A 54,757-nucleotide genomic window follows, 5' to 3' on the forward strand; every position below is an offset into this window, starting at 1 on the left:
GAGTACTTCCGCGTCAGCACCGACCAACTGCGCGGGCGCGCGGCGGTGGGGGCTTTGCGCGATGACGGGCGCGACCCGATGCATTCGGAACTCAAGGATATAAGCCTGTGGGACGACGACACCCCCGTTAATGATGACGAGGTGTCGATCCCCTTTCTGCGCGAGGTTGAATTGGCTGCTGGATCAGGAAGATTCGTCATCGAGGAAAGCGAAAAGGCCAGCCTGCGTTTTGGAAAGCGCAGCCTGCGGCATAACGGTGTGCAGTTCGACCAGGCCAAGTGTGTGACGGTACGCGGCAACAGTATGTTGCCGGTATTGCGCGACGGCGCGACGGTCGGCGTGAATGCTGGCAAAAGTGGCATCGGCGACATCGTCGATGGCGACTTGTATGCCATCAATCACAATGGCCAACTGCGGGTGAAACAGCTCTATCGCCTGCCTTCCGGTATTCGCCTGCGCAGTTTCAATCGCGATGAACACCCGGATGAGGATTACAGCTTCCAGGATATTCAGGATGAGCAGATCAGCATCCTTGGCCATGTGTTCTGGTGGGGTATGTACGCCCGTTAACCTTCTTGCGTAAGAGAAAGCCCGCCATCGAGCGGGCTTTTTTTCGTCTGTAGAAAATCGTAAAACCCTTTGCCCGCAAAGCCTGAAATGCATTAGCGCATGTACATGGTAAAAATAAATGCATTTGTGCATTGACTGTATATGCATACATGCATATCCTTCATCTCAAGCCAGCCAACAAGGCCTGGTGGAGGCGGCAAGGACGCTGCCAAGGAAGACAAGGAAGGCACGCAATATCGGCAAGGACGCCATCAGGGTGATGGCAGGGATGCCAGGCAACACCGGCAAGGATGCCGACGCTCTTTAGTGACACCACTTCAGCAACAGGCAGCGATGAACCGGCCTTAACGGTTCAGAGGGTTGGCAACTGACCCGGGTGTGCAGCGTAAAGCACCAGAAGCAGTTATCCGGCAGACAGGGATCGTGGTCGGAAAAACATTGAGGAAAGATCCGTACCGCGCCAGTAGCGCCGAAAGATCGAATCTGGACCGCATTACTGAAAAGCCCGGGCGACCGGGCTTTTTGGAATGCCTACCTATAAAGGGATTTACCCAACACCGGCATTCAGCCGGCATTGCTCAGCCAGGAGGCGTGACATGACAAACGAGCAGCAAGCGTTAGCGGAAATGCCTATCTGGCTGGTGATCGTACTGGCCCTGATCGGCGGCGTATCCGGCGAAATGTGGCGCGCCGACAAGGAGGGCGCCCGCGGTTGGTCGCTGGTCCGGCGCCTGGCCCTGCGGTCTGGGGCATGCATGGTCTGCGGGGTCTCGGCATTGATGCTGTGCTACGCCGCCGGCATGTCGATCTGGACCGCCGGCGCCATTGGTTGCCTGACGGCCATGGCCGGCGCGGATGTCGCCATCGGCCTGTATGAACGCTGGGCGGCCAAGCGTATCGGGGTCAACGAAGCTCCGACGTCCCGCCCGGATCAGCAGTAACTGCCGCAAGGACGCAACTGATGACACTTATCGAAAAACCATCCCAACTGCCTGTAGCGATTGAGGACGCGCTGAAGCGTGCCTTCCCACAATTACAGGTAGGCAATCACCAGGACTTTGCCGGCACCGGGGATCATACCGGTGTGCTGATCAGGGTGGAACGCAACGGCCCCGGGGTTCGTTCCCCAGAAGGGCGCAAGGCACATGTCTTGTCGGTTTCACTCAGGGCAACGGTCGCCAGCGGGGCGGCACCTTTTGACGCGTGCGACCTGGCCAGCCAATTGATGGACCTGGCCCTGGATAACCGCTGGGGCCTGCCGCCGGATCAGTGCGATTTGCCCACGGCCGTCGTTGCGGCGCCTTCCGGACTTTCCAGCGCCGAAACGGACTACGACACCTGGACCGTTTCCTTCACCCAAACCCTCTATCTCGGCCCGTCGTTGCTCCAAGATCCCACAGGTACACCGCTGTTTGCCCGCACCTGGGAAGTCTCGGACATCGACGATCCGGATCAATATCGGCCCCTGCAGGAGTAGTCCATGTTCGACGCATTGTTACGCATGCAACTGGGGCCGATTGTCGAGCGCCTGGCAGAAATGGAAGCCCAGCTCGAAGACCTGTATCGACGCGCAGAAAGTTTCTGCCGCATTGGTGTGTGCCAGGAGGTCGACGCTGCCAGCAATACCTGCAAGGTCAGCCATGGTGAGCTGCTCACCCCGGCGATTCGGTTCTTCAACCCCAGCGCCGGTGCGCAGACCGAAACCCGTATTCCATCGGTGGGCGAACAATGCCTGCTGCTCAACTACGGCGGTGGGGAAGGGGGCACGCAGTCTGTGGCGCTGTTCGGGCTGAACAGTAGTCTGTTTCCACCGGTGTCCAGCGTGGCCTCGCTGACCCGGCGGCGCCATCAGGATGGCACCCAAAGTGACTACGACGACGCCAGCCACACCTTCAACTGGATCAACGGCCCAACCACGTTCAGCGGTTCTCGCGAACAGGTCGACATCAAGGTCGGCGCTGCCAGCCTGACCATGAGCGCCCAGAGCATCACCCTGCAACTCGGCGCCACCGGCCTCTCGCTGGATGCCGCCGGCGTTCATTTGAGCGGCCCGGTGGTGGATCACCAGGGGCGCGTGATCAGCAGCGCATAAGGATTTGCCATGATCGGAATCGATAGGAACACCGGGGCAGCCGTCGATGACTGGCTGCAATTCGTACAGCGTGCCACCCGAGCGCTGACTACCCCCTTAGGCACTCGTCAGAAGCGCCCGTTGTACGGCTCGATGATCCCGCAACTGCTCGGCCAGAACCTCGGCGACGACGTGTTGATCCTCGCCCAAAGCCACGCCGCGCAAGCGTTCTACAACACCCAGAACGGCATCGCCGACTTCCAACCCCAGGTCATCGTCGCCACCCGCCAGGGCGCAGGTTTATTGCTGCGTTTTGCCGGCACTTGGAAAAACCGCCAACAATCCTTCGAGGTCGTGACATGAGCATGCTGATCCCAGGCCAGAACCAACTGGCGGAGCCGGAGATTATCGCGGTCGATGAATTCGAACCACTGCTGGCGGAGTTCAAGGCGTTTGTCGTCGACTACGTCGCCACCCGCGCGCCGCGGAGCGCGGCCAGACTCAATCGACAACGAAAGCGGACTGCTGACCCAAGCGGCCGCGCAGCAACTGCTGCAAACCTACGCCGACTCCTGCCCTTGCTTGGACGGCCGCGTGAACCCAAGTTGGATCGACTATGCGTTCCACAGCGCCGGTGCGCGCAACTGCAGATACTCGAGCCCTTGAGGCCGATCATGATGATTCACAAAAAACGGCCATTGTGTCGGATTTTTTGTGCCCGGAAGAAAGCAAAAAGCCCCGACAAGTTCAGGGCTTTTTGTTGAGATCGAAAAAAGAGAGGGCGACTCCAGAGGGTGCACTAACACCCTAAGGAGACGCCAGATCGCAGATCTAGCCTGCAAGCCAGCCAGGGCCCTCACTGCTCGCGCGAGCGGGACGGAGCCTAGCAGATAAATAAACGGACTTGCAGATGTTGAAAGAATTCAGATGCGGTAACTGCAAAAGACTTCTCGCCCGTACGGGTGGGTTTACAGAGCTCCAGATCAAATGTTCCCGATGCGGGACGTTGAATCATGGGAAGGCCACGAGCCTCGAGCAATCGCCCATGAGCGCCATACGCCCAATACAGAGGCCTGAACTTAAATCAGCTAAGTAACGGAGTTTAAAATGGAAAACGTAAATTCGGCGTCTCAAACCTTGCAAGATCTTTGGACCCAAGTGCAACCGGTGGATAACACCGGCATGCTTAGGCGCGTGGTTTTTGGGGACGGCAAGTTTTATGCGGCTGGTGGCAACGGCCTTCCCACAACCACTCAGCTTGTCAGCGGAGGCGCGACTGGTACAACGTGGACCAAGCTTAAGGGCGTCGTCACCTCTGATAGCGGAAAGGTCCTCAACGACCTGTACTGGAATGGTCTTGGGACACAGCTTCAAGCCCTTTCTCAATCCGGCAATGTGGCCTATGGCAGCACAGCACGCCCGGAAAGGGCTTGGACAGACATTACGGCAACTGTTCGCGCGTCCGGAGACTTGCAAGGCATTGTGTATTATCAGCCAATTTCCGGCAGCGACGCGACCTGGATACTGGTTGGGTCTAACGGTAAAGTCTTTTCCCGTTATGGCGATTGGTCAGGCCAGGTGGAGCGCACTACGACCTTCACTTCTGACGAGACTGTGTACTGCGTCAACGTCATTGGCGTTTTTGTGTTGATTGCGGGATCGAATGGGAAGCTGCTTAGCGCTGTGAAGATTGCGACGGGTAATCTGCAATCATTCGCGACCAGAACCAGCACCTTCGGCACTAGCACCATCCTTTCCATGAAGCTTTGCAACGGGAAAATGTTTATCGTTGGTGCGGATGGCAAGATGGCATATTCATCCGATGGGCTTACCTGGACTGCTGTTGGAGATACCAGTTTCGGTGGAACCATCATCCGCGACATTGCTTACGGTAATGGCAAGTATGTAGCTGTCGGCGACGGCGGCAAGACAGCCGTTTCCGAGGATGGGATCGGCTGGGTTCAGCAAGCCAACACTTTCGCAGGAACCGATATCCGGAGCGTCGCCTACGGCAACGGCAATTTTGTAGCTGTTGGTGCAAGCGGCAAGATTGCTTACTGGACTCCATGATCTTCTATCTCCTTGCGTAATAGAGCCCAGCCGTCGCGCTGGGCTTTTTCATTTCTGAGTCAGGCTCGCCACAGCCAGGGTGGCCTTTCGGGGGATGCCTGGACGCGGATAAGCCGGTAGTGCAGCGCTACGGAAAAACACCGGCAGCCCGCGCATCCTGACCTCACCCCCCTTCCAGGGGGGGGGCGAGACATTACAGGCGAGATCGATGCATTGGGGCGTCGACACTGGGGTTGTCTTTGGCTGATGTCGGGAAAGACCGCTAACCTACTCCTGCCGCAGTGAATTTAGATAATCCGTGCAAAACTTAGTATCGAGGATTTCTTTGCTCGGGCTTCTTGCTCCTTTCCCGATGAGCCAGGAGGACCCAATATTTCGTTTTTTACGCCCTCAAACATCGCGACTAACTCTTCTCGATTTTTCTTCATGCCGCTTTCTTTCATGTAAAGAGCGGTAGTGTTCAGCGACTTTACTATCACAACATGTTCAATATTTGGATCACCGCTCCCCGCCAAGGCGCACCGAATCATTTTTACTGCGTGCGCCTCATGGGTTTCGCACCCCTGCATATTGAGAAGAGCAACAACAGTTAGCGCTGTGAAAACTTTCCCTCTCTTCACGTTGTTCTTCCTGTGCTTGGATAAATATTTAGATTTTCCAGCTGAAGGTACGCTCTACCCGATCCAAATCTACCTTTTCAGGTCTCTGCATTGGTAGGGGCCTTTTCGTTTTCGGCTCCACCACACCCATTGCTCCAAGCTGGGAGTGGTGCTGGGGCTAACTTATTTGTACAGGTCGTACTTCGGCCACCTTTCTCTATGGAGTGGCGATGGATCCTAACGACCTGGGGCCAGGCACGTTCGCGTGGCTTGGCGGTACCGGCACTGTTCTGCTCGGTGGTCTGTTATGGCTGAGAAATTTCTCTTCAAGTCAATGTGGTTCAAGGCGTACGCAGCGGTGGCGTAAACGCCGTCGGCTCAGGCCTCAGCACCGCTGTCGGTGGCGCAATCGGTGGTTTGCTCGGCAGCGAGGCAGGCAGTTGGCTCGGTGACAAACTGTTCGGCTCAACGGATCGCCTGCCTGCACCCAATGCGGTGAGAAAGGAACTCAACGCGGCGCGCACGGATAACGTGCAAGTCACCCTCGCCCCGAGTATCCAGATCACCGGTGTAAACCCCGCCGACGCCCAGCAGGTCGTCAACCAGGTAATCCAAGCCTTGCAGTTCCAATGCATGCCGATGGTCACCGACTCCCTCGGCATCCGACGCAATGCGGCACTGGCCGATTCTCCAGGAGGTGACTGATGCGACAACAAATGGTGCTCGGCGACTTTATCTTTGGCTTGTCCCGAGGATTTGCCTATTCCTCGTTGATCCGTGCCAGCGACGGCGGCTGGAGTGACCTGGCGATTATTGCCAGCAAGTCGCAGTCGCGACAGAGCGGTCAGAAGCTGGAAAAACTTACATTCAGCGGCACGGCCATGTACGGCGTAGGCATGCAGCGCCTGGACGAATTGCGCGCGCTGCAAAATGCGCGGGCGCCGTTGCCCCTGGTTGACGGCATCGGCCGTAACTGGGGCTTGTGGCGGATCAATTCGATTGTGGAAACCCAGAGCAATGTCATCGATGACGGCACCGCCATGGTCATGGCCTGGACGCTGGAGTTGGAGGAATTCGCCAATGCGTAGAGTACGAAGTATTGCCGGTGATTCGGTCAACCTTTTGCTTTATCGGGAGTTGGGCCGTTGCGACGACGCTGCGGAAGAAACCCTCTGGCGCCTGAACCCAGAGCTTGCCGAATATGGCCCGGTGCTACCGGCCGGCGTGTGGGTAATTGTGCCTGAAATGCACGCTCGGCCGGGGGCTGTGCGACCCCTTCTGGCCTGGGATTAAGGAGGCTGCATGGCACAGGGATTTACGCCAATCGTAGAGTTTTATGGCGCCAACGCGGCGCTGCTCAATCAACGCCTGATGCGCTGGAGCCACACCGACGCGGCGGGCATTGAGACTGACCGGCTGGAGCTGACCCTCAATATCGAGGGGCTGGACGGCCTGCCCACTCTGAACGGCAAGATTGGCTTGCGTGTCGGTTACCTGGAGTCGGGTTTGGTGGAAAAAGGCGAGTTTGTCGTCACCCAACGCACCCCGGTGCTGTTTCCCATGCGCTTGATGATCGTGGCCACCGCAGCGCCCTTCAGCGTGGTCGATGCAACGGGTTACCGCCAGCGTCGATCCGCCAGTTACGGTCCGACAACCCTGGGCGCGCTGTTTCGCCAACTGGTCAGTCGTCACGGCTATTCACCGCGAGTGGCGCCGGCGCTGGAGGGGATTGCGATCACGCATATCGACCAGTCCAACGAAAGTGACATGGCGTTCATTTCGCGCCTTGCCCGACTCTATAGTGCGGTCACCAAACCGTTTAACGAACTCTATGTGTTGGCCGAAGCCGGGCGAGCCAAGTCGCTCTCCGGCCAGTTACTGCCGGAAGTGAAGCTGTCCGTGACGGATGACAACCGCCCCGGTGAACAGAGCTTCATCACCGCCAAACTCGACGAAAAATCCCGCTCGAAATACGAAGGCTGCCGCGCCAGTTGGTGGGATGCCTCCGCTGGCAAGCAGCGCGTAGTCCAGGTGGGGAATGCGCCGTTCAAAACCTTGCGCCAACGCTATCAGAACGAAGCCGAAGCCCGCGCCGTTGCCGAAGGCGAACTGCGCCGTGCGGGGCGTGAAAATTTGAAGTTGCTGATCGATTGCCCGGGCAATCCATTGTTGGCCGCGGAAGGGCTGTTAGTGCTGGATGAGAGCTGGCCGTCCTATATGCAGGGACGATGGTCGATAAAGCAGGTGGTTCATGTCGGCGACCCGGCGACGGGATACCGCAGTTCGATCACGGCGGGTGGGTTGTCGATATAGATACTTTTCGAGAGTAAAACCAATGGTGATAACACTTCCTCAACTGCTTGACGTTATGCCGGATGCCCGCCTTAGAGCGGGCCTTTTTTTAACGCCCTTGAATGCGGCTTTCGTTCGCTTCGAGATTAACCGTGCGAAGCGCATCGCCGCCTTCCTCGCCCAGATCGGCCACGAATCCGGCGAACTGCGTTACGTGCGGGAGCTGGGCAGCGATCACTACCTGAGCAAATACGACACCGGCAGCCCGGCCGCGCGCCTGGGCAATAGCCCCGAAGCGGATGGCGATGGTCCTTTGTACCGGGGGCGGGGGCTGATCCAGATCACCGGTCGGCGCAATTACCTGGCCTGCAGTCAGGCGTTGTTTGGTGATGATCGTCTGTTGCGTGAGCCGATGTTGCTCGAGCAACCCCAATGGGCGGCTGAGTCGGCCGCCTGGTTCTGGCAGAGCAATGGCCTGAATGAACTGGCCGACGAGGACCAGTTCACCACCATTACACGGCGTATCAATGGCGGGCTGAATGGGCTGGAGGACCGCTTGCAGCTGTGGGCGCGGGCGAAGGCGGTGCTATGCGTTTCCTAGCGGCCTATCGACTGATCGGCGTTTGCCTGTTGGTGGCGGTGACTTGGCAGGTACAGGCCTGGCGGTTGGCGGCACAGCTTGAGCGCCAGGCTTCTGCCCATGCACAGGCGCTCAGCCAGCAAAGCCAAGCGGCCTTGCATCAACAACAGGCTGAACAAGACAAACGGCTGGCCCTGGAGCAACAGCTCAGTGTCAGCGACCAACACCATGCTCGGGAGTTGAGCGATGCCCAACATAACCAGGCTACTCTGCGCGACCGCCTGGCCACTGCTGATGTGCGGTTGTCAGTCCTTCTCGACGCCACCGAACCCGCCAGTGGCTGTGCAATGCCAACCGCCACCACCGCCGTCAGCGTGGTTCATGCAGCCGCGCGAGCCCGACTTGACCCGGCGCATGCTCAACGAATTATCGGCATCACCGATGCCGGCGATCAAGGACTGATCGCACTGCGCGCTTGCCAGGCGTATGTACGCGCTGTCGCCCGCTAATCTCTTGTTCCAGTCTGTCGCTTGCATGAGCGATTTGCTCCTGTAGGGTAGGCAAACCCCGCCCACTTCTGGAGACCACCGTGAAGGAAATCACTCAACTTGCCGCTGACCTGGGTCGCCGCCTGCAGGTGCTCAATGCCCACGTCACCACGGCCGAATCCTGTACCGGTGGCGGTATCGCCGAGGCCATTACGCGGATCCCGGGGAGTTCGGCCTGGTTCGAGGCGGGGTATGTCACCTATTCCAATCGGCAGAAGACCCGGCAGTTGAATGTGCCTGAAACGCTGTTTGCAAAAGTTGGGGCCGTCAGCCAGGAAGTGGTGGAGGCCATGGTGCGCGGCGCACAGGAGAAAAGCCTGGCGCGCTTTGCCGTGGCGGTCAGCGGTGTGGCGGGGCCGGATGGTGGTTCGGCGGATAAACCGGTGGGTACTGTGTGGCTGGCCTTTGGTGTTGGCGATGAGGTCACGGCCGAGCTTGCGCACTTCCCTGGTAACCGCGATGAGGTCCGCCGACAAACGGTGAAGGCCGCCTTAGAGGGCTTGTTGCGACGAGCTGCAGCAGAAATAGAAAATCAGGGGTAGGCGATCTCTGATCTTTGTGGAACAATACTGTCTACTTATACAGGTGTTGGCCGTCAGGCCTTATTGATTACGTGAGGACTTTAATGGACGACAACAAGAAGAAAGCCTTGGCTGCGGCCCTGGGTCAGATCGAACGTCAATTCGGCAAGGGTGCCGTAATGCGTATGGGCGATCACGACCGTCAGGCGATCCCGGCTATTTCCACTGGCTCTCTGGGGCTGGACATCGCGCTCGGCATTGGCGGCCTGCCAAAAGGCCGTATCGTTGAAATCTATGGCCCTGAATCTTCCGGTAAGACCACCCTGACCCTGTCGGTGATTGCCCAGGCGCAAAAAATGGGCGCCACGTGCGCGTTCGTCGACGCCGAGCACGCTCTGGATCCTGAATACGCCGGTAAGCTGGGCGTCAACGTTGACGACCTGCTGGTGTCCCAGCCGGACACCGGTGAGCAAGCCCTGGAAATCACCGACATGCTGGTGCGCTCCAACGCCATCGACGTGATCGTGGTCGACTCCGTGGCAGCCCTGGTACCCAAGGCTGAGATCGAAGGCGAAATGGGCGACATGCACGTGGGCCTGCAAGCCCGCCTGATGTCCCAGGCGCTGCGTAAGATCACCGGTAACATCAAGAACGCCAACTGCCTGGTGATCTTCATCAACCAGATCCGTATGAAAATCGGCGTGATGTTCGGCAGCCCGGAAACCACTACCGGTGGTAACGCGCTGAAGTTCTACGCTTCGGTCCGTCTGGATATCCGCCGTACCGGCGCGGTGAAAGAAGGTGACGAGGTTGTTGGTAGCGAAACCCGCGTCAAGGTCGTGAAGAACAAAGTGGCTCCGCCTTTCCGTCAGGCTGAATTCCAGATTCTCTACGGCAAGGGTATCTACCTGAACGGCGAGATGATCGACCTGGGTGTGCTGCACGGCTTCGTCGAGAAGTCCGGTGCCTGGTATGCGTACAACGGCAGCAAGATCGGTCAGGGCAAGGCCAACTCGGCCAAGTTCCTGGCGGACAACCCGGATATCGCTGCCACGCTTGAGAAGCAGATTCGCGACAAGCTGCTGACCCCGGCGCCAGACGTGAAAGCTGCCGCCAACCGTGAGCCTGTTGAAGAAGTAGAAGAAGCCGACACTGACATCTGAAGCAAACGATGACTGTTGTACTGGATACACTCGTCGCCGTTCGGCGCACCGCAATGGACCTGCTCGCTCGCCGCGAGCATGGTCGAGTCGAGCTGACGCGTAAACTGCGTCAGCGCGGCGCGGAACCCGAGATGATCGAAACTGCCCTTGACCGTTTGACGGAAGAAGGGCTGCTTTCGGAATCCCGTTACCTCGAAAGTTTTGTCTCCTACCGAGCCCGTTCCGGCTACGGCCCTGCGCGTATTCGTGAAGAGCTGAGCCAGCGCGGTTTGCAGCGTGCCGATATAGACCTCGCCCTACGTGAGTGCGGTATCAGTTGGCAGTCGCAACTGGAGGACACCTGGCGCCGCAAGTTTGCCGGTCACCTTCCCATTGATGCCAGGGAACGTGCGAAGCAGGGGCGTTTCTTGAGTTATCGCGGTTTTTCGATGGAGATGATCAGCCGCTTACTCAGTGGCCGAGACATGGATGACTGAGCACCTTGTTGTGCCGTGAACGGCCTTGTGAGTGGTGAATGGGCTTGTTGTGTTGTGAATTGGCTTGTTGTGGCGAGCGGGCTTGCCCCGCGCTGGGCTGCGAAGCAGCCCCAATTGCCTCACCCTGGCCCCCCCTGAAACACCAAAACTGAAGCACCCAAAAAAGGCCCGCTATGAAAATAGCGGGCCTTTTTGCGTTTCTGGATTCTGTGTTTCTGGCTTTCACGCCGGCTGCGGCGCTACCCGCTGTTGCGTCTTCCCCTGAGCCTGCGCCCAGTTCTCCGGCAAGTTGATGTAATCCACCAGCTCCCGCAACCGGCCCTGATCGCGGCCATTGAAGTTGAACACCAGCCGCGTCAAATGGCTGAACGTCGGTTCATCATGCTCCTCACCCGTATAGGCGAGCTGCTGGAACTCCCCACTCAGCCGCAGGCTGGCAAATTCACTCTGCAAATGAGCCAGCGCTCGATCGCTGAGCGGGTGATTCATGCGCACCACAAACTCACGTTTCAACCAGCGCGTGGAATGAAAGTTGGCATAGAACTGATTGATCTCTTCCACTGCCTCTTCAGCGCTGTACACCAGGCGCACCAGCTTGAGGTCAGTGGGCAGGATGTAACGATGGGCTTCCAGCTGGCTGCGGATAAAGTCCAAGGCGCCCTGCCAGAAACCGCCACCCGGTGCATCCAGCAACACCACCGGCACCAGCGGACTTTTGCCGGTCTGGATCAGGGTCAATACTTCCAGGGCTTCATCCAGGGTGCCGAAACCACCTGGGCACAGCACCAGCGCATCGGCTTCCTTGACGAAGAACAGCTTGCGGGTAAAGAAGAAGTGGAAGGACAGCAGGTTCTCGGTGCCATCGATAGTCGGGTTGGCATGCTGTTCAAACGGCAGGGTAATGTTGAACCCCAGGCTGTGTTCCAGGCCTGCCCCTTCGTGAGCCGCCGCCATGATGCCGCCGCCGCCACCGGTGATTACCATTAGGTCCGAACGTGCCAGTGCTGCACCTACCTCGCGGGCCAGGGCGTACAGTGGGCTTTCCACTGGCGTGCGTGCCGAGCCGAACACGGTGACCTTGCGGCGCCCCTTGAACTGTTCGAGTACGCGGAAAGCGTGGTCCAGTTCGCGGATGGCTTGCAGGGTGATCTTGGCGTTCCAGCGGTTGCGGTCGTCCTGGGCCATGCGTAGCACGGTCAGGATCATGTCGCGATACAGGGGAATATTCGGGCTGTTGGGGGCTATCTGCTGGAGCTGAGCTTCAACCTGCTGGGTAAGGTCGGCGCCGTTTTCTTCAAAATGCCGGAGCAGGCGGTCATTCGGTTCGTAAGGCATTCAACTTCTCCTTCTTCACAGAGGCTGGGCCAACGGCGAGAGATTCGTCCGGGGGCCGCGACACTGCATGTGTCGCTGCATGCCCAAGGCATTGCACGTGTTCGCCAGGCGGCAAACGGGCTCTGTATGTTCCTTGTGATTTAAAAACCTTTGCATTGCAAGTCGCAGGAGGGCAACCCTCTTTTGCCCTGAAAATGTTACAGGACGGCGAGGAAGCCGTGGTGAACGGGCGGTTGGAATGACTTGATCATGGGCCGAAAAACCCTTGGCTGGCAACCGCTTATTGGTCACTCAGCAGGGAGTTTGGCTGCCTGCGGGAAAATGAAGCAGGGGGAGTGCGCGCTACTGGACAGCAGCGCGCGAAGGGCAAGCGAAGATTACTTTTTCTTCTTGGCGGCAGCCGGTGCCGGGCAATCCGCTTCCACGAACTTCACCGATGCCACAGGACGGTTGGTCTTGTTCTCAGTGATTTCGTAGCGCATCACTGCGCCCTTGGCCATCAGCTCGCGATAACCTTTGTTCAGGCATACGCTTTGCCCCAGCTGGAAATACACCGCCTTGGGGTTGGCGCGCATCTGTTCGGCACGGTCGGGCATGACGCTCAGGTGATCGATCAACTGCATGCCTTCAACGGTGTAGGCCACTTCCAGGGTTTTTTCGTCGATTTCCCGGGGCAGGTCCTTGTTGCTTTCAGTCGCGACGCTTTGCAGCTTCCGGTTCATTTGGGCCTCCAGCAGCGAGGCCGCCTGGGCGCCCACGGGCAGTACCAGCGCAAGTGCGATGGATGGGGCGGCAAGACGCAGCATGGAACGCAGCATGAAACTCTCCTGATTCGGTTACTGGTGCATAGACCAGCCACTGCGCTGTGCGTTCAGTGGCGCGCAATTATAGGTGACCCCTTGCCACTACAGCCAGGCGTATCGCTGGTAAACTGCGGCCACTTCAGCCTTCCACGAGTTTTCTCCGTGTCGATCTACCCTCCTGTACGGCGCATCCGATGAGCCACGCCGTCTCCCGCCTGCGTACCCAGCGCCTGGCACGCGCGATCAAGCCCTTCGTCAATCGAGGCTCCCGTGCCGAACGCTGCCCCGGCTGCCGGGTCATTCCCGAGTATTGCCTGTGCGCCTGGCGCCCCCAGGTCGCAGCCAGGTCCGCCATGTGCCTGCTGATGCACGATGTCGAACCGATGAAACCCAGCAACACTGGCTGGCTGATCGCCGACGTGATCGAAGACACCACGGCATTCGCCTGGTCGCGCACAGAAGTCGACCCGGATTTGCTCACCCTGCTCGCTGACCCGCAGTGGCAGCCCTACATCGTGTTCCCCGGCGAATTCGTGGCGCCCGAGCGTGTCGTCAGTGCCGTAACGGTGGCAGAAGGCAAGCGCCCGCTGTTCATCCTGCTGGATGGCACCTGGAGCGAAGCGCGCAAGATGTTTCGCAAGAGTCCCTATCTGGAGCATCTGCCGGTCTTGAGCCTGGCGCCTGAGCAGCTCTCGCGCTACAAACTGCGCCGCTCCAAGCGCGATGACCATTTCTGCACCGCCGAAGTCGCCGCGCTGTGCCTGGAGCTGGCCGATGACGTCGCTGCAAGCGAAGTGCTGGACGCCTACCTCGACGTATTCAGCACCCATTACCTGGCCGCCAAGTTCCAGTTGCCGCTGGACCCGACCGACAGCGTCCATATTCGTCTCGCACCCTATATACCTGGGCTATAACCAGACGACGTTTGCATGATGGCACCGTAAACCTGCACCCCGCTAAAATGCCCAGGGGCGTAGTGCTTGACCCCCCAGGCTGCGCTGGGCATGCTGAGCGCCGATTGGGGTGCAACCGTGAGTTTTCGACGTCGTTCCAAGTGCTTTTGACGTTGAACGTACCCTGTGGCGATGGCTGCCTGGCCGTCGCCTTGTGTATTGGTGAACCCCGAACCCATCGGGGCTGCCATAAAAAACAGGATCATTTAATCAATGGCCACATACGAAATCCTGATAGCCGATGACCACCCGCTGTTTCGCAGTGCGCTGCATCAGGCCGTGACCCTGGGCCTTGGCCCGGATGTGCGCCTGGTTGAAGTGGCCAGCATTGCCGAGCTGGAAGCCCGCCTTACCGAAAAATCCGATTGGGACCTGGTGCTGCTCGACCTGAACATGCCTGGCGCCTACGGCTTCTCGGGGCTGGTGCTCCTGCGTGGGCAATACCCGCAGATTCCCGTGGTGATGGTCTCTGCCCAGGAAGACGCTGACGTGGTGGTGCGTTCCAAGGAGTTTGGCGCCAGTGGCTTCATTCCAAAGTCCAGCGCGATGGAAGATATTCAGAAGGCCGTGCGCGCAGTGTTGGACGGTGATGTGTCCTGGCCGCCGCAAGCGTTTGAACACATCAACGTGTCCGACGAAGCCAAGGCCGCCCGTGATGGCTTGGCCAGCCTGACGCCCCAGCAGTTTCGCGTGCTGACCATGGTCTGCGAAGGTTTGCTGAACAAGCAGATTGCCTACGAGTTGAGTGTGTCGGAGGCGACCATCAAGGCTCATGTCACCGCGATCTTTCGCAAGCTGGGGGTGCGCACGCGGACCCAGGCGGCGCTGCTCTTGCAACAACTTGAGTCAATTTCGCAGCATTAAGTTGTTACCGATTCACGCTTTTTTGACTTTGCGTGATCTAGTTTCCCCACTTCTTTGGTTCAGTTGCCTACGTCTATGTCGCCTTTCAAGGGTCAAACCGGTCTCAAACGTATCTTTAATGCAGGGGGCTACTCGCTGGATGGCCTGCGCGCGGCTTTCACCGGTGAGGCGGCGTTCCGTCAACTGGTGCTGTTGAACGTCATTCTGATCCCGCTGAGCTTTTTCCTGCACGTCAGTCGTGTTGAGCGGGCGCTGCTGATTGCGGTGTGCCTGTTGGCCTTGATCGTCGAATTGCTCAATTCGGCGGTAGAAGCGGCGATCGACCGTATTTCCCTCGATCGCCATCCCTTGTCAAAAAACGCCAAGGACATGGGCAGCGCCGCGCAATTCGTGGCACTGACCATGATCACACTGGTGTGGGCAGTGATTCTGATCTAACGATCAGGCAATGCTCGGCAGCACGATCTCGTCGCTGCGCTGAACTCCGGCGGTGAAGGCGCGGCACAGCTCCAGGAACTCGCGCATCGCTGAGGTCTGGTATTTCTGTTTATGCCAAATGAAGTAGAACTGCCGGGCCAGGTCCAGGTCCGGGGTTTCTACCGGCACCAGGCTGCCACGGCGAAATGCATCGCGCAGCGCCAGCCGGGAAATACACCCAATCCCCAAACCCGATTCCACCGCTCGTTTGATCGCCTCGGTGTGCTCCAGCTCCAGGCGGATATTCAGCGCGCTGCGGTGATGGCGCATGGCTTGATCAAAGGTCAGGCGCGTGCCTGAGCCTTGTTCCCGCAGGATCCATGCCTCATGGGTCAACTCTTCCATGCTGGCCACGCCGCGCTTGGCCAGGTGGTGCTGAGGCGCGCAAAACACCACCAGCTCATCTTCCACCCAGGTTTGCACCTCTATATCGGGGTGGCTGCAGTCGCCTTCGATTAGACCCAGGTCAATTTCGTAGTGCGCAACTTGGTGCACGATATTGGCAGTGTTCTGCACATGCAGCTTCACCTGGCTTTCGGGGTGCTGCTGCATGAAGCTGCCGATCAGCAGGGTGGCCAGGTAATTGCCGATGGTCAGGGTAGCGCCGACCGCGAGGGAGCCGAAGCCGGACTTACCGTTGAGCAGGTCTTCGATCTCCTTGGCCTGGTCCAACAGTGCCACCGCTTGAGGCAACAGCTGATGGCCCAAGGCGTTGAGACTCAAGCGTTTGCCGGCGCGGTCGAATAATTGGCAGCTGGATTGGCGCTCCAGCTCGGTAATCGAAGTGCTGGCGGCGGATTGAGATAAGGCCAGAAGGCCAGCAGCGCGGGAGACGCTTTCCTGCTGGGCGACGGCGACGAAGACTTGCAGTTGACGGAGAGTAAATCGCATATCGATATAACCGATAACCCTTATCTTAATAATCCAGTTAACAGATATTGTCGCCGCCATTAGAATGCTGTGCAATTGCGCACTTCATCTTTGGCGCAGACCCATTTCCAGGAGTCCCCCGTACATGAGCAACATGAACCACGAGCGTGTCCTCAGTGTTCATCACTGGAACGACACTCTGTTCAGCTTCAAGTGCACCCGCGATCCGGGCCTGCGCTTCGAGAACGGTCAGTTCGTGATGATCGGCCTGCAACAGCCCAACGGCCGCCCGCTCATGCGCGCTTACTCCATTGCCAGCCCGAACTGGGAAGAGCATCTGGAGTTCTTCAGCATCAAGGTCCCGGATGGCCCGCTGACTTCCCAATTGCAGCACTTGAAGGAAGGCGACGAGATCATCATCAGCAAAAAACCGACAGGCACCCTGGTGCTTGACGATTTGAAGCCGGGCAAACACCTGTACCTGCTCAGCACCGGTACCGGCCTTGCTCCGTTCATGAGCGTGATCCAGGACCCGGAAACCTACGAGCGTTTCGAAAAAGTGATCCTGTGCCACGGCGTGCGTTACGTCAACGAAGTCGCCTACCGCGAATTCATTACCGAGCACCTGCCGCAGAACGAGTTCTTCGGCGAAGCCCTGCGTGAAAAGTTGATCTACTACCCGACAGTGACCCGCGAGCCGTTCGAAAACGAAGGCCGCCTGACCGACCTGATGCGCAGCGGCAAGCTGTTCCGCGACATCGGCCTGCCGCCGATCAACCCCGAGGACGACCGCGCCATGTTGTGCGGCAGCCCAAGCATGTTGGATGAGACCAGTGAAGTGCTGAACAGCTTCGGCCTGAAGGTTTCGCCACGCATGCGTGAACCGGGTGATTACTTGATCGAGCGCGCGTTCGTCGAGAAGTAAAGCAGTCAGGCCATGTGCTGACTGGGCAATAGAGAAGATCTAAATGTGGGAGGGGGCTTGCCCCCGATGGCGGTGTTTCAGTCAACTTGCATGTCGACTGACCCACTGCCATCGGGGGCAAGCCCCCTCCCACATTTGGTTTCCGGTTTATGCAGCTGGAACCACTTCCAGCACACAAATCATTCCAGCCTCAGGATAGTGCCAGCGCACATCCACATCCCAGAACTGTGCCCCGTATTCGCGCTCGGGCCCTGGCGTCTGGTATGCCGGCCGTGGATCCTGGGCCAGACACTGATCGATCAACTCCACCAACGGCTCCCCAAGGCGCTGTGCGTGGCCTTGTGCCTGCTGCAACGCCGTCTTCAGCCACTGCACGGGAATCAGCTGCGGCGCACCACTGGCGATGCTGTTGGTGGCGGTGTCGATGATGTCGGCGTAGGGCACATACGGCTTGATGTCCAACACCGGTGTGCCATCGAGCAAATCGATCCCGGAAATCCACAGCCGGCCTGGCTCCACCTTGTCCAGCTTGACCACGGACTGGCCAATCCCGTTGGGCCGATGCGTCGCGCGGGTCGCAAACACGCCCATGGACGTGTTGCCGCCCAGGCGTGGTGGGCGCACTTTCAGGCGGGGCTTGTCTTCCAGGGCCTGGTGGAACAGAAACAACAGCCACACGTGGCTGACCTGCTCCAGGCCCTGTACCGCCTCGCCCTGATCGAACGGTGCCACCAACTCCAGCACGCCCCGCGCGGCGGGCGCCAGTTGCGGTTGGCGCGGGATGGCGAACTTTTCCTTGAAGCAGGAGCGTACGAAGCCGACGGGCGAGACCTGGTAGGCCATTACTGGAGCCTCAAGTTGCAAGCCGCAAGCCACAAGCTTTTAACTTGCAGCTTGAAGCTTATGGCTGTTCTTAAGCTCTGACGCGCAGCGTCAGGCCTTTGAGGAAGTTGCGCAGCAACTGGTCGCCACAGGTGCGGTAGTTGGTGTGGCCGAACTTGCGGAACAGCGCGCTCAGCTCAGGCTTGGACACCGGGAATTCGGCCGCCTTGAGGATGGCGTGCATGTCGTCTTCCTTCAGTTCGAAGGCCACGCGCAGCTTCTTGAGGATGATGTTGTTGGTCACCGGGGTTTCGATCGGTTGCGGCGGACGGCTTTCGTCCTTGCCGCGCTTGAAAATCACCAGGCCGTCGAGGAAGTGGGCCATGACGTCATCCGGGCAGAACACAAAACCTTCTTCCTCATCTTTCTTGAGATAAGTCAGCAGGTCTTCCTTGGTCACGTCCATGCCGCCGAGCTTGATAAGCTCGACCATCTTGTTGTCGCTGATGTCGAGCATGTAGCGCACGCTGCGCAGTACGTCGTTGTGAATCATGGTGGGCAATCCTGGTTTTCAACGGTGGGCGCCGCCGGGTGGGGCGGAGCCTGGAAAGGGGAGGCGGCTTAGAACTTCTCTTTGCCGGACAGGTAACGCCATTGGCCGACCGGCACTTTGCCGATGGACACGCCGCCGATGCGAATGCGGCGGATGGCAACGACTTTCAGGCCAACGGCTTCGCAGAACAGGGCGATCACGCCCGGTTGCGGATTTTTCATCGCAAAGCGCAGGCGATTTTCGTTCTGCCAGCTGGCTTTTACGGCTGGCAGCTCTTTGCCTTTGTAGGTCAGGCCGTGGTTCAGGCGGTTGAGGCCGTGGGCAACCATGTCGCCTTCAACCTCTACCACGTATTCCTGCTCGATCTTGGCGGCATCGGCGGTCAACTTGCGCAGAATCTTCCAGTCCTGTGTAAACACCAACAGGCCGCTGGCCTTGGCTTGCAGGTCGGCGCTGGCGGTCAGGCGCAGGAAATGGCCCTTGAGCGGACGCTTGCTGAAGCGGTGTTCTTCGGAGAGGGTTTCGGCGCTGATCGAGGCCATTGCCGTCTCTGCATCTACACCAACCGGGGCGTGGAACAGGATGGTCACCGGCTCTGGCGCGGTGGCCTTGGCCTCTGGGTCCAGTTCGACCTTCTGGGTGGTGATCTTGAATTGCGGCTCGTCGATCACTTCACCGTCCACCGAGACCCAGCCGCCTTCGATAAACAGCTCAGCCTCCCGACGGGAGCAACCGACCAGTTCGATAAGGCGTTTGGAGAGGCGTATGGGGTCAGTCATGACAAGGGCCGTAACAAAAGGGGGCGGCTATTGTACCTGTGTGGGCGCGGTTAATCCCGGCCCCATTTCATTTAGCCTTGGCGGGCGTTTTGTTGTTGCTGGCGCAAGCGCAGGTGCAGCAACGGATAAGGCTGCCCGAGGCCGTCATGTTCGGTGCGTCCGACCACTTCGAAACCCTGCCTGAAATAGAACCCCAGGGCCTGGGGATTCTGCTCGTTAACGTCCAGTTCGTCAGCGTTCATGCTTTCGATTGCATAGCGCAGTAACTGCCGGCCGAGTCCCTGGCCGCGGTGCTGCGGGTCGATAAACAGCATCTCCACTTTACCGCACGCCACCCCGGCAAACCCGGTAATGCGTTGGCGCGAGTCACGGGTGCAGATCAGCATCACCGAATCCAGGTAGCGGGTCAGCACCAGGTTTTTCAGCAATACGATGTAACTGTCCGGCAAAAAGTCATGGGTGGCCCGCACCGAGTCCTCCCAGATGCGCGCCAACTCGGCGTAGTCGCTGGTTTTAGGTGTGTGGATAACCGAATGCTGGCGCATGCCCGCTGCCCCTTGCCATGATGGGTGCTGATGGGCAAAACAATAGACCTAAAAAAGCCCCGCATCTTGTCCAGAGGCAGGGCTTTTCAAGTTTTTTTGATCAGTCGCGCTTTTCCGCCCACAGATCGTATTCATCAGCGTCGGTCACGGTGCACCAGACCTTGTCACCCGGCTTCAAGCCGCTGGCATCGTCGATAAACACGTTACCGTCGATTTCCGGTGCATCGAAGAAGCAACGGCCGACTGCGCCTTGCTCGTCGACTTCGTCGATCAGCACTTCGATTTCCTTGCCGATACGCAGTTGCAGGCGCGCCGAGCTGATTGCCTGTTGGTGCGCCATGAAGCGCTCCCAACGGTCCTGCTTGACGTCATCCGGGACCACGGCCAAGTCCAGCAGGTTGGCCGGGGCACCTTCCACTGGCGAGTACTGGAAGCAGCCCACACGGTCCAGTTGCGCTTCGGTCAGCCAGTCCAGCAGGTACTGGAAGTCTTCTTCGGTTTCGCCGGGGAAGCCGACGATAAAGGTCGAACGGATGATCAGCTCGGGGCAGATCTCGCGCCAGTTCTTGATACGCGCCAGGGTCTTGTCTTCGAAGGCCGGGCGTTTCATCGCCTTCAGCACTTTCGGGCTGGCGTGCTGGAACGGGATGTCCAGGTACGGCAGGATCTTGCCGGCGGCCATCAACGGGATCAGCTCGTCCACGTGCGGGTACGGGTAGACGTAGTGCAGGCGCACCCACACGCCCAGGCTGCTGAGGGCTTCGCAGAGTTCGGTCATGCGGGTTTTCACCGGCGCGCCGTTCCAGAAGCCGGTGCGGTATTTCACGTCGACGCCGTAGGCGCTGGTGTCCTGGGAGATCACCAGCAGCTCTTTGACGCCGGATTTGACCAGGCGCTGGGCCTCGTCGAGTACATCACCCACCGGACGGCTGACCAGCTTGCCGCGCATCGACGGGATGATGCAGAAGCTGCAGCTGTGGTTGCAGCCTTCGGAAATCTTCAGGTACGCATAGTGGCGCGGGGTCAGCTTGATGCCTTGCGGCGGCACCAGGTCGATCAGCGGGTTGTGATCCTGGCGCGGCGGCACCACCTGGTGCACGGCATTGACCACCTGCTCGTACTGCTGCGGGCCGGTCACGGCCAGCACGCTTGGGTGCACGTTGCGGATATTGCCTTCTTCCACACCCATGCAGCCGGTCACGATGACCTTGCCGTTTTCCTTGATCGCTTCGCCGATCACTTCCAGGGACTCTGCCTTGGCCGAGTCGATGAAGCCGCAGGTGTTGACCACCACCACATCGGCGTCCTGGTAAGTGGACACAACGTCATAGCCTTCCATACGCAGTTGCGTGAGGATGCGCTCGGAATCGACGAGAGCCTTCGGGCAACCCAGGGAAACAAAGCCAACCTTGGGGTTGGCTTTTGCGATGGTGGTGGACATGTCTAACCTCGGTATTGAATGACGCCGCCAGTCAGGCACGACAGGGCTGCGGACGGGCGCTTGGTGCGCCTCTGATCAAAAAGTGCGCAATTCTAGCGACGGGCAACGCACTTGACCAGCTTTATGCGGGGAAATGCGACGAGTGCTTTGCTGGCCAATTCACAAAGCCCTTGCCACGATCTTAAGCCCGTAGGTCTTGCTCTGTACGGTGCGATACAACTTTAGACATGCCCACACCTAACGCCTGAAGCACTTTCAGCAGGGTTGAAAGCTTCGGGTCGCCGCCGACAGCGATGGATCTGTAGAGATTAGCTCTATTGAGCCCGGTGCTCTGCGACAAGCTGAGCATGCCGCCACGCGCTTCTGCCACTCTACGGATAGCGACAAGGAAGGCGTCCTCTCCCCCTGCTTCATCGATTTCCTCAAGCGCGACAGATAGATAGTCGAGGGCAAATGCTTCGTCGTCTCGAAGCATTTCAAGAACGCTGTCTTCATGAGGGCGGGTACGAATGGTCATTTTTGCTGATCCTTGTAAGATTTCCATAGCGCCTTTGCCTGATCGATGTCGTTCTGCTGTCTGGCTTTTGAACCACCGCCCAACAGGAAAACAATGTTCCTATCCTTAATCGCGTAATACACGCGAAACCCAGGTCCGAAGTCGAGTTTCATCTCAAAGACCCCATCACCCACCGGCTCGGTAACGCCAAAGTGACCAAGGGACGCTCGGTCCACTCTGGTGGTGATTCTTGCTTTTGAACGCGTGTCTAGCCAGGCTTGGTAGATGTCCACGCCGTTGACTGACAATACGTGTTTCACTTCCTACATGAGAAATGTACCTTAAAAGAGACATGGAGGCGATTGAGTTTGTATATCGACTGGACACGCCATGCAGGGCGCGACTTTATTGATCAGGTAAGTTGGCCTGTGCGTTTGCGCTTACACCGGCAAGGCAGCACGACTGAGCTGGGCCCGAATATACGGTTGGCCGTACGTGTGATCAATGCAGGCAAAAAGGCTCCAAAATGCTGTGACCTCTCCATTAATGAATGCAGTAAATGAGACCCGAATCACTTGAGCAGGGAAATACGCCGAGTGCTGCGCTATGCTTCGCGCCGTTGCGCATGGGTAAAACCCTTGGGTCAATAAAACGTCTGTTACGAGAAGTAAAACAGCGCATGCTAGGGTCAGCTTAGGCGCGTTGTTTATAAGAGACCTCAGGTCAAAGGGCAGGAGTGGTTGATGGGTCAGGCAAGTAGTCAGGCAGCAGGTGCCGAGCATTCAAATGCAAAGCCGATTGGCATGCTGGTGGCAGCGGTCGGGGTGGTTTACGGCGATATCGGGACCAGCCCGCTCTACACCCTCAAAGAGGTGTTCAACGGTGGTTATGGGGTGCAGGTCAACCATGACGGCGTACTGGGGATCCTGGCGCTGATCTTCTGGTCGTTGATCTGGGTGGTGTCGATCAAGTACATGCTGTTTGTGCTGCGCGCCGACAACCAAGGCGAAGGCGGCATCATGGCCCTGACTGCGTTGGCGCGCCGGGCGGCGGGGGAGCGTAAGAAGTTACGCAGTTTCCTCGTGGTGTGCGGCCTGTGCGGCGCGGCGCTGTTCTATGGCGACAGCATGATCACCCCGGCGATTTCCGTGTTGTCCGCCATTGAAGGCCTGGAACTGGCGTTCGACGGCCTGGAAAAATGGGTGGTGCCGATCGCTTTGGTGGTGCTGGTGGCGCTGTTCCTGATCCAGAAGCACGGCACCGACCGCATCGGCAAGCTGTTCGGGCCGGTGATGGTGACCTGGTTCCTGGTGCTCGGTGGCCTCGGCGTGTATGGCATTACCCTGCACCCTGAAGTGCTCCATGCCCTGAACCCGATGTGGGGCGTGCGTTTCTTCGAGGCCCACCCTGGCATTGGCGTGGCGATCCTCGGCGCGGTCGTGCTGGCGTTGACCGGTGCCGAGGCGCTGTACGCCGACATGGGCCACTTTGGCCGCAAACCCATTGCCCGCGCCTGGTTCATCCTGGTGTTGCCGGCGCTGGTGCTCAACTATTTTGGCCAGGGCGCCATGCTGCTGGGCGACCCGGAAGCCGCGCGCAACCCGTTCTACCTGCTGGCGCCGAGTTGGGCGTTGATCCCGCTGGTGGTGTTGTCCACCCTGGCCACGGTGATTGCGTCCCAGGCGGTGATTTCCGGTGCGTTCTCGTTGACGCGCCAGGCGATCCAGCTGGGTTATATCCCGCGCATGCATATCCAGCACACCTCAAGCGCCGAACAGGGTCAGATCTATATCGGTGCGGTGAACTGGTCGCTGATGGTCGGCGTGATCCTGCTGGTGCTGGGCTTCGAGTCCTCCAACGCACTGGCGTCGGCCTACGGCGTGGCCGTGACGGGAACCATGCTGATGACCACAATCCTGGTGTCGGCAGTCATGCTGTTGCTGTGGAAATGGCCACCCATCCTGGCTGTGCCAGTCCTGGTCTGCTGTCTGTTGGTCGACGGCCTGTACTTCGCGGCCAACGTGCCGAAGATCATCCAGGGCGGCGCCTTCCCGGTGATCGCGGGGATTGTGCTGTTCGTGCTGATGACTACCTGGAAGCGCGGCAAGCAATTGCTGGTGGACCGCCTCGACGAAGGTGGCCTGCCGTTGCCGATCTTCATCAGCAGCATCCGCGTGCAGCCGCCGCATCGCGTGCAGGGCACGGCGGTGTTCCTCACCGCGCGCCCGGACGCCGTGCCCCATGCGCTGTTGCACAACCTGCTGCATAACCAGGTGCTGCATGAACAGGTGGTGTTGCTGACGGTGGTCTACGAAGACATCCCGCGTGTCCCGGCCTCACGGCGCTTCGAGGTGGATTCCTACGGCGAAGGGTTCTTCCGCGTGATCCTGCACTTCGGCTTTACCGATGAGCCGGACGTGCCCGAAGCCTTGAAGCTGTGCCATTTGGAAGGCCTGGATTTCAGTCCGATGCGGACCACGTACTTCCTCAGCCGTGAAACAGTCATCGCCTCCCGCATCAAGGGCATGGCGCGTTGGCGCGAAGCGTTGTTTGCCTTCATGCTCAAGAACGCCAACGGCAACCTGCGGTTCTTCAAGCTTCCGGTCAACCGGGTGATCGAGCTGGGCACCCAGGTCGAAATGTAAGCCTCTGCGGTACGGGAGCCGGCAATCGGCTCCCGCTTTGCGTCTGAACCCTGTGCAATCCACTGTTGTCGACTAGGCTCTAAGCACTGTTGTGTAGGAGCGGGGGGGACGCCTAGTCCTTGCCCGCAAAAAACGTCACGGTAACGCGTTAATCTTGGATAAGCGCGGCGCCTATGAAGCCTTCGCGAGCAAGCTCGCTCCTACAAAAGTGCCCAAAAGCCAAGAAGAGGTGCGCCATGAGTCAGCTGCTCGAACCCTATACCCTGCGCCAATTGACCCTGCTCAACCGCATCGCCGTGTCGCCGATGTGCCAGTACTCAAGTGTCGATGGCTTGGCCAACGACTGGCACCTGGTCCACCTCGGCAGCCGTGCGGTTGGTGGCGCCGGGCTGATATTCACCGAAGCCACCGCCGTGACCGCCGATGGCCGCATCACGGCCGAAGACCTGGGCCTGTGGAACGACGAGCAGATCGCTCCCCTGCAACGCATCACGCGCTTTATCGCCGCCCAGGGCGCAGTGGCGGGCATCCAATTGGCCCATGCCGGGCGCAAGGCCAGCACCCACCGGCCATGGATCGGCAAGCACGGCAGCGTCAAGCCGCAAGACGGTGGCTGGGTGCCGGTGGGGCCGTCGCCGATTGCCTTTGACCCGCAACACACGCCGCCCAAGCCATTGGATGAGGCGCAGATCCAGCAGGTGATCGCCGACTTTGTCGCCGCTGCCAGGCGAGCCCTGACCGCCGGGTTTGAAGTGGTGGAAATCCACGCCGCGCATGGTTACCTGCTGCATCAATTCCTCTCGCCCATCAGCAACCAGCGTCAGGACCAGTACGGCGGCTCCTTCGAGAACCGTATCCGCCTGGTTCTGCAAGTGACCGAAGCGGTGCGCGAAGTCTGGCCCCAGGAGCTGCCGCTGTTCGTGCGGGTGTCGGCCACCGATTGGGTGGAAGACGGCTGGAACCCCGATGAAACCGTAGAACTGGCGCGCCGTCTCAAAGACCTGGGCGTGGACCTGATCGACGTGTCCTCCGGTGGCACTGCCGCCAACGCCGAAATCCCTACCGGCCCCGGTTACCAGACGCGCTTCGCCGAGCGTGTACGCAAGGAGTCGGGCATCGCCACCGGCACCGTCGGCATGATCACCGAACCGGCCCAGGCCGAGCACATCCTGCGTACCTGCCAGGCCGACATCATCTTCCTGGCCCGTGAACTGCTGCGTGATCCCTACTGGCCGTTGCATGCCGATGATGATCTGGGCGGACGCAAGGCCATTTGGCCGGCTCAGTACCAACGGGCGACCCATCGGGACCAACCGATTCATGAGTCTGACTTGAAGGATTGATCCTGCACCAGCGCCATCGAAACCCACCTTGAGCCGGTGGGTTTTTTTTGCCTGCTGTGGGATGGGGTTGTAGGTATTTGTTACCGAAGTGATTTTTTAAGTGAATGCTCTAAAAAAATCCCACACGTAACGAGATTGTTTCTACGCTTAGGATAGGACTGATTTCTGGCCCAGGGAGTCAGTCTGTTTGTCCACGGGGGCATTGCGCTCCACGGGAAACGGTTTGTGGGCACAGGAGTCTTTGATCGATATCAGGAGTAACAGTCCATGGCCAAGTCCTATGGTGTAGCGGGTGCGGTGGCGTCTTTTTTCAGCCGCAGGGTGTCATTGCGTGGTCGCAGGTTGAGTTCGGACGAAGCCGAGTTACTGGCGCAGTATCGCGCCCTGACCGAAAGCGATCAGGTGGCGATGCGGTATCTGATTGGGGCGATGAAGAGTGTGTCGCGGTTTTGATGCCGCACCGCCCCTGCCAGGTTGTCAGGTGTACTTACGCTGCTCCGGCGCGGGCGGGAAATACTGGTACAACCAGGTTTCACTCAAGGTGCGGTCCTGGGTGCGGATAAACAGCCGCAGTTCCACCGGCTCCACGCTGTCGCTGGTCGGGTACCAGTCGAACAGAATGCGGTAGCCCTTGATGTTGTCGAGCACCAGCACGCTGAAGTCTTTCACTTCGCCGTGGGAGCAGGTCACCACTGGCTCAATGCCGGTGCCGGCTGGCAGGCGGTCCAGGCCGCCGCCCTTGAAGTCCACGGCAAACCGACGCGCCCACACCGGCGGGTAGTGCTCGCCCGGTGCCCAACCTTCGGTAAAGCCACCCATGCCGGAACGGGTCGCGTCGACTTGTGCCAGCGGCGTGCTGACCGGGGGCAGGGCGCTCCAGTACAGCTTGTAGCCATAGTTGAGTGAATCGCCGGCCGCCACGGGCTTTTTCGGGGTCCAGAAGGCCACGATGTTGTCCAGGGTCTCGCCAGTGGTGGGAATTTCCAACAGGTCGATCGAGCCCTCGCCCCAGGCGGTGGTGGGTTCGACCCACAGGCTTGGGCGTTTGCTGTACCAGTCGACCGTGTCCTGGTAGCTGGCGAACTCATGGTCGGTCTGCACCAGGCCGAAACCTTTCGGGTCGGTGTCGGCGAACGCGTTGAACTGCAGCTTGGCCGGGTTATTCAACGGGCGGCAAATCCACTCGCCATTGCCACGCCACATCGCCAGGCGGTCCGAATCGTGGATCTGTGGGTGGATGGTGTCGCACATGCGGCGCTCGTGGGTGCCGCAACTGAACATGCTGGTCATGGCGGCGATGCCCAACTGTTCGATGGCGGTACGTGCATTGATGTTGGCGTCGATGGCCATCACCACTTGGTTGGCCTGGCAGTCGATATCGAAGCGATAAGCACCGGTGGCGCTCGGCGAGTCGAGCAGGGCGTAGACCACAAAGCGAGTCGCGTTCTTGTCCGGGGTCTCGAACCAGAACTGCGTGAAGTCGGGGAACTCTTCGCGTTTTTTCGCGTAGGTATCAATCGCCAGGCCACGTGCGGAAAGGCCGTACTGGCCGGTGGAATCCACCGCACGGAAGTAGCTGGCGCCGAGAAACGACAGCACGTCATGGCGATCCAGTTCCGGCGCCTTGAACAGCTTGAAGCCGGAGAAACCCAAGTCGCCGGTCAGCTGTTTGGTATCGACGGTGGTTTTTTCATAGTTGAACAGCGAAGGGCGGAAATGCACCTCACGGGCTTCACGGGTCTTGGGGTCGACGCTGTGCATGCGCACCGGCGTCTTGAAGCCCATGCCGACGTGGAAGAACTGCACGTCGAGTTGGCCGTTCAATTCTTTCCACAGCGAATGGTTGCCGTCGTAGCCGATGGCATTGAAATTCTGCGGAGTCATGGTCGCCAGGGTCGGCGGCAGCACCTGCTTGGTGTCTTTATACGCGGTCCCGGCGAGCTGTTTGGCCTGGGCCTTGAGCGTTTCAAAATCGAACGCCACGGCTTTGCCATCGGCGGCTCGGTTACCGGCCCAGGCCTGCGCGGCAAGCAGGCCGCTGGCCGACAAACCGGTATAAGCCGCAATGGCCATGGACGCTTTGAGTAAATTCCTGCGGTGCATAGAGACAACCTGTCGTGAGCAAATCCCGCGCCGTTCCTGGCACGTGCTGGATCAGAAATTACGGTTCGGACATGCCTTCGGCCAAACACAACGGACATTAAACAGACGCCGGATAGCTTAAGCGGTTCGATGGTGTAGGAAAATTGATTGATGGCTGGGTGATAGCGCTGCATATGAAACAAGACGTTTCCGGCTCTACAGGTGAACACGGTACTTGAACATTATGAAGATCAAATGTGTGCGGGCTTGCCTGCGATAGCGTGGGTACAGATAAATCGCTATCGCGAGCAGGCCCGTTGCCAAAAGCGTCAGTGCTTGAACATCACATGCCGAACCGTGGTGTAGTCCTCCAAGCCGTACATGGACATATCCTTGCCATACCCCGACAGTTTCTGACCACCGTGAGGCATTTCGCTGACGAGCATGAAATGGGTATTCACCCAGGTGCAGCCGTACTGCAGGCGCGCGGCCAGGCGGTGGGCGCGTCCTACGTCGGCGGTCCATACGGACGACGCCAACCCGTAGTCCGAATCATTGGCCCAGCCCAATACTTGCGCCTCATCGGTGAACTTGGTCACCGACACCACCGGCCCGAACACCTCGCGGCGCACGATCTCGTCATCCTGTTGCGCATCGGCCAGTACGGTTGGCTCAAAGAAGAAGCCATTGCCTTCCACCGCCTTGCCACCGGTGACCAGGCGGATATGCGGCTGCGCCACGGCGCGTTCGACAAACCCGGCGACACGGTCGCGGTGTTGCGCGGTGATCAATGGGCCCAGTTCGGTGGTCGGGTCATCCTGCAAACCGTACTTGATGCTGGCGACCGCTGCGCCGAGCTTCTCGACAAAGGCGTCGTAGATGTCCGCCTGGGCATAGATGCGGCACGCGGCAGTGCAGTCCTGACCCGCGTTGTAGAAGCCAAAGGTACGAATGCCTTCCACCGCCGCATCGATATCCGCGTCGTTGAAGATGATCACGGGTGCCTTGCCACCCAACTCCATGTGCATGCGCTTCACGCTGTCGGCGGTGCTGGAGATGATATTCGCGCCGGTGGCGATGGAGCCGGTCAACGACACCATGCGCACTTTCGGATGGCTCACCAGCGGGCTGCCCACGGTAGGCCCACGGCCGAACACCAGGTTGAGTACGCCGGCCGGGAAAATCTCCGACGCCAGCTCGACCATACGCAACGCGGTCAGCGGGGTTTGTTCCGACGGCTTGAGCACCACGGTATTACCCGCGGCCAGGGCCGGCGCAATTTTCCAGGCGACCATCATCAGCGGGTAGTTCCACGGTGCAATGGACGCGATCACGCCCACCGGGTCGCGCCGGATCATCGAGGTGTGGCCAGGCAGGTATTCACCACCGGCCGAACCGCTCATGCAGCGGCTGGCGCCGGCAAAGAAGCGGAACACGTCGGCAATCGCCGGGATCTCGTCGTTCAGCGCGGCGCTGTAGGGTTTGCCACAGTTGTCCGATTCCAGCTTGGCCAGCTCTTCGCCATGGGCTTCGATCACGTCGGCCAGTTTCAGCAGCAGCAGCGAGCGATCCTTGGGCGCGGTTTGCGACCAGCCTTCGAAGGCCGCATCGGCGGCGCGCACCGCGGCATCCACCTGGGCTTCGCTGGCTTCGTTGATTTCCACCAGCACGCGGCCGAGTGCGGGGTTGAACACCGCTTGCGCCGGGCCTTCGCCTTCGACCAGGTGGCCGTTGATCAAGAGTTTGGTTTGCATGGTTCAGTCCTCCAAAAAGCGATCGTTATGTCACTGAGTAAACCGGCTTTGAATGTGGGAGGGGGCTTGCTCCCGATGACAGTCTTTCAGTCACATCATCTACAACTGACACACTGCTATCGGGAGCAAGCCCCCTCCCACATTTGAGCTCGGTGTCTTCAATAAAAAATTATTTACCACCACTCCCCGCCACGCTTTCACCGCCGCGGGTCAGGTAATAGGCACCCAGGATCGGGAACATCGTTACCAGCATCACCAGCATCGCGACTACGTTGGTCACCGGCACATCCCGTGGCCGGCTCAACTGGTTGAGCAGCCACAGCGGCAACGTACGTTCGTGGCCAGCGGTGAAGGTGGTGACGATGATTTCGTCGAATGACAGCGCAAACGCCAGCATGCCGCCGGCCAGCAATGCCGAGCCGAGGTTGGGCATGATGATGTAGCGGAAGGTCTGCCAGCCGTCGGCGCCCAGATCCATGGAGGCTTCGATCAGGCTGTGGGAGGTGCGGCGCAGACGGGCGATCACGTTGTTATAGACGATCACCACGCAGAAGGTCGCGTGGCCGACGATGATGGTGAACATCCCCGGCTCAATGCCCAGGGTCTTGAAGGTCGCCAGCAAGGCGATACCGGTGATGATCCCCGGCAGCGCAATCGGCAGGATCAGCATCAACGACACGCCTTGCTTGCCGAAGAACTCGCGGCGATACAGTGCCGCCGAAGCCAGGGTGCCAAGCACCATGGCAATCAGGGTGGCGATGGCGGCGATCTGCAGCGACAGCTTGATCGCTTCCAGCACGTCCGGCCGGGCGAAGGCCACGTTGAACCACTTCAGGGTAAAGCCCTGGGGCGGAAAGCTGAACGCGGCTTCTTCGGTGTTGAAGGCGTAGAGGAAGATGATCAGGATCGGGAAATGGAGAAACACCAACCCACCCCAGGCTGCGATCTTCAAACTCAAACTGGATTTGTCAGAGTGCATCGAAGGCCCCCAGGCGTTTGACGATGGACAGGTAAACCGCGATCAGCACGATCGGCACCAGGGTGAACGCCGCCGCCATGGGCATATTGCCGATGGCACCTTGCTGGGCGTACACCATGCCGCCGACGAAGTAGCCCGGCGGGCCCACCAATTGCGGCACGATGAAGTCGCCCAGGGTCAGCGAAAACGTGAAGATCGAACCGGCGGCAATCCCCGGCACCGACAGCGGCAGAATCACCTGCATGAAAGTCTGGCGTGGCTTGGCGCCCAGATCGGCCGAGGCTTGCAGCAGCGACGGCGGCAAACGCTCCAGCGAGGCCTGGATTGGCAGGATCATGAAGGGCAGCCAGATGTAGACGAACACCATGAAGCGCCCCAGGTGCGAGGTGCTCAAGGTGCTGCCGCCCACGCCGGGAATGCCCAGCACGAACTGCAACACCGGCTCCAGGCCCAGGTGCTGCACGAACCATTGCGCCACGCCGCCCTTGGCCAGCAGCAAGGTCCAGGCATAGGCCTTGACGATATAGCTGGCCCACATCGGCATCATCACCGCGATATAGAAAAACGCCTTGGTCTTGCCCGTGGTGTAGCGCGCCATGTAGTAGGCGATGGGGAAGGCGACGATGGCGCTGGCGATCGACACCACAATCGCCATGCTCAGGGTGCGCAGGATGATGTCGAAGTTCGACGGCTGGAACAGCGCGGCGAAGTTGGCCAGGGTCAGGTCCGGCGTGACTGCCATGGTGAAATCGTCAAAGGTATAGAAGCCTTGCCACAGCAGGGTCAGTAACGAACCCAGGTAGATCGCGCCGAACCAGATCAGCGGCGGTATCAGCAGCATCGCCAGGTAAAGGTTGGGCTTGCGGTACAGCAGGTTGGAAAACCTGCGCATCGGCGGTTGGGAAAGGGCCAGGCTCATGTCACACCTCGCCTGTGCTTTCATTCAGCAGCGTCATGGCTTCCCGTGCCCAACGGGCGGTAATGGACTGGCCGACCTGATGGCCGCTGCTGATGTCCAGCCACTGGTTGTTGGCCTGGCTGATATTCAGCGCCTGGCCGTTTTCCAGTTTCAGTTCATAGCGGGTGGCACTGCCTTGGTACTGGATGTCGTGCAGCAAGCCGCTGATTTCCACTTCGCCAGCGCCCAGCGGGCCCTCGGCAAAACGTACGTGCTCCGGGCGAATCGAGAACGGCTGCACGCTGCCGCTGAGGCGCTGGGCCAGTTCACCGCGAATCACATTGGAGGTGCCGACGAACTCGGCGACGAACGCGGTGGCCGGTTTCATGTACAGGTTGCGCGGGGTGTCGACCTGTTCGATACGGCCTTTGTTGAACACCGCCACACGGTCGGACATCGACAGCGCTTCGGTCTGGTCGTGAGTGACGAAGATAAAGGTAATGCCGAGCTGGCGTTGCAGTTTCTTCAGCTCGCTTTGCATTTGTTCGCGCAGCTTGAGGTCGAGGGCGCCCAACGGTTCGTCCAACAGCAACACGCGCGGGCGATTGACCAGTGCGCGGGCCAGGGCCACCCGTTGGCGTTGGCCGCCGGAGAGCTGCACCGGCTTGCGCTCGCCATAGCCGCCGAGGGCCACCATCGCCAGGGCTTCTTCGGCGCGGTTGCGGCGTTCGGTCTTGCCCACGCCTTTGACCTTGAGGCCATAGGCGACGTTGTCGCGCACATTCATATGGGGGAACAGCGCGTAATCCTGGAACACAGTGTTTACATCACGCTGATACGGCGGCAAGCCGGCGGCTTCCTCGCCATGAATCCGGATCGAACCTGCGCTCGGCTGTTCGAAGCCGGCGATCAGGCGCAGGCAGGTGGTCTTGCCCGAGCCGGATGGGCCGAGCATGGAAAAGAACTCGCCGTCCTGAATATCGATGGAAACCCGGTCAACGGCTTTCACTTCGCCGAATTGACGGGAAACGTGGGTGAATTGGACTGCAAGCGTCATGGGGCGGTGCTCCAAAAAGGCGCGTTTTGGATAAAAATAAAATCGTAGGAGGTGCTCAGAAATCGCAGCCTCGTTTCACTCGACAGCTCCTACCAACGGTGTAGGAGCAGTAAAGATCCGTAGCAGCTGCCGAGGCACGAGGCTGCGTTGGGCCGCGAAGCGGCCCCTGAGGGTCAGATGGCTTAGCGCCCGCCCATGATCGCGATGTAATCCTGGGTCCAGCGGCTGTACGGCACGAACTTGCCGCCCTCAGCCTGCGGGGTTTTCCAGAAGGCGATCTTGTCGAACTGGTCGAACCCGTTGGTCTTGCAACCCTCGGCGCCGAGCAGTTCGCTTTCCTTACAGGCCGCAGGCACCGCCGGCAGCGATCCGAACCAGGCGGCGACATCGCCCTGGACCTTCGGCTGCAGCGACCAGTCCATCCACTTGTAGGCGCAGTTGGGGTGCTTGGCCTCGCTGTGCAACATGGTGGTGTCGGCCCAGCCGGTGGCGCCTTCCTTGGGGATGGTCGAGGCAATTGGCTGCTTCTCGTTTTGCAGGCCGTTGACCTGATACGGCCAGGCGCTGGAGGCGACCACGCCTTCGTTCTTGAAGTCGCTCATTTGCACGGTGGTGTCGTGCCAGTAGCGGTGGATCAACGGTTGCTGGGCGCGCAGCAGGTCGAGCACGGCCTTGTACTGGGTTTCGGTCAGTTCATAGGGGCTCTGGATGCCCAGTTCCGGCTTGGTGCTCTTGAGGTACAGCGCCGCATCGGCGATGTAGATCGGACCGTCATAGGCCTGCACGCGACCTTTGTTCGGCTTGCCGTCCGGCAGGTTCTGCGCATCGAACAGCACGTTCCAACTGGTGGGCGCGGTCTTGAACACGTTGGTGTTATACATCAGCACGTTCGGGCCCCACTGGTACGGGGTGCCGTAGGTTTGTTGGCCGACCACGTACCACGGCGCATCTTTAAGGCGTGGGTCAATGTTCTTCCAGTTAGGGATCAGCGCGGTGTTGATCGGCTGCACACGCTTACCGACGATCAACCGCAGCGACGCATCGCCCGACGCGGTGACCAGGTCATACCCGCCCTTGGCCATCAAACTGACCATTTCGTCAGAGGTGGCGGCGGTTTTCACATTGACCTTGCAGCCGGTTTCCTTCTCGAAACCGCTGACCCAGTCGTAGGCTTTGTCGCTTTCGCCACGTTCGATATAGCCGGGCCAGGCGACGATATCCAGCTGGCCTTCACCAGCGCCCACCGCCTTGAGCGGTTCGGCGGCCTGGATACTGACGCTGGCCAACAGCGCGGTGGTCAGGGCACTGAGCAGTGCGGTCTTGTGCGCGGACATGGGGGTTCCCTCTTCTTTAATTATGGTCGGGGCAGTGTGTGAAGCCGTAACGCATGAGCTTAGTTGTTGTTTTAAAGGTGCTGGCCGTGGCGGGCCATGATGTGGCGTACCACGCTGTAGTCCTGTAGTGAATCGCTGGACAGATCTTTCCCATACCCCGAGCGCTTCAAGCCGCCGTGGGGCATTTCGCTGACCAGCATGAAATGGCTGTTGATCCAGGTGCAGCCGTACTGCAGGCGCGCGGCTACCTGCATGGCCTTATCCAGGTTCTGCGTCCAAACGGAGGAGGCCAGGCCGTATTCGGAATCGTTGGCCCAGTCCACTGCCTGTTCCAGTCCGTCGAAGCGAGTCACGGTGACCACCGGGCCGAACACTTCGCGCTGGACAATTTCATCGTTTTGTTTGCAACCGGCGAGCAGTGTCGGCTGGTAATAGAAGCCGGCCCCGGAATGCACGGCGGCCCCCGTGACCCGCTCGATATGCGGTTGGCCGAGGGCGCGTTCGACAAAGCTGGCCACGCGGTCGCGCTGGCGTGTACTGATCAGCGGGCCGAGTTCGTTATCGGCGTCGCGCTTGCCGGCAAAACGCAGGCTGCTGACCGCCGCGCCCAGTTCGGCGACCAATTTGTCGTGGATGCCCGCCTGGGCGTAGATGCGGCACGCGGCGGTGCAGTCCTGGCCGGCGTTGTAGTAGCCATAGGTGCGCACGCCTTCGACCACGGCGTGCAGGTCGGCGTCGTTGCACACGATCACCGGCGCTTTGCCGCCCAGTTCCAGGTGTGTGCGTTTGAGTGTCTTGGCCGCGGCTTGCAGGATTTTCTGGCCGGTGACGATGTCGCCTGTCAGCGAGACCATGCGCACTTTGGGGTGGCTGACCAAATGGCTGCCGACGCCTTCGCCGCCGCCACACAGAATGTTGATGACCCCGCGTGGTAACAAATCCTTTAGGACCGGGGCCAGCGCGAGGATCGACAGCGGCGTGTGTTCCGACGGCTTGAACACCAAGGTATTACCGGCCGCCAGCGCCGGGGCGATCTTCCACGCGGCCATCATCAGCGGGTAGTTCCACGGCGCAATCGAGGCGACCACGCCAATCGGATCGCGGCGCACCATGCTGGTGTAGCCCGGCAGGTATTCGCCGCTGAGCTGGCCGGTCTGGCAGCGCACGGCGCCGGCAAAGAAGCGGAACACATCGACGGTGGCGCTCAAGTCGTCCTGGCGCGCCAGGTGCAACGGCTTGCCGCAGTTCAGCGATTCCAGGCGGGCCAGGTAGTCGGCTTGTTTCTCGATGGCGTCGGCGATGCCCAGCAGAATGTTCGAGCGTTGCTGCGGCGTGGTCCGCGACCAACCGGTAAAGGCGCGGTGGGCGGCAAGGATGGCGCTTTCGACCTGCTCGGTGCTGGCTTCGGCGATCTGGGTGAGCACTTCGCCGGTGGCCGGGTTGAGGATCGGCTCGGCAACGCCCTGGCCCTGGACCAGTTCGCCGTCGATCAGCAACGCAGTGAGCAGCGGGGTGGGCGCGCCGGACATTTTTCGTGATCTCTTTTCTTGGGTGGTCATGGGCGTTCTCTTACAAGGCGCCGGACCTTCTCCTATGGGTAGAGAGACTAGAGGTCAGGCACGAGGTCAACAAATACTAAATACTGAATGCAGCATTCGATTAAATAGATGGCTTGCGTGGGTGTGGCTGTTCGCGCGCGACGGTGAGGAACGGGTCCACCAATGCCGGTCGCGCCGTGCCCCGACGCCAGGCCAGGCCGACGTCCAAGGTCTGGCTGAGGTCGGCAATCGGCCGCGCTTCAATAATGTCGCCCTCCAGGGACCAGGGGCGGTAGGTCATGTCCGGTTGGATCGACACGCCCAGGCCCGCGGCCACCAGGCTTCGCACCGCTTCGGTGGAGGCGGTGCGCAGGGTCACGCGCGGTTGCAGGCCGGCACCGGCCCACATGCGCTGGGCGTTATGCCCCATTTCGTCGACGTTCAGTTGAATCAATGGCTCGCTTGCTACATCGGCGAGGTTGATGCTGTCGTGCTCCAGCAGCGGGTGTTGTGCCGGCAGCCACAGGCGGTGGGGCGAGTGGGTGAGGACCTCGGTCTGCAGGGCGTGGCGATCTTCGAGGTTGGAGAGGATCAGCACCCCCACATCGATTTCACCGCTGACCAGCAAATGCTCGATATACGGGCGCTCGTCTTCCATCACGCGGATTTCCACGTTGGGGTAGGCACGCTGGAAACGAGTGAGCAAATCCGCCAGGTAATAGCCGGCGACCAGGCTGGTCACGCCGATGATCAACTGCCCGGCGACCTGGTCGGTGCTCTGTTGCAGGCTGCGCGTGGCATTGTCGACGGTGGCGAGGATCAAGTGCGCCTGGCGCAAAAACTGATGGCCCTGGTGCGTGAGGGTCATGCCCTTGGCGTGGCGGTTGAACAGGGTGACGCCGATTTCCTGTTCCAGTTGTTGGATCGCCAGGGTCAGCGTGGACTGGGAAATGAATGCGGTTTGCGCGGCGGCGGAGATCGAGCCGGTCTCGGCCACGGCGATAAAATGCCGGATTTGACGCAAGGTCATCATGCTGGAATTACCAGTGGGGTGCTTTTATAGATGTGTTCGAGTGTATATCGGTTTTAGCGAACGGCAGCGACAAGCTACAAGCGGCCAGCGCGGCGTTACATCTGGAAGCACTCTAGATCGCGGCTTTTTGGCACTTAGTTTTACGCTGAGGGCCTATTGGTCCTATGAACCCTAGTGTCTGGAGGCTACGAATGAATACCCGTGGATTGCTCGATCAGTTGCTCAAGTCCGGCCAGGACATGTTGCAGAACAAGACCGGCGGCCAGCGCAAGCAGGATGATAAAGGCGCCCTCGGTGGGCTGCTCGGCGGTGGCGGGCTGGGCAGCCTGCTTGGTGGCGCGGGCGGCGGAGCGCTGGCGGCGGGTGCCATGGGCCTGTTGCTGGGCAACAAGAAGGCGCGCAACTTTGGCGGCAAGGCCCTGACCTACGGCGGGCTGGCCGCGTTGGGCGTGATTGCCTACAAAGCCTATGGCAATTGGCAGGCCAGCCAGGCCAACTCACCTCAGGGCGAGCCGCAAACCATCGACCGCCTGCCGCCGGCCCAGGTCGAGCAGCACAGCCAGGGGATTCTCAAGGCTCTGGTAGCCGCTGCGAAGGCCGACGGGCATGTGGACGAGCGTGAGCGCGCACTGATCGAAGGTGAATTCACCAAGCTGGACAACGACCGCGAGCTGCAAAGCTGGCTGCACGCCGAGCTCAACAAACCGCTGGACCCGGCCGACGTCGCCCGCGCCGCCGGCACCCCGGAAATGGCCGCCGAGATGTACATCGCCAGCGTGATGCTGGTGGATGAGGAGAACTTTATGGAGAAGGCGTATCTGGATGAATTGGCGCGCCAACTGAAACTCGAGCCCGGCTTGAAGCTGGAACTGGAAAAGCAGGTACGGCTTAACCAATAACCACCGAGGAGACGCAAAACCAAAATGTGGGAGGGGGCCGGCCCCGATAGCGTTAGTCCAGTTGAAATATCTGCAACTGGCCCATCGCTATCGGGAGCAAGCCCCCTCCCACGGATGTTTTTGCAATCTGTCTGTGCTACATCGAAACCCATTGATAAATGAGGGCTTCTGCTCAGCTATACTCCCCTCCATTTGAATGGCCCTTCGAGGAAGTACTGTGAAGAATTGGACCTTGCGCCAGCGAATTTTGGCGAGCTTTGCGGTCATTATCGCGATCATGCTGTTGATGGTTGTGGTCTCCTATTCACGGTTGCTGAAAATCGAAACCAGCCAGGAAGCGGTCCGTGACGATGCGGTGCCGGGTGTTTACCTCAGTTCGATGATTCGCAGCGCGTGGGTCGACAGCTATTTGCAGACCATCGATATCATTGGCCTGCGCGAGGATAAAACCCTCACCGCTGGCGATAAGTCGGACTACAAGGCCTTCGAGTCGCGTATCGAACAGCAGATGGCCAATTACGAAAAAACCGTGACTAGCCAGGCCGATCGCATGGAGTTCGATAACTTCAAGGCCGCTCACCTCAATTACAACAAGGTCCTGGTCCAGGTGATTGACCGCATCGAAGCCAATGACCTGCCGGCCGCGCACGAACTGCTGGATGAGCAGTTGACGCCGATCTGGATCGAAGGGCGCATGAAGCTCAATGACATCATCACTGAAAACAAGGGTGTGTCTGACAGGGCAACGGCCGCGATAGACGACGCCGTTGCCTCGGCCAAGGTCAGCATGTTCCTGTCGCTGGCCGTGGCGATCCTTGCCGCCGGCCTGTGTGGCCTGCTGCTGATGCGCGCGATCATGGCGCCGATGCAACGTATCGTCGAGATCCTCGAAACCATGCGCGCCGGTGACCTGAGCAAGCGCCTGAACCTGGAGCGCAAGGACGAATTCAACGCGGTGGAAACCGGCTTCAACGACATGATGACCGAACTCACGGCCCTGGTCTCCCAGGCCCAGCGCTCTTCGGTACAGGTCACCACCTCGCTCACCGAGATTGCCGCGACTTCCAAGCAACAACAGGCCACTGCCACCGAAACTGCCGCGACTACCACCGAGATCGGTGCCACTTCGCGGGAGATCGCCGCCACTTCCAAGGACCTGGTCCGCACCATGACCGAGGTATCCACCGCCGCCGACCAGGCTTCGGTGGCCGCCGGCTCCGGCCAGCAAGGCCTGGCGCGCATGGAAGAAACCATGCACTCGGTGATGGGCGCCGCCGACCTGGTGAACGCCAAATTGGCGATCCTCAATGAGAAGGCCGGCAACATCAACCAAGTGGTGGTGACCATCGTCAAGGTTGCCGACCAGACCAACCTGCTGTCCCTGAATGCCGCCATCGAAGCCGAAAAGGCCGGTGAGTACGGTCGCGGTTTCGCGGTGGTGGCTACCGAAGTGCGCCGCCTGGCCGACCAGACCGCCGTGGCCACCTACGACATCGAGCAAATGGTGCGTGAGATCCAGTCAGCGGTTTCCGCAGGCGTGATGGGCATGGACAAGTTCTCCGAGGAAGTGCGCCGAGGCATGTTCGAAGTGCAGCAAGTGGGCGAGCAGCTGTCGCAGATCATCCATCAGGTACAGGCCCTGGCGCCGCGGGTGTTGATGGTCAACGAAGGCATGCAGGCCCAGGCCACCGGTGCCGAGCAGATCAATCACGCCCTGGTGCAACTGGGCGATGCCAGCAGTCAGACGGTGGAGTCCCTGCGCCAGGCCAGCTTTGCCATCGATGAACTGAGCCAGGTTGCGGTGGGTCTGCGCAGCGGCGTGTCGCGTTTCAAAGTCTGATGAGCGACCTTGCGGCTAAACGCGGCGCCGTTCCGGCAGCGAAAAAAGCGTTGTTCCTGGTGTTTCACATCGGCAGCGAACGTTTTGCGCTCAAGGCCACGGAGGTGGCCGAGGTGCTGCCACGCCTGCCGCTCAAGCCCATTGCCCATGCGCCCGTGTGGGTGGCGGGAATCTTTGCCCATCGCGGGGCGCTGGTGCCGGTCATCGACCTGAGCGAGTTGACCTTCGGTACAGCCGCCCGGGCGCGTACCAGTACGCGTCTGGTGCTGGTCAATTACCAGCCGCATGCCTGGGTCGAATCGCGCTGGCTCGGGCTGATCCTTGAGCAGGCCACTGACACCCTGCGTTGCGACCCGGCCGAATTCCAGCCTTACGGCCTGGATAACCGCCAGGCGCCGTACCTGGGGCCGGTGCGCGAGGATGCCCTGGGCCTGATGCAATGGATTGGCGTGAATGACGTGCTCACCGATGACGTGCGCGCCCTGTTGTTTTCTGCCGAGCTGAGCCTATGAGCAACGACTCGCGTTTCTTTGCCTTCTTGAAAGAACGTATCGGCCTCGACGTCGCGTCGGTCGGCGAGGCCATCATCGAGCGCGCCGTGCGCCAGCGCAGCCAGGCCGTGCAGGCGCAAACGCCGTGTGAATACTGGCAGCACCTGCAAAGCTCCGAGGACGAGCAACAAGCGCTGATCGAAGCGGTGATCGTCCCCGAGACCTGGTTTTTTCGTTACCCCGAATCCTTTGCGACCCTGGCCCGACTGGCGCTTGCACGCCTGGCGGAGATCAAGCAGATGCGCGCGCTGCGCATCCTCAGCCTGCCGTGTTCCACCGGCGAAGAACCCTATTCCATTGCCATGGCCTTGCTTGACGCCGGGTTGGCGCCGCACCAGTTCAAGGTGTTGGGCCTGGACGTCAGCCCGCTGTCGGTGGAGCGCGCCCGGCGCGGGGTGTATGGCAAGAACTCCTTTCGCAGCAGCGATATTGCCTTTCGCGACCGCCACTTCACTGAACATGGCGACGGGTTCCATATCGCCGACCGCGTGCGCGAACAGGTGCGTCTGCAAGTGGGCAACCTGCTCGACCCGGCGCTGCTGGCGAACGAGGCGAGCTACGATTTTGTGTTTTGCCGCAACCTGCTGATCTACTTTGACCAGCCGACCCAGAAGCAAGTCTTTGATGTACTCAAGGGCCTGACCCATGTGGACGGCGTGCTGTTTATCGGCCCCGCCGAGGGCAGCTTGCTGGGGCGCCACGGTATGCGCTCGATTGGTGTACCGCAATCATTTGCCTTCAGCCGGCATGCCGAGCCGGTGAAGCCTGAGCCGGTATTCGTGCCCATGCCGACGCCACCGCGCAGCGCGGCGCCGATTCCGGTCAAGCCGCGACCGTTCAGCACGGCTAGCACCCAGGTGGTGCCGATCAAGGCGCCGTCCTCCGATGCGGGCACCTTGCTCAGCCGCATCGCCACCCTGGCCAACGAAGGCAAAAGTGCCGAGGCCCGTGCCGCTTGCGAGCAGTATTTGAACAATCACCCGCCGGCCGCCCAGGTGTTCTACTGGCTGGGTCTGCTCAGCGACGTGGCCGGCAGCGCCCTGGAAGCCCAGGGGTTTTATCGAAAAGCCTTGTACCTGGAACCCCAGCATCCGCAGGCCTTGATGCACCTGGCCGCCTTGTTCGAGTCCCAGGGCGACAGTGCGGGGGCGCGCCGTTTGCAGGCGCGGGCCGCCCGTAGCGAGCGCGCAGACAGTGAGTCCAAACGATGAGTAACACCGAGGCGCTCAACACCGCAGGCATGGGCCTGACCCTGGCCGACAGCCAAGCCATCGACGACTGCTGGAACCGTATCGGTATCCACGGCGACAAGTCGTGCCCGTTGCTGTTAGAGCATATTCACTGCCGCAACTGTGCGGTGTACTCGGCTGCCGCCACGCGTTTGCTGGACCGCTATGCCTTGCAGCAGGACGACCGCCGTGCGGTGACGGCCGCCGAGGTTGACGAAAAGATCGTCACCCGCTCGCTGTTGATGTTCCGCCTCGGCGAAGAGTGGCTGGGCATCGCCACCCGCTGCCTGGTGGAGGTGGCCCCGCTGCAACCGATTCACTCGCTGCCGCACCAGCGTTCCCGTGCCTTGCTCGGCGTGGCCAATGTGCGTGGCGCGCTGGTGGCGTGCCTGTCGCTGGTGGAGTTGCTCGGCCTGGAAACAAACAATCAGGGCGCCAGCGGTGGGCGGATCATGCCGCGCATGTTGATCATCGCTGCGCAGGATGGCCCGGTGGTGGTGCCGGTGGACGAAGTGGACGGCATCCATGCCATCGATGAGCGCGCCTTGAAGGCGGCGTCGGCCTCGGGCACCCAGGCCAGCGCGCGCTTCACCCAAGGTGTGTTGCAGTGGAAAGGCCGTAGCCTGCGTTGGCTGGACGAGGCGCAATTGTTATCCGCCGTGACCCGGAGCCTCACATGACCCCCGACCAGATGCGCGACGCCTCGCTGCTGGAACTGTTCAGCCTGGAGGCCGATGCGCAGACCCAGGTGCTGAGCGCGGGCCTGCTGGCCCTGGAACGCAACCCTACGCAGGCCGACCAGTTGGAAGCCTGCATGCGTGCCGCGCACTCGCTTAAGGGCGCGGCGCGAATCGTCGGGGTGGACGCCGGGGTCAGCGTGGCGCATGTCATGGAGGATTGCCTGGTCAGCGCCCAGGAAGGTCGCCTGTACCTGCAACCCGAACATATCGACGCCTTGTTGCAAGGCACCGACCTGCTGATGCGTATCGCCACCCCTGGCAACGACGTTGGCCCGGCGGACATCGACGCCTATGTGGCGTTGATGGAGCGCCTGCTGGACTCATCGCAGCCCACCGCCAACGTCGCGCCACTGCCTGCCGCACCTGAGCCAGACCCGGCACCGCTCATCGAAGAACTGCCACCGGAACCCGAGCCCGCACCGCCCGTCGCCAGCGATCCGCCGCGTCAGGGCAAGCGCATGACCGAAGGGGGCGAGCGCGTATTGCGCGTGACCGCCGAGCGCTTGAACAGCCTGCTGGACCTGTCGAGCAAGTCCCTGGTGGAAACCCAGCGGCTCAAGCCATACCTGGCCAGCATGCAGCGTCTCAAACGAATTCAAAGCCAGAGCGTACGCGCCCTGGATACTCTCGATAGCCAGCTCAAGACCCTGGGTTTGAGCCTCGAAGCCGAGGAAGCCCTGGCCGATACCCGGCGCCTGCTGAGCGAAGCCCAGGCGCTGCTGGCGGAAAAGACTGCCGAGCTGGATGAGTTTGGCTGGCAGGCCGGCCAGCGTGCCCAGGTGCTTTACGACACCGCGCTGGCCTGTCGCATGCGCCCGTTTGCCGATGTGCTGGCCGGGCAGGTGCGCATGGTGCGCGACCTCGGTCGCAGCCTGGGCAAGCAAGTGCGCCTGGAGATCGAGGGCGAAAAGACCCAGGTCGATCGCGACGTGCTGGAAAAACTTGAAGCGCCACTCACTCATTTATTGCGCAATGCCGTCGACCACGGCATCGAAATGCCCGACCAACGCCTGCTGGCAGGCAAACCTGCCGAAGGGTTGATCCGCCTGCGCGCGTCCCATCAGGCCGGTTTGCTGGTACTGGAACTGAGCGACGACGGCAATGGCGTCGACCTGGAGCGCCTGCGCGGCACCATTGTCGATCGGCATCTTTCGACCCTGGACACGGCCCTGAACCTGAGCGAAGAGGAACTGCTGACGTTCCTGTTCCTGCCGGGTTTCAGCCTGCGCGACAAGGTCACCGAGGTGTCCGGGCGCGGTGTCGGGCTGGATGCGGTGCAGCATATGGTCCGCCAACTGCGCGGCGCGGTGGTGCTGGAGCAGACGGCAGGGCAGGGCAGTCGCTTCCATCTGGAAGTGCCGCTGACCCTGTCGGTGGTGCGCAGCCTGGTGGTGGAAGTCGGCGAAGAAGCCTATGCGTTCCCGCTGGCGCATATCGAGCGCATGTGCGACCTGGCGCCCGACGACATTGTGCAGTTGGAAGGCCGCCAGCATTTCTGGCACGAAGGTCGGCATGTCGGGCTGGTCGCCGCCAGCCAGTTGTTGCAGCGTCCGCCCGGGCAGAACAATGACGAAACCTTGAAGGTGGTGGTGATCCGCGAGCGCGATGCGGTTTACGGTATCGCCGTGGAACGCTTTATCGGCGAGCGCACCCTGGTGGTGTTGCCGTTGGACGATCGCCTGGGCAAGGTCCAGGATATTTCCGCCGGGGCCTTGCTGGACGACGGCTCGGTGGTATTGATCGTCGACGTGGAAGATATGCTGCGCTCGGTGGACAAGCTGCTCAACACCGGGCGCCTGGAACGCATCGCCCGGCGCAGCCAGCAGGCCACCGAGGCACCGCGCAAACGCGTACTGGTGGTGGACGACTCGCTCACCGTGCGGGAGTTGCAACGCAAATTGCTGCTCAATCGTGGGTACGAAGTGGCCGTCGCGGTCGACGGGATGGACGGCTGGAACGCCTTGCGCTCCGAAGACTTCGACCTGCTTATCACTGACATTGATATGCCTCGTATGGACGGTATTGAATTGGTCACACTCTTGCGCCGTGACAGTCGCCTGCAATCGTTGCCGGTGATGGTGGTGTCGTACAAAGACCGTGAAGAAGACCGCCGTCGCGGGCTGGACGCTGGCGCCGATTATTATCTGGCCAAAGCCAGCTTCCACGATGACGCGCTGCTGGATGCCGTGGTGGAGCTGATTGGAGGCGCGCGGGCATGAGGATTGCGATCGTCAATGACATGCCCCTGGCCGTGGAGGCCTTGCGCCGCGCGTTGAGCTTCGAGCCCGCGCACCAGGTGGTGTGGGTGGCCAGTAATGGTCTGGACGCGGTGCAGCACTGCGCCGAACTGACCCCGGACCTGATCCTGATGGACTTGATCATGCCGGTGATGGACGGCGTGGAGGCCACGCGGCAGATCATGGCCGAGACGCCGTGCGCGATCCTGCTGGTGACCGTCGACCGCCAGGCCAATATGAGCCGGGTGTTCGAAGCCATGGGCCACGGCGCCCTGGATGTGGTGGACACGCCGGCGCTCGGCGTGGGCAACCCCAAGGATGCGGCGGCGCCGTTGTTGCGCAAGATCCTCAACATCGGCTGGCTGATCGGCCAGCGCGGCAGCCGTGTGCGTGCCGAAACCGCGCCTGAGCGCAGCACCGGCAAACGCCAGAGCCTGGTGGCTATCGGTTCTTCGGCGGGCGGCCCGGCTGCCCTGGAAATTCTGCTCAAGGGTTTGCCCCGGGACTTTGCCGCGGCCATTGTGCTGGTGCAGCATGTGGACCAGGTATTCGCCGCCGGCATGGCCGAGTGGCTGAGCAGTGCCTCCGGCCTGCCGGTGCGCCTGGCCCGCGAAGGCGAGCCGCCGCAAAGCGGGGTGGTCCTGCTGGCCGGCACCAATCACCACATTCGTTTATTGAAGAATGGCACGCTAGCCTATACCGCAGAGCCGGTGAACGAGATTTACCGGCCTTCGATCGACGTGTTCTTCGAAAGCGTGGCCAGCCACTGGAATGGCGACGCCGTCGGCGTACTGCTGACCGGGATGGGCCGTGATGGGGCCCAGGGGCTCAAGTTAATGCGTGAACAAGGTTATTTGACCATCGCCCAGGATCAGCAGAGCTCGGCGGTGTATGGCATGCCCAAAGCGGCGGCGGCGATTGATGCTGCTGTTGAAATTCGCCCACTGGACAGAATTGCGCCCCGATTGCTGGAGGTCTTTGCAAAATGATCATGACCTTCAGCAGTGCTGGCTTGCAGGCAGTAATTCAGGTGACTGCACATGAATGATTTACAGATCGACGGCTTCAAGACCGACGAAAACGCCGCCATGGTGTTGCTGGTCGACGACCAGGCCATGATCGGCGAAGCCGTACGGCGTGGCCTGGCTCATGAAGAAAACATCGACTTCCACTTTTGCGCCGACCCGCACCAGGCGATTGCCCAGGCCATCCGTATCAAACCGACGGTGATCCTGCAGGATCTGGTGATGCCCGGCCTCGACGGCCTGACCCTGGTGCGCGAATACCGCAACCACCCGGCCACGCAGAACATCCCGATCATTGTGCTTTCCACCAAGGAGGACCCGCTGATCAAGAGCGCGGCGTTCTCGGCGGGGGCCAACGATTACCTGGTCAAGCTGCCGGACAACATCGAACTGGTCGCGCGCATCCGCTATCACTCGCGCTCCTACATGACCCTGTTGCAGCGCGATGCCGCCTACCGTGCGCTGCGGGTCAGCCAGCAACAACTGCTGGACACCAACCTGGTGCTGCAACGGCTGATGAACTCCGATGGCCTGACCGGGCTGTCCAACCGCCGCCACTTCGACGAATACCTGGAGCTGGAATGGCGCCGCGCCATGCGTGACCAGACCCAACTGTCGCTGCTGATGATCGACGTGGACTTCTTCAAGACCTACAACGACAGCTTCGGCCATGTCGAAGGCGACGAAGCCTTGCGCAAAGTTGCCAACAGCATTCGCGAAGCCAGCAGCCGCCCCTCGGACCTGCCGGCGCGCTACGGCGGCGAAGAATTCGCCCTGGTGCTGCCGAACACCTCGCCGGGTGGCGCACGGCTGGTGGCGGAAAAGCTGCGCATGGCCGTCGCCGCGCTGAAAATCCCGCATATTGCCCCGGCGGAAGGCTCCAGCCTGACCATCAGCATCGGCCTGTCGACCATGACGCCGGTGCAGGGTACGGATTGCCGCCAGTTGATCATGGCGGCGGACAAGGGTTTGTATACGGCCAAGCACAACGGCCGCAATCTGGTCGGCATCGAGTGACCTGAGGCCGCACCCAATTCAATCTGGGAGGGGGCTTGCCCCCGATAGCGGTGGGTCAGTCACACCATCATTGGCTGACAGGCTGCCATCGGGAGCAAGCCCCCTCCCACATTTAACACTGCGTAGTCTGCCTTTTCGCCAGGCGGGCTGCCGCTCCCCCCCGTTTGCCGTTATACTCGCCGGCTTTCAAAAGTTCGCCAACGAGTGCTGCCCGCCATGGAAATCAACCCGATCCTTAACACCATCAAGGACCTGTCCGAGCGCTCCGAAACTATTCGGGGGTATCTTTGACTACGATCAAAAGCATGAGCGTCTGACCGAAGTCAATCGCGAGCTTGAAGATCCGAGTGTCTGGAACAAACCTGAATACGCCCAGGAACTGGGCCGCGAGCGCTCTGCGCTGGCGCAGATCGTCGACACCCTCGACGAACTGAACACCGGCCTGGGCGATTGCCGTGACCTGCTGGACATGGCCGTCGAAGAAAATGACGAAGGCGCAGTGGGCGATGTCGTCGCCGAGCTGGCCCGTCTCGAGGAAAACCTCGCCAAGCTTGAATTCCGTCGCATGTTCAGCCACGAAATGGACCCGAACAACGCCTACCTGGACATCCAGGCCGGTTCCGGCGGCACCGAAGCCCAGGACTGGGCCAACATCCTGTTGCGCATGTACCTGCGCTGGGCCGACAAACGCGGTTTCGATGCCACCATCATGGAACTGTCGGCCGGTGAAGTCGCCGGCATCAAGGGCGCGACCGTGCACATCAAGGGTGAATACGCCTTTGGCTGGCTGCGTACCGAGATCGGCGTGCACCGTCTGGTGCGCAAGAGCCCGTTCGACTCCGGCAACCGTCGCCACACCTCGTTCTCTGCGGTGTTCGTCTCGCCGGAGATCGATGACAAGGTGGAAATCGAGATCAACCCGGCCGACCTGCGGATCGACACCTACCGCTCCTCCGGTGCCGGTGGCCAGCACGTAAACACCACCGACTCGGCCGTCCGTATTACCCACGTACCGACCAACACCGTGGTGAGCTGCCAGAACGAACGTTCCCAGCACGCGAACAAGGACACCGCCATGAAAATGCTGCGGGCCAAGTTGTACGAGCAGGAAATGCAGAAGCGCAACGCCGCTTCCCAGGCGCTGGAAGACACCAAGTCGGATATCGGTTGGGGTCACCAGATCCGCTCTTATGTGCTCGATGCGTCGCGGATCAAGGATCTGCGCACTAACATCGAACGCAGCGACTGCGACAAGGTACTCGACGGTGACATCGACGAATACCTGGAAGCCAGCCTGAAGTCCGGCTTGTAATAAAGATTGTAGGAGCCGGCATGCCGGCGATCCCCGGCCTACGCCTGGGACAACGAACCTGATGGAAAATTTAAAGACATGAGCGACCAACAACTCGACCCGCAAGCCCTGCAACAGGAAGAAAACTCCCTGATCGCCCTGCGCAAGGAAAAGCTGGCTGCCGAGCGCGCCAAGGGCAATGCCTTCCCCAACGACTTCCGCCGCGACAACTACTGCGATGCCTTGCAGAAGCAGTACGTGGACAAGACCAAGGAAGAGCTGGCAGAGGCTGCGATCCCGGTCAAGGTGGCAGGTCGCATCATGCTCAACCGTGGCTCGTTCATGGTCATCCAGGACATGACCGGGCGTATCCAGGTCTACGTCAACCGCAAGACCTTGCCTGAAGAAACCCTGGCCTCGGTGAAAACCTGGGACATGGGCGACATCATCGCCGCCGAAGGCACCCTGGCCCGTTCCGGCAAGGGCGACCTGTACGTGGAAATGACCAGCGTGCGCCTGCTGACCAAATCCCTGCGCCCGCTGCCGGACAAGCACCACGGCCTGACCGACACCGAGCAGCGCTACCGCCAGCGTTATGTCGACCTGATCGTCAACGAAGACGTGCGCCAGACGTTCCGCGTGCGTTCGCAAGTCATCGCGCACATCCGCAGCTTCCTGATGCAGCGTGACTTCCTGGAAGTGGAAACCCCGATGCTGCAAACCATCCCGGGTGGTGCCGCAGCCAAGCCGTTCGAAACCCACCACAACGCGCTGGACCTGGAAATGTTCCTGCGTATCGCGCCGGAGCTGTACCTCAAGCGTCTGGTTGTCGGCGGCTTCGAGAAGGTGTTCGAGATCAACCGCAACTTCCGTAACGAAGGCGTCTCGACCCGTCACAACCCAGAATTCACCATGTTGGAGTTCTACCAGGCCTACGCCGACTACGAAGACAACATGGACCTCACCGAAGAACTGTTCCGCGAGCTGGCGCAGCTGGTCCTGGGCAGCACCGACGTGCCGTACGGCGACAAGGTGTTCCACTTCGGCGAGCCGTTCGTGCGCCTGTCGGTATTCGACTCGATCCTCAAGTACAACCCTGAGCTGACCGCCGACGACCTCAACGACATCGACAAGGCCCGCGCCATCGCCAAGAAAGCCGGCGCCAAGGTGCTGGGCTTTGAAGGCCTGGGCAAACTGCAGGTGATGATTTTCGAAGAGCTGGTGGAGCACAAGCTGGAGCAGCCGCACTTCATTACCCAGTACCCGTTCGAAGTGTCGCCGCTGGCCCGTCGTAACGACGACAACCCGAACGTCACCGACCGTTTCGAGCTGTTCATCGGTGGCCGCGAAATCGCCAACGCCTACTCCGAGCTTAACGATGCCGAAGACCAGGCCGAGCGCTTCATGGCCCAGGTGGCCGACAAGGACGCCGGCGACGACGAAGCCATGCACTACGACGCCGACTTCGTACGCGCGCTGGAATACGGCATGCCGCCAACGGCCGGTGAAGGTATCGGTATCGACCGCCTGGTGATGTTGTTGACCAACTCGCCGTCGATCCGCGACGTGATCTTGTTCCCGCACATGCGGCCACAAGCGTAACCTCAGTGAAATCCAGAGCCGCCTTTTATAAGGCGGCTTTTTTATGTGGCGTTTTTAAGCGTCAAGCAAACAGCGCCAGGTTTTGATCTATTCAAGGATGTGTGTCGTGAACCGCGTAACCGCTCAAGAAGGCGCCGCCGGCATTGCCGCTGCCGTGGCTGAAAGCGTCCAGTACCAGGGCCGTAAGGCCAGCCGTCGGGGCAGCGAGCAACGCAGGCAAGACATTCTCGATGCGGCCATGCGCATCGTGGTGCGCGAGGGTGTGCGAGCCGTGCGCCATCGCGCAGTGGCGGCGGAGGCGGGGGTGCCGTTGTCAGCCACTACCTATTACTTCAAGGATATCGATGACCTGCTCACCGATACCTTCGCCCAGTACGTTGAACGCAGCGCCGCCTTCATGGGCAAGCTGTGGGTGCGCAACGAAGGGCTGCTGCGCGAGATGGTCGCCTATGGCGATGGCAGCCCGGAATCGCGCTCGCAACTGGCCGATGACATCGCGCGGCTGACCGCCGACTATGTGCTGCGCCAACTGACCAACCGTCGCGAGCACCTGATGGCCGAACAGGCCTTTCGCCAGGAAGCGCTGCTGAATCCGCGCCTGGCCGAGCTGGTGCGCTCCCACCAGCAGATTCTATTGCAGGGCACGGGCCAGTTTTTCCAGGTATTGGGCTCCCGCGAGCCGCAACAGGACGCCAAGGTGTTGACGGCGATTATCAGTCGGATGGAATATCAGGGCCTGCTGGGCGGCGCAGAGCCTCTGACCGGTGAAGAGATGCTTGAGATCCTCAAGCGTTACATGCATTTGGTGTTGGCCTCGGTCTGACACCGGGGGAGTCCAATGAAAACCTGGCGTGTGGCGGTAATTGCCTTGTCGTTCCTGTTGCTCAGCGGTTGCCTGGTAACGTTCAAGGACCCGTTGCCCGCCCATGAGGCGGCGCCGGATGAATTGCTGGGCCATTGGACCAGCAAGAATGCCTGGGGCGAACCGCTCGATCTGCAAATCAGCGGTGCCGGTGAGCACCGCTATAAGGCGGTGAGCTACCCTAAAGCCACGCCGGCCCAGCGCGATGAGTACCTGTTTACCGTTTCGCGTCATGGCAGCCGCTGGTACCTGTCGGCACCGTTGCCGGCCAAGTTCGGCGGGCATTACTTCCTGGCAGGGTTCGACTTTGAGGGGGGGAGCGACGATAAGCACGAATTGGTGGTCTATAACCTCGACCTCGACCAGATTCACCAGGCCATCGGGCAACAGGTGCTGCACGGCAGCACCGTGGAAACCGTCGAAGGCGCCGGCGTACTGGTCGACAGCGCCATGAGCCAGGTGTTTGCCTACCTGGATGACCCGGCCAATGCCGATGTGTTCGTTGAAGCCGTGCGCTACCGGCGTGCGGGCAAATAACGTTTAAAGAGGAAGCACCGGGTGGACGATTACCAGCAGACGATACGCACCTTGTCCGATCGCATTGTGCTGGCGCAAACACCGATTCGCGTCCTCGACGCTGTGAAGTGGGACGACAACATTCGCCAGGGATTCCTCAAGGCCAAGGGCAAGGCAATGCCCGCCGTGGACCGCGACTATTACCTGAACCGGCCGCTGTCGTTCGACTCCAGTGCGGTGAAGCTGGAATTCCAGAACATCGAACGTGACATCACTCGCCGCCTCGGCCAGTTCAGCCCGGTGGGGCAGATCATGCGTCGCATGTGCCGTGAATACCGCATGGTGGTGCGCATGCTTGAAGCGCGCGGCACCGAGGACTTTGGTCTGATTTCCCAGGAGCTGTACGGCGCCGCCTCCGATGCCTTCCACGCCGGCGACCCGACCCTGGCTGACCTGGGCCTGATGCTTTCCGACTATCTGAACAATATCGACGGCCGTGGCGACCTCAAGGACGAAGCCAAGACCCTGACCGCCAAGGACGCCGTGGCCCTGCTGCAAACCCGCCTGAACAAGGTGTTTGGCGAAGCCGAAGAAACCATCCGCGTGTTCGAATCAGACGGCATCGTCGCAGATGCCGCGGCGGGCGCCGACTACATCAAGATCCGCGCCGACGCGATGTTCAACGACCGCGACGTGCGTGCGCTGGAAGTCCACGAAGGCCTGGTGCATGTGGGTACCACGCTCAACGGTCAGAACCAGCCGATCTGCACGTTCCTGTCCAAAGGGCCGCCGTCGTCCACCGTGACCCAGGAAGGCCTGGCGATCCTGATGGAGATCATCACGTTCGCCTCCTACCCGAGCCGCTTGCGCAAACTGACCAACCGCACCCGTGCCATCCACATGGTGGAAGAGGGCGCCGACTTCCTGCAGGTGTTCGAGTTCTTCCGCGAGCAAGGCTTTGAAATGGCCGAAAGCTATGGCAACGCCAGCCGGGTATTCCGTGGCTCGGTGCCGAACGGTCTGCCGTTTACCAAGGATTTGTCCTACCTCAAGGGCTTTATCATGGTTTACAACTACATCCAGCTGGCCGTGCGCAAAGGCAAGCTGGAGCAAGTGCCGCTGCTGTTCTGCGGCAAGACCACCCTGGAAGACATGCGCACCTTGCGCCAACTGGTGGACGAAGGCCTAGTGGTGCCACCCAAGTACCTGCCTGAACAGTTCCGCGACATGAACGCACTGGCGGCGTGGATGTGCTTCTCCAACTTCCTCAACCACTTGAGCCTGGACCGGATCGAGGCGGATTACTCGAATATCCTTTAAACGCTGTTATTCACGAGGCTTCAACGGATGAGAATCCTCGGCATTCTTTGCCTGCTACTCACATTGAACGGTTGCAGCTCCCTGCTGTTCTACCCCGAGCCCGGCCTGCCGTTCACGCCCGAAAAAGCGCACCTGCAATACCGCGATGTCACCCTCACCACCGCCGACGGCGTGAAGCTGCACGCGTGGTGGCTGCCGGCCAAGGCCGGAGTGCCCGTCAAAGGTACGGTACTGCACCTGCACGGCAACGGCGGTAACCTGGCCTGGCATCTGGGCGGCAGCTGGTGGTTGCCGGAGCAGGGCTACCAGGTACTGCTGCTGGACTATCGCGGATATGGACTGTCGGAAGGCAAGCCTTCGTTGCCGGCGATTTATCAGGATGTGGATGCGGCGTTCAGTTGGCTCGACAAAGCCCCGCAAACCCAGGGCCAACCGTTGATCGTCCTTGGTCAAAGCCTCGGCGGTGCGCTGGCGGTGCATTACCTGGCGGAACACCCGCAGCGTCAGTCCCAACTCAAGGCGTTGGTGCTCGATGGTGTGCCCGCCAGTTATCGTGACGTAGGACAATTCGCCCTGAGCACCTCCTGGTTAACATGGCCATTCCAGGTGCCGTTGTCTTGGTTGGTGCCCGACGCCGACAGCGCGATCAACGCCATGCCGCAACTGACCGGCGTGCCGAAATTGCTGTTCCACAGCCTGGATGACCCAATCGTGCCCGTGGCCAACGGTATCCGCCTGTATCAGGCCGCGCCACCGCCACGGGTGTTGCAGTTGACCCGGGGCGGCCACGTGCAGACCTTTGCCGACAAGACCTGGCAAACCGTGATGCTGCGCTACCTGGACGACCCGCAGCACTTCAACGGTCTGCGCCGCCTGGGCGAGATTCCGAACTATCCCATTCCTAAAGTTGATTCATCAGAGAGCCCGCAATGAGCGAAGAACGCAACATGATCCCGCTGATTCTCACCGGCATTGGCACCATCATCGGCACCGTCGGCTGCCTGTGGTACTACGGCTATTTGCACTTCGCCAAGCCGGAAGATGCACTGCTGCTCAGCGACTTCACCATGCTCAAGACCGTGCCTGGAGAGGAGTACAAAATCTCCCTGACGCCAGCCGCCCAAGTGGCACAGTGCGTCGATGGCGTATTAGTGATGTTCGACACCGAGCAGAAAGGCCTCAGCGGTGTGCTGGTAAACAACAAGAAGCAGGCAGTCCGTTGCATGGGGCAGGAAACCCCGCAATTGCAGCAGTAGTTCGCAGCGGTCATATCTGGAACCATATCGCTTAAGAAACCACAGAAAGCGGTGTGACTAACACAGATCGGGGCCGAAAACGTGGCGATAATTATTGCTGCAATACGTAACATGCTGGACATGGCCAGGGGGCATGAGGCGCTGAAACGGCTAGACGCTGAGGGCAGTGAGCTCCAGCACATGATGGATAAGCTGTCGCAAAATACTTATAGCGCGAAGATGGAGCTGCCAGCTGACGACACATACCGGACTGTCCATTTCGACGAGCCGAAAAAAAACCCACCGTGAGGTGGGTTTTCTTATTCAGCGTCAATCAATCAGTTGGTCATGGACGAACGTGGTTTGACTGGCTGGTTGTCGTTGGAGATGGTCACTTCAACGCGGCGGTTCATGGCACGGCCCGAGACGCTGCCGTTATCGGCAACCGGGTATTCCTTGCCGTAGCCGGTGGTCACGATGCGGCGTGGGTCAACGCCCATCTTGATCAGCGCTACCTGCACCGAAGCGGCGCGGCGCTCCGACAGGCTTTGGTTGTAGGCATCGCTGCCTGTGCTGTCTGTGTAACCTTCAACGATCACCTGGCGATCCGGGTTTTCCTGAAGGAACTGAGCCAGTTTGTTGATGTTGACCAGGCCGCTGGATTTCAGGTCAGCCTTGTTGGTGGCAAACAGCACGTCGCCAAAGGTCACCAGCGTACCGCGATCGGTTTGCTTGGCATTCAAGCTGTCTTGCAGTTGTTTGATCTGTGCATCACGGGCCTCGAGCAGCGCGCGGGCACGTTCGTCGCCGGCGTTTTTCAGCTTGGCTTCGGATTCGCGCAGCACGATGGTGTCTTTGGCCACTTCAACGCGCTGATTGGTCAGGTACGCCAACTGGTCGACTTTCTTCTGGTCTTCCTTGTCGCGGTAAGCCTTGTCAGCCTTGTCCAGCCATTCGCTGGCGTCCTTGGTCTCCAGCGCGGCAAGCTTGGTGGCTTGCGGGTTGGTTTGCAGGGAAGAGAAGTTGGTCCGTGCGTTTTCCAGGTTTGCGTTTGGCGGGGTGGAGCAGGCCGCCAGGGCAACGCTCATCGCCAGCAGGGCAGGGATCATCAATTGTTTACGCATAGTCGTGTCGTCCTTTCAATTCGATATCGGGTGCAATGCAATCAGGCGCGGCGGTTTATTTCTGCTGGATAGCAGCCGGGCGCATACCTTCCTGACGCAGCTCCTGAACAGCTTTCTGGGAGTCCTTCACAGCCTGTTCGGCCTTGGCGGCCTGGGACTTGCGCTCTGCAACGCGAGCATCCCATTCGGCTTGTTCGGCCAGGCGACGCGCCTCGTCATAATTCTTGTCGTGCATGGCGATTTCGGCTTGCTTGAGCTTGTCCTGAGCCGATTTCATTTCAACTGCTGCGTACTCGGTGCCGCCGGCGCTCACTGCGCTGTTTACTGCGGACTGAGTCACCGCGTATTGCTCGGTTGGCGGGTTGCCGGCGCAGCCAGCCAAAACGAAGCTGGTGCCGATTGCCAGCGCGGCCAATTTAAGCCCGCGCAGGTGGTTAAACGAGGATTTGGCAGTGCTGGTCTTCATCGTCTTCAACTCCATTGGATAACTCCTAAAAACATCAAAATCCATCTCAGTCGGTGAGCGGCTGGGGCGCGCCGGTAAAGCACGACGGGCCCTTTCAAACGGCCGTTCCAAGTGATGGCTTACTGGCTGTGACCGGAGGCTTTTTTCAAAAGTTCAGAGAAGATGGCGATTTGCCTAAAAAAATATCTGACTGAATGGTCAGGGTTAAAAATTGGAACTTTTGCCGCGAGCAGGAGTACTCCGAGCCTCAGCAGAGGCCCGGAATACGGGGGCAGTCGAGGTCTGTCAGTGCTTCTGGTCGTCAGCCCTGGCCGACAAATCATGTAGATAACGACGGGACAAAGTCAGGAACCGTGGCGTTGGCCCGACGTCCTCATAGAGCGGATC

The 54,757-nt window shown here is 60.3% G+C and carries 60 protein-coding genes and 2 pseudogenes (2 of these 62 cut by a window edge); 40 read left to right on the forward strand and 22 right to left on the reverse strand.

Annotated features, from left to right (window positions below):
- The 8 genes and pseudogenes from FIV39_RS02675 to FIV39_RS02715 all read left to right on the forward strand — a co-directional run.
- Positions 1–570, forward strand: partial view of a LexA family transcriptional regulator gene (locus FIV39_RS02675; protein WP_186731501.1) — the 3' portion only. 174 nt of this gene lie to the left of the window's left edge; the window shows 570 of its 744 coding nt (coding positions 175–744); the start codon falls outside the window, past its left edge; the stop codon is at positions 568–570.
- Positions 571–1,166: 596 nt separating this feature from the next.
- On the forward strand, positions 1,167–1,511 hold the full coding sequence (locus FIV39_RS02685) for a phage holin family protein (RefSeq protein WP_012722501.1): 345 nt from the start codon (positions 1,167–1,169) through the stop codon (positions 1,509–1,511).
- A gap of 20 nt (positions 1,512–1,531) precedes the next feature.
- The gene (locus tag FIV39_RS02690; protein ID WP_090408742.1) at positions 1,532–2,047 is read left to right on the forward strand and encodes an ATP-binding protein; all 516 of its coding nucleotides are present in this window, start codon (positions 1,532–1,534) and stop codon (positions 2,045–2,047) included.
- Between the two features lie 3 nt (positions 2,048–2,050).
- Positions 2,051–2,662: a phage baseplate assembly protein V gene (locus FIV39_RS02695; RefSeq protein WP_090408737.1), complete on the forward strand. Its 612-nt coding sequence runs from the start codon at positions 2,051–2,053 to the stop codon at positions 2,660–2,662.
- Positions 2,663–2,671: 9 nt separating this feature from the next.
- Entirely contained in the window at positions 2,672–3,004 is a 333-nt protein-coding gene (locus FIV39_RS02700; RefSeq protein WP_090408734.1) for a phage baseplate protein, read from the forward strand.
- A pseudogene (locus FIV39_RS02705) lies at positions 3,001–3,178 on the forward strand (baseplate J/gp47 family protein); the annotation flags it as partial. The gene FIV39_RS02700 and the pseudogene FIV39_RS02705, both read left to right, overlap by 4 nt.
- 373 nt (positions 3,179–3,551) lie before the next feature.
- Positions 3,552–3,737 (forward strand): Com family DNA-binding transcriptional regulator, encoded by a 186-nt coding sequence (locus tag FIV39_RS02710; RefSeq protein WP_090408730.1) that lies wholly within the window; start codon positions 3,552–3,554, stop codon positions 3,735–3,737.
- A gap of 11 nt (positions 3,738–3,748) precedes the next feature.
- Positions 3,749–4,711, forward strand: a complete 963-nt coding sequence (locus FIV39_RS02715) for a beta propeller repeat protein (RefSeq protein WP_090408727.1) — start codon at positions 3,749–3,751, stop codon at positions 4,709–4,711.
- A gap of 287 nt (positions 4,712–4,998) precedes the next feature.
- Here the strand turns inward: FIV39_RS02715 and FIV39_RS02720 are convergent, their stop codons facing one another.
- Positions 4,999–5,331, reverse strand: a complete 333-nt coding sequence (locus FIV39_RS02720) for a hypothetical protein (RefSeq protein ID WP_090408723.1) — start codon at positions 5,329–5,331, stop codon at positions 4,999–5,001.
- Positions 5,332–5,540: 209 nt separating this feature from the next.
- Between FIV39_RS02720 and FIV39_RS02725 the strand changes: the two are divergent.
- The 10 genes and pseudogenes from FIV39_RS02725 to recX form a co-directional block, all read left to right on the forward strand.
- Positions 5,541–5,657: pseudogene (locus tag FIV39_RS02725) on the forward strand (chemotaxis protein); the annotation flags it as partial.
- Positions 5,647–6,015 (forward strand): hypothetical protein, encoded by a 369-nt coding sequence (locus FIV39_RS02730; protein ID WP_244176416.1) that lies wholly within the window; start codon positions 5,647–5,649, stop codon positions 6,013–6,015. The pseudogene FIV39_RS02725 and the gene FIV39_RS02730, both read left to right, overlap by 11 nt.
- A complete protein-coding gene (locus FIV39_RS02735) occupies positions 6,015–6,398 on the forward strand; it encodes a phage tail protein (RefSeq protein WP_090408720.1) in 384 nt (127 codons plus the stop codon). The genes FIV39_RS02730 and FIV39_RS02735 overlap by 1 nt, the downstream gene beginning before the upstream one ends.
- Positions 6,391–6,603, forward strand: coding sequence for a tail protein X (locus FIV39_RS02740; RefSeq protein WP_090408718.1), 213 nt, complete (start codon positions 6,391–6,393; stop codon positions 6,601–6,603). Before FIV39_RS02735 ends, FIV39_RS02740 begins: the two co-directional genes overlap by 8 nt.
- A 9-nt stretch (positions 6,604–6,612) precedes the next feature.
- Positions 6,613–7,623 (forward strand): contractile injection system protein, VgrG/Pvc8 family, encoded by a 1,011-nt coding sequence (locus FIV39_RS02745; RefSeq protein WP_090408715.1) that lies wholly within the window; start codon positions 6,613–6,615, stop codon positions 7,621–7,623.
- A gap of 22 nt (positions 7,624–7,645) precedes the next feature.
- The gene (locus FIV39_RS02750) at positions 7,646–8,203 is read left to right on the forward strand and encodes a glycoside hydrolase family 19 protein (RefSeq protein WP_090408710.1); all 558 of its coding nucleotides are present in this window, start codon (positions 7,646–7,648) and stop codon (positions 8,201–8,203) included.
- On the forward strand, positions 8,191–8,691 hold the full coding sequence (locus tag FIV39_RS02755; protein ID WP_090408707.1) for a lysis system i-spanin subunit Rz: 501 nt from the start codon (positions 8,191–8,193) through the stop codon (positions 8,689–8,691). The genes FIV39_RS02750 and FIV39_RS02755 overlap by 13 nt, the downstream gene beginning before the upstream one ends.
- Before the next feature lie 80 nt (positions 8,692–8,771).
- Positions 8,772–9,272 (forward strand): CinA family protein, encoded by a 501-nt coding sequence (locus FIV39_RS02760; RefSeq protein WP_090408704.1) that lies wholly within the window; start codon positions 8,772–8,774, stop codon positions 9,270–9,272.
- Positions 9,273–9,355: 83 nt separating this feature from the next.
- Complete coding sequence (gene recA / locus FIV39_RS02765) at positions 9,356–10,414, forward strand: recombinase RecA (protein ID WP_048720087.1); 1,059 nt, start codon at positions 9,356–9,358, stop codon at positions 10,412–10,414.
- Between the two features lie 8 nt (positions 10,415–10,422).
- Complete coding sequence (recX, locus tag FIV39_RS02770) at positions 10,423–10,890, forward strand: recombination regulator RecX (RefSeq protein WP_090408701.1); 468 nt, start codon at positions 10,423–10,425, stop codon at positions 10,888–10,890.
- Between the two features lie 222 nt (positions 10,891–11,112).
- On the opposite strand, the gene FIV39_RS02775 is transcribed toward recX, so the two are convergent.
- On the reverse strand, positions 11,113–12,225 hold the full coding sequence (locus FIV39_RS02775; protein WP_090408698.1) for an LOG family protein: 1,113 nt from the start codon (positions 12,223–12,225) through the stop codon (positions 11,113–11,115).
- Positions 12,226–12,602: 377 nt separating this feature from the next.
- Positions 12,603–13,043, reverse strand: a complete 441-nt coding sequence (locus tag FIV39_RS02780; RefSeq protein WP_090408696.1) for a PA3611 family quorum-sensing-regulated virulence factor — start codon at positions 13,041–13,043, stop codon at positions 12,603–12,605.
- 179 nt (positions 13,044–13,222) lie between these two features.
- Between FIV39_RS02780 and FIV39_RS02785 the strand changes: the two genes are divergently transcribed.
- The 3 genes from FIV39_RS02785 to FIV39_RS02795 all read left to right on the forward strand — a co-directional run bounded on the left by FIV39_RS02785 (position 13,223) and on the right by FIV39_RS02795 (position 15,283).
- Positions 13,223–13,942 (forward strand): tRNA-uridine aminocarboxypropyltransferase, encoded by a 720-nt coding sequence (locus FIV39_RS02785; RefSeq protein ID WP_090408693.1) that lies wholly within the window; start codon positions 13,223–13,225, stop codon positions 13,940–13,942.
- Positions 13,943–14,194: 252 nt separating this feature from the next.
- The gene (gene erdR / locus FIV39_RS02790; protein ID WP_090408687.1) at positions 14,195–14,845 is read left to right on the forward strand and encodes a response regulator transcription factor ErdR; all 651 of its coding nucleotides are present in this window, start codon (positions 14,195–14,197) and stop codon (positions 14,843–14,845) included.
- Positions 14,846–14,920: 75 nt separating this feature from the next.
- Positions 14,921–15,283, forward strand: coding sequence for a diacylglycerol kinase (locus FIV39_RS02795; protein WP_065938722.1), 363 nt, complete (start codon positions 14,921–14,923; stop codon positions 15,281–15,283).
- A gap of 3 nt (positions 15,284–15,286) precedes the next feature.
- On the opposite strand, the gene FIV39_RS02800 is transcribed toward FIV39_RS02795, so the two are convergent.
- Complete coding sequence (locus FIV39_RS02800; RefSeq protein ID WP_167361133.1) at positions 15,287–16,213, reverse strand: LysR family transcriptional regulator; 927 nt, start codon at positions 16,211–16,213, stop codon at positions 15,287–15,289.
- 124 nt (positions 16,214–16,337) lie between these two features.
- Here FIV39_RS02800 and fpr point away from each other — a divergent pair, with 124 nt between their 5' ends.
- On the forward strand, positions 16,338–17,117 hold the full coding sequence (gene fpr / locus FIV39_RS02805; protein WP_024073760.1) for a ferredoxin-NADP reductase: 780 nt from the start codon (positions 16,338–16,340) through the stop codon (positions 17,115–17,117).
- Between the two features lie 147 nt (positions 17,118–17,264).
- Here fpr and tsaA read toward each other — a convergent pair whose 3' ends face one another.
- The 7 genes from tsaA to FIV39_RS02840 all read right to left on the reverse strand — a co-directional run bounded on the left by tsaA (position 17,265) and on the right by FIV39_RS02840 (position 22,073).
- Entirely contained in the window at positions 17,265–17,960 is a 696-nt protein-coding gene (gene tsaA / locus FIV39_RS02810; RefSeq protein ID WP_090408681.1) for a tRNA (N6-threonylcarbamoyladenosine(37)-N6)-methyltransferase TrmO, read from the reverse strand.
- A gap of 70 nt (positions 17,961–18,030) precedes the next feature.
- Positions 18,031–18,492: a YehS family protein gene (locus FIV39_RS02815; protein WP_053137413.1), complete on the reverse strand. Its 462-nt coding sequence runs from the start codon at positions 18,490–18,492 to the stop codon at positions 18,031–18,033.
- Positions 18,493–18,560: 68 nt separating this feature from the next.
- On the reverse strand, positions 18,561–19,271 hold the full coding sequence (locus FIV39_RS02820) for an rRNA pseudouridine synthase (RefSeq protein ID WP_027604539.1): 711 nt from the start codon (positions 19,269–19,271) through the stop codon (positions 18,561–18,563).
- A 71-nt stretch (positions 19,272–19,342) separates the two neighbouring features.
- Positions 19,343–19,816: a GNAT family N-acetyltransferase gene (locus FIV39_RS02825; RefSeq protein WP_090408678.1), complete on the reverse strand. Its 474-nt coding sequence runs from the start codon at positions 19,814–19,816 to the stop codon at positions 19,343–19,345.
- 100 nt (positions 19,817–19,916) lie between these two features.
- A complete protein-coding gene (rimO, locus tag FIV39_RS02830) occupies positions 19,917–21,257 on the reverse strand; it encodes a 30S ribosomal protein S12 methylthiotransferase RimO (RefSeq protein ID WP_046384502.1) in 1,341 nt (446 codons plus the stop codon).
- A gap of 181 nt (positions 21,258–21,438) precedes the next feature.
- On the reverse strand, positions 21,439–21,774 hold the full coding sequence (locus tag FIV39_RS02835; protein WP_090408675.1) for an addiction module antidote protein: 336 nt from the start codon (positions 21,772–21,774) through the stop codon (positions 21,439–21,441).
- Positions 21,771–22,073 (reverse strand): type II toxin-antitoxin system RelE/ParE family toxin, encoded by a 303-nt coding sequence (locus FIV39_RS02840; RefSeq protein WP_244176414.1) that lies wholly within the window; start codon positions 22,071–22,073, stop codon positions 21,771–21,773. The genes FIV39_RS02835 and FIV39_RS02840 overlap by 4 nt, the downstream gene beginning before the upstream one ends.
- A 423-nt stretch (positions 22,074–22,496) precedes the next feature.
- Between FIV39_RS02840 and FIV39_RS02845 the strand changes: the two genes are divergently transcribed.
- The 3 genes from FIV39_RS02845 to FIV39_RS02855 all read left to right on the forward strand — a co-directional run bounded on the left by FIV39_RS02845 (position 22,497) and on the right by FIV39_RS02855 (position 26,194).
- Complete coding sequence (locus tag FIV39_RS02845) at positions 22,497–24,398, forward strand: potassium transporter Kup (RefSeq protein ID WP_090408671.1); 1,902 nt, start codon at positions 22,497–22,499, stop codon at positions 24,396–24,398.
- 236 nt (positions 24,399–24,634) lie between these two features.
- Positions 24,635–25,741 (forward strand): NADH:flavin oxidoreductase/NADH oxidase, encoded by a 1,107-nt coding sequence (locus FIV39_RS02850; RefSeq protein WP_090408668.1) that lies wholly within the window; start codon positions 24,635–24,637, stop codon positions 25,739–25,741.
- A 267-nt stretch (positions 25,742–26,008) separates the two neighbouring features.
- Positions 26,009–26,194: a hypothetical protein gene (locus FIV39_RS02855; protein ID WP_090408665.1), complete on the forward strand. Its 186-nt coding sequence runs from the start codon at positions 26,009–26,011 to the stop codon at positions 26,192–26,194.
- 24 nt (positions 26,195–26,218) lie between these two features.
- Here the strand turns inward: FIV39_RS02855 and FIV39_RS02860 are convergent, their stop codons facing one another.
- The 8 genes from FIV39_RS02860 to FIV39_RS02895 all read right to left on the reverse strand — a co-directional run bounded on the left by FIV39_RS02860 (position 26,219) and on the right by FIV39_RS02895 (position 36,416).
- A complete protein-coding gene (locus tag FIV39_RS02860) occupies positions 26,219–27,844 on the reverse strand; it encodes a glucan biosynthesis protein D (protein ID WP_065926500.1) in 1,626 nt (541 codons plus the stop codon).
- A 308-nt stretch (positions 27,845–28,152) separates the two neighbouring features.
- The gene (locus FIV39_RS02865; RefSeq protein WP_090408662.1) at positions 28,153–29,577 is read right to left on the reverse strand and encodes a gamma-aminobutyraldehyde dehydrogenase; all 1,425 of its coding nucleotides are present in this window, start codon (positions 29,575–29,577) and stop codon (positions 28,153–28,155) included.
- A 169-nt stretch (positions 29,578–29,746) separates the two neighbouring features.
- The gene (locus tag FIV39_RS02870) at positions 29,747–30,556 is read right to left on the reverse strand and encodes an ABC transporter permease (RefSeq protein WP_090408659.1); all 810 of its coding nucleotides are present in this window, start codon (positions 30,554–30,556) and stop codon (positions 29,747–29,749) included.
- Positions 30,546–31,475 carry an ABC transporter permease gene (locus FIV39_RS02875; protein ID WP_090408657.1) on the reverse strand — a complete coding sequence of 310 codons (930 nt, stop codon included), beginning with the start codon at positions 31,473–31,475 and terminating at the stop codon, positions 30,546–30,548. The genes FIV39_RS02870 and FIV39_RS02875 overlap by 11 nt, the downstream gene beginning before the upstream one ends.
- Before the next feature lies 1 nt (position 31,476).
- Complete coding sequence (locus FIV39_RS02880) at positions 31,477–32,511, reverse strand: ABC transporter ATP-binding protein (RefSeq protein ID WP_090408653.1); 1,035 nt, start codon at positions 32,509–32,511, stop codon at positions 31,477–31,479.
- A 182-nt stretch (positions 32,512–32,693) separates the two neighbouring features.
- Positions 32,694–33,845: a putative ABC transporter substrate-binding protein YdcS gene (gene ydcS / locus FIV39_RS02885; RefSeq protein WP_090408649.1), complete on the reverse strand. Its 1,152-nt coding sequence runs from the start codon at positions 33,843–33,845 to the stop codon at positions 32,694–32,696.
- Positions 33,846–33,916: 71 nt separating this feature from the next.
- Positions 33,917–35,374, reverse strand: a complete 1,458-nt coding sequence (locus FIV39_RS02890; protein WP_186731496.1) for a gamma-aminobutyraldehyde dehydrogenase — start codon at positions 35,372–35,374, stop codon at positions 33,917–33,919.
- Positions 35,375–35,504: 130 nt separating this feature from the next.
- On the reverse strand, positions 35,505–36,416 hold the full coding sequence (locus tag FIV39_RS02895; protein WP_090408644.1) for a LysR family transcriptional regulator: 912 nt from the start codon (positions 36,414–36,416) through the stop codon (positions 35,505–35,507).
- A 191-nt stretch (positions 36,417–36,607) separates the two neighbouring features.
- Between FIV39_RS02895 and FIV39_RS02900 the strand changes: the two genes are divergently transcribed.
- The 15 genes from FIV39_RS02900 (at position 36,608) to FIV39_RS02970 (ending at position 52,801) form a co-directional block, all read left to right on the forward strand.
- Positions 36,608–37,315, forward strand: a complete 708-nt coding sequence (locus FIV39_RS02900) for a tellurite resistance TerB family protein (protein WP_090408641.1) — start codon at positions 36,608–36,610, stop codon at positions 37,313–37,315.
- Positions 37,316–37,592: 277 nt separating this feature from the next.
- A complete protein-coding gene (locus FIV39_RS02905; protein WP_390620684.1) occupies positions 37,593–39,155 on the forward strand; it encodes a methyl-accepting chemotaxis protein in 1,563 nt (520 codons plus the stop codon).
- Positions 39,155–39,667 (forward strand): chemotaxis protein CheW, encoded by a 513-nt coding sequence (locus tag FIV39_RS02910; protein WP_090408635.1) that lies wholly within the window; start codon positions 39,155–39,157, stop codon positions 39,665–39,667. The genes FIV39_RS02905 and FIV39_RS02910 overlap by 1 nt, the downstream gene beginning before the upstream one ends.
- Positions 39,664–40,917, forward strand: a complete 1,254-nt coding sequence (locus FIV39_RS02915) for a CheR family methyltransferase (protein WP_090408632.1) — start codon at positions 39,664–39,666, stop codon at positions 40,915–40,917. Before FIV39_RS02910 ends, FIV39_RS02915 begins: the two co-directional genes overlap by 4 nt.
- Positions 40,914–41,615: a chemotaxis protein CheW gene (locus FIV39_RS02920; protein ID WP_090408628.1), complete on the forward strand. Its 702-nt coding sequence runs from the start codon at positions 40,914–40,916 to the stop codon at positions 41,613–41,615. The genes FIV39_RS02915 and FIV39_RS02920 overlap by 4 nt, the downstream gene beginning before the upstream one ends.
- Positions 41,612–43,894, forward strand: coding sequence for a hybrid sensor histidine kinase/response regulator (locus FIV39_RS02925; RefSeq protein WP_090408625.1), 2,283 nt, complete (start codon positions 41,612–41,614; stop codon positions 43,892–43,894). Before FIV39_RS02920 ends, FIV39_RS02925 begins: the two co-directional genes overlap by 4 nt.
- The gene (gene cheB / locus FIV39_RS02930) at positions 43,891–44,901 is read left to right on the forward strand and encodes a chemotaxis response regulator protein-glutamate methylesterase (RefSeq protein WP_090408622.1); all 1,011 of its coding nucleotides are present in this window, start codon (positions 43,891–43,893) and stop codon (positions 44,899–44,901) included. The genes FIV39_RS02925 and cheB overlap by 4 nt, the downstream gene beginning before the upstream one ends.
- A 51-nt stretch (positions 44,902–44,952) precedes the next feature.
- Positions 44,953–45,954, forward strand: a complete 1,002-nt coding sequence (locus FIV39_RS02935) for a response regulator (protein WP_090408618.1) — start codon at positions 44,953–44,955, stop codon at positions 45,952–45,954.
- Positions 45,955–46,170: 216 nt separating this feature from the next.
- Positions 46,171–47,266, forward strand: a protein-coding gene (gene prfB, locus FIV39_RS02940; protein WP_108240705.1) for a peptide chain release factor 2 whose coding sequence is annotated in 2 segments (ribosomal slippage) — positions 46,171–46,242 and positions 46,244–47,266 — 1,095 coding nt in all. Because the reading frame shifts where the segments join, the coding sequence is not laid out codon by codon here.
- Between the two features lie 78 nt (positions 47,267–47,344).
- Positions 47,345–48,847 carry a lysine--tRNA ligase gene (lysS, locus tag FIV39_RS02945; RefSeq protein ID WP_090408616.1) on the forward strand — a complete coding sequence of 501 codons (1,503 nt, stop codon included), beginning with the start codon at positions 47,345–47,347 and terminating at the stop codon, positions 48,845–48,847.
- A 106-nt stretch (positions 48,848–48,953) separates the two neighbouring features.
- Positions 48,954–49,670, forward strand: a complete 717-nt coding sequence (locus FIV39_RS02950; protein WP_025855094.1) for a TetR/AcrR family transcriptional regulator — start codon at positions 48,954–48,956, stop codon at positions 49,668–49,670.
- A gap of 15 nt (positions 49,671–49,685) precedes the next feature.
- On the forward strand, positions 49,686–50,246 hold the full coding sequence (locus FIV39_RS02955; RefSeq protein WP_146371469.1) for a hypothetical protein: 561 nt from the start codon (positions 49,686–49,688) through the stop codon (positions 50,244–50,246).
- Between the two features lie 21 nt (positions 50,247–50,267).
- Positions 50,268–51,545, forward strand: coding sequence for a flavohemoglobin expression-modulating QEGLA motif protein (locus FIV39_RS02960; RefSeq protein WP_090408614.1), 1,278 nt, complete (start codon positions 50,268–50,270; stop codon positions 51,543–51,545).
- A 27-nt stretch (positions 51,546–51,572) separates the two neighbouring features.
- Positions 51,573–52,478: an alpha/beta hydrolase gene (locus FIV39_RS02965; protein ID WP_090408611.1), complete on the forward strand. Its 906-nt coding sequence runs from the start codon at positions 51,573–51,575 to the stop codon at positions 52,476–52,478.
- Complete coding sequence (locus tag FIV39_RS02970; RefSeq protein ID WP_090408608.1) at positions 52,475–52,801, forward strand: hypothetical protein; 327 nt, start codon at positions 52,475–52,477, stop codon at positions 52,799–52,801. Before FIV39_RS02965 ends, FIV39_RS02970 begins: the two co-directional genes overlap by 4 nt.
- A 317-nt stretch (positions 52,802–53,118) precedes the next feature.
- Here FIV39_RS02970 and FIV39_RS02980 read toward each other — a convergent pair whose 3' ends face one another.
- From FIV39_RS02980 to FIV39_RS02990, 3 genes are all read right to left on the reverse strand, one after another.
- Entirely contained in the window at positions 53,119–53,904 is a 786-nt protein-coding gene (locus tag FIV39_RS02980) for an OmpA family protein (RefSeq protein WP_090408605.1), read from the reverse strand.
- Between the two features lie 55 nt (positions 53,905–53,959).
- The gene (locus FIV39_RS02985; protein WP_172832141.1) at positions 53,960–54,370 is read right to left on the reverse strand and encodes a DUF4398 domain-containing protein; all 411 of its coding nucleotides are present in this window, start codon (positions 54,368–54,370) and stop codon (positions 53,960–53,962) included.
- A gap of 285 nt (positions 54,371–54,655) precedes the next feature.
- Positions 54,656–54,757, reverse strand: the 3' end of a protein-coding gene (locus FIV39_RS02990) for a pilin assembly protein (protein WP_090408602.1). The gene runs 243 nt beyond the window's last position; 102 of the gene's 345 nt are visible here — the last part of the coding sequence; the start codon falls outside the window, past its right edge; the stop codon is at positions 54,656–54,658.

Origin of the sequence: Pseudomonas grimontii (genome assembly GCF_007858185.1) — a bacterium.
Lineage (GTDB): Bacteria > Pseudomonadota > Gammaproteobacteria > Pseudomonadales > Pseudomonadaceae > Aquipseudomonas > Aquipseudomonas grimontii.

What these genes read in the sequence shown, in the direction of transcription:
- FIV39_RS02970 (WP_090408608.1), top strand. Translation starts at nt 52,475, where the DNA reads ATGAGCGAAGAACGCAACATGATCCCGCTGATTCTCACCGGCATTGGC.
- FIV39_RS02895 (WP_090408644.1), bottom strand. Translation starts at nt 36,416, where the DNA reads ATGATGACCTTGCGTCAAATCCGGCATTTTATCGCCGTGGCCGAGACC.
- cheB (WP_090408622.1), top strand. Translation starts at nt 43,891, where the DNA reads ATGAGGATTGCGATCGTCAATGACATGCCCCTGGCCGTGGAGGCCTTG.
- FIV39_RS02715 (WP_090408727.1), top strand. Translation starts at nt 3,749, where the DNA reads ATGGAAAACGTAAATTCGGCGTCTCAAACCTTGCAAGATCTTTGGACC.
- FIV39_RS02710 (WP_090408730.1), top strand. Translation starts at nt 3,552, where the DNA reads ATGTTGAAAGAATTCAGATGCGGTAACTGCAAAAGACTTCTCGCCCGT.
- FIV39_RS02915 (WP_090408632.1), top strand. Translation starts at nt 39,664, where the DNA reads ATGAGCAACGACTCGCGTTTCTTTGCCTTCTTGAAAGAACGTATCGGC.
- FIV39_RS02785 (WP_090408693.1), top strand. Translation starts at nt 13,223, where the DNA reads ATGAGCCACGCCGTCTCCCGCCTGCGTACCCAGCGCCTGGCACGCGCG.
- FIV39_RS02780 (WP_090408696.1), bottom strand. Translation starts at nt 13,043, where the DNA reads ATGCTGCGTTCCATGCTGCGTCTTGCCGCCCCATCCATCGCACTTGCG.
- fpr (WP_024073760.1), top strand. Translation starts at nt 16,338, where the DNA reads ATGAGCAACATGAACCACGAGCGTGTCCTCAGTGTTCATCACTGGAAC.
- FIV39_RS02910 (WP_090408635.1), top strand. Translation starts at nt 39,155, where the DNA reads ATGAGCGACCTTGCGGCTAAACGCGGCGCCGTTCCGGCAGCGAAAAAA.
- FIV39_RS02880 (WP_090408653.1), bottom strand. Translation starts at nt 32,511, where the DNA reads ATGACGCTTGCAGTCCAATTCACCCACGTTTCCCGTCAATTCGGCGAA.
- erdR (WP_090408687.1), top strand. Translation starts at nt 14,195, where the DNA reads ATGGCCACATACGAAATCCTGATAGCCGATGACCACCCGCTGTTTCGC.
- recX (WP_090408701.1), top strand. Translation starts at nt 10,423, where the DNA reads ATGACTGTTGTACTGGATACACTCGTCGCCGTTCGGCGCACCGCAATG.
- FIV39_RS02755 (WP_090408707.1), top strand. Translation starts at nt 8,191, where the DNA reads ATGCGTTTCCTAGCGGCCTATCGACTGATCGGCGTTTGCCTGTTGGTG.
- FIV39_RS02955 (WP_146371469.1), top strand. Translation starts at nt 49,686, where the DNA reads ATGAAAACCTGGCGTGTGGCGGTAATTGCCTTGTCGTTCCTGTTGCTC.
- FIV39_RS02695 (WP_090408737.1), top strand. Translation starts at nt 2,051, where the DNA reads ATGTTCGACGCATTGTTACGCATGCAACTGGGGCCGATTGTCGAGCGC.
- FIV39_RS02870 (WP_090408659.1), bottom strand. Translation starts at nt 30,556, where the DNA reads ATGCACTCTGACAAATCCAGTTTGAGTTTGAAGATCGCAGCCTGGGGT.
- FIV39_RS02820 (WP_027604539.1), bottom strand. Translation starts at nt 19,271, where the DNA reads ATGACTGACCCCATACGCCTCTCCAAACGCCTTATCGAACTGGTCGGT.
- FIV39_RS02845 (WP_090408671.1), top strand. Translation starts at nt 22,497, where the DNA reads ATGGGTCAGGCAAGTAGTCAGGCAGCAGGTGCCGAGCATTCAAATGCA.
- FIV39_RS02800 (WP_167361133.1), bottom strand. Translation starts at nt 16,213, where the DNA reads ATGCGATTTACTCTCCGTCAACTGCAAGTCTTCGTCGCCGTCGCCCAG.
- FIV39_RS02980 (WP_090408605.1), bottom strand. Translation starts at nt 53,904, where the DNA reads ATGCGTAAACAATTGATGATCCCTGCCCTGCTGGCGATGAGCGTTGCC.
- FIV39_RS02795 (WP_065938722.1), top strand. Translation starts at nt 14,921, where the DNA reads ATGTCGCCTTTCAAGGGTCAAACCGGTCTCAAACGTATCTTTAATGCA.
- FIV39_RS02745 (WP_090408715.1), top strand. Translation starts at nt 6,613, where the DNA reads ATGGCACAGGGATTTACGCCAATCGTAGAGTTTTATGGCGCCAACGCG.
- FIV39_RS02860 (WP_065926500.1), bottom strand. Translation starts at nt 27,844, where the DNA reads ATGCACCGCAGGAATTTACTCAAAGCGTCCATGGCCATTGCGGCTTAT.
- FIV39_RS02865 (WP_090408662.1), bottom strand. Translation starts at nt 29,577, where the DNA reads ATGCAAACCAAACTCTTGATCAACGGCCACCTGGTCGAAGGCGAAGGC.
- FIV39_RS02875 (WP_090408657.1), bottom strand. Translation starts at nt 31,475, where the DNA reads ATGAGCCTGGCCCTTTCCCAACCGCCGATGCGCAGGTTTTCCAACCTG.
- tsaA (WP_090408681.1), bottom strand. Translation starts at nt 17,960, where the DNA reads ATGGCCTACCAGGTCTCGCCCGTCGGCTTCGTACGCTCCTGCTTCAAG.
- rimO (WP_046384502.1), bottom strand. Translation starts at nt 21,257, where the DNA reads ATGTCCACCACCATCGCAAAAGCCAACCCCAAGGTTGGCTTTGTTTCC.
- FIV39_RS02850 (WP_090408668.1), top strand. Translation starts at nt 24,635, where the DNA reads ATGAGTCAGCTGCTCGAACCCTATACCCTGCGCCAATTGACCCTGCTC.
- FIV39_RS02750 (WP_090408710.1), top strand. Translation starts at nt 7,646, where the DNA reads ATGGTGATAACACTTCCTCAACTGCTTGACGTTATGCCGGATGCCCGC.
- FIV39_RS02985 (WP_172832141.1), bottom strand. Translation starts at nt 54,370, where the DNA reads ATGAAGACCAGCACTGCCAAATCCTCGTTTAACCACCTGCGCGGGCTT.
- recA (WP_048720087.1), top strand. Translation starts at nt 9,356, where the DNA reads ATGGACGACAACAAGAAGAAAGCCTTGGCTGCGGCCCTGGGTCAGATC.
- FIV39_RS02905 (WP_390620684.1), top strand. Translation starts at nt 37,593, where the DNA reads ATGCTGTTGATGGTTGTGGTCTCCTATTCACGGTTGCTGAAAATCGAA.
- FIV39_RS02855 (WP_090408665.1), top strand. Translation starts at nt 26,009, where the DNA reads ATGGCCAAGTCCTATGGTGTAGCGGGTGCGGTGGCGTCTTTTTTCAGC.
- FIV39_RS02815 (WP_053137413.1), bottom strand. Translation starts at nt 18,492, where the DNA reads ATGATTCACAACGACGTACTGCGCAGCGTGCGCTACATGCTCGACATC.
- FIV39_RS02735 (WP_090408720.1), top strand. Translation starts at nt 6,015, where the DNA reads ATGCGACAACAAATGGTGCTCGGCGACTTTATCTTTGGCTTGTCCCGA.
- FIV39_RS02965 (WP_090408611.1), top strand. Translation starts at nt 51,573, where the DNA reads ATGAGAATCCTCGGCATTCTTTGCCTGCTACTCACATTGAACGGTTGC.
- FIV39_RS02835 (WP_090408675.1), bottom strand. Translation starts at nt 21,774, where the DNA reads ATGACCATTCGTACCCGCCCTCATGAAGACAGCGTTCTTGAAATGCTT.
- FIV39_RS02900 (WP_090408641.1), top strand. Translation starts at nt 36,608, where the DNA reads ATGAATACCCGTGGATTGCTCGATCAGTTGCTCAAGTCCGGCCAGGAC.
- FIV39_RS02685 (WP_012722501.1), top strand. Translation starts at nt 1,167, where the DNA reads ATGACAAACGAGCAGCAAGCGTTAGCGGAAATGCCTATCTGGCTGGTG.
- FIV39_RS02935 (WP_090408618.1), top strand. Translation starts at nt 44,953, where the DNA reads ATGAATGATTTACAGATCGACGGCTTCAAGACCGACGAAAACGCCGCC.
- lysS (WP_090408616.1), top strand. Translation starts at nt 47,345, where the DNA reads ATGAGCGACCAACAACTCGACCCGCAAGCCCTGCAACAGGAAGAAAAC.
- FIV39_RS02890 (WP_186731496.1), bottom strand. Translation starts at nt 35,374, where the DNA reads ATGTCCGGCGCGCCCACCCCGCTGCTCACTGCGTTGCTGATCGACGGC.
- FIV39_RS02740 (WP_090408718.1), top strand. Translation starts at nt 6,391, where the DNA reads ATGCGTAGAGTACGAAGTATTGCCGGTGATTCGGTCAACCTTTTGCTT.
- FIV39_RS02775 (WP_090408698.1), bottom strand. Translation starts at nt 12,225, where the DNA reads ATGCCTTACGAACCGAATGACCGCCTGCTCCGGCATTTTGAAGAAAAC.
- FIV39_RS02700 (WP_090408734.1), top strand. Translation starts at nt 2,672, where the DNA reads ATGATCGGAATCGATAGGAACACCGGGGCAGCCGTCGATGACTGGCTG.
- ydcS (WP_090408649.1), bottom strand. Translation starts at nt 33,845, where the DNA reads ATGTCCGCGCACAAGACCGCACTGCTCAGTGCCCTGACCACCGCGCTG.
- FIV39_RS02920 (WP_090408628.1), top strand. Translation starts at nt 40,914, where the DNA reads ATGAGTAACACCGAGGCGCTCAACACCGCAGGCATGGGCCTGACCCTG.
- FIV39_RS02690 (WP_090408742.1), top strand. Translation starts at nt 1,532, where the DNA reads ATGACACTTATCGAAAAACCATCCCAACTGCCTGTAGCGATTGAGGAC.
- FIV39_RS02925 (WP_090408625.1), top strand. Translation starts at nt 41,612, where the DNA reads ATGACCCCCGACCAGATGCGCGACGCCTCGCTGCTGGAACTGTTCAGC.
- FIV39_RS02825 (WP_090408678.1), bottom strand. Translation starts at nt 19,816, where the DNA reads ATGCGCCAGCATTCGGTTATCCACACACCTAAAACCAGCGACTACGCC.